The organism is Marinicella litoralis (assembly GCF_002591915.1).
Taxonomy (GTDB): Bacteria; Pseudomonadota; Gammaproteobacteria; order Xanthomonadales; family Marinicellaceae; genus Marinicella; species Marinicella litoralis.
Genome location: NZ_NIHB01000001.1, coordinates 954452 through 1012122 on the forward strand (window position 1 = coordinate 954452; position 57671 = coordinate 1012122).

Below are 57671 nucleotides of genomic sequence, written 5' to 3' on the forward strand. Positions count from 1 at the left end.
TACGTGGCAAGGTTATTGATGAAAACACTCAATTACCATTAGAAAATGTCCATATGGCTTTCTATTCTGATGCAGGTACATACGTTTCAAGTACAACTACTGATTTATCAGGAAGGTACATCATGCAAAACTTGGCTCCTGGCCGGTATTTAGTTAAGGCAAGTGAAACAAACTATGCTGAGGAGTTTTATAACGGTATTTTGTGCCCACGTGGGCTGGGGTTTGGTTGTCAGGTCAATGACATTGATGCATTGGATTTACAACCATCTCAAATTATCAGCGATGTTGATTTTAGCTTGGTTAATGGACCTGTCATTACAGGTAGAATAGTAGACCAAGATACTGGGCTTCCGTTAAGAGCAAGGGTTAATTTATTAACTGATAATGAAATGTTTGATGCATATGTCAACTCTTCATCTTCAGATGGTAGTTTTGAGCTCGTAGCCAGTGGCTCAGGTGAATACTATATTCAATTTGAAAACAATTTATACATTGATGAGATGTATGATAATGTCTGGTGTGGTCAGCAATGTGATTACGATTTGGTTCCAACAGTCACATTATCGAGTAATACAACCACAGATTTAGGTGACATTGGATTAAAAAAACCAGCCTCAATATCAGGGACTTTATTCGACCAAGATGATAACATGCCAATCTTAAATGGCTATCCGTCTATTCGGCTGTATAACTCAACTGACGAATTTATTGACAATCTCAGTTCTTGGCAAATCAATGAAGGTTTGTGGGAATTTGAGGGCATTCAGCCTGGTGAATATTACACCATAGCTTCATCTAATGGCTATTTTGCTGAAATGTATTTTAATCAGGACTGCCCTTCACGCGATATTTCTTCATGTTTTACTTTTACACCGGACCTGATTGTTCATGATGGCGTAGCTGCCGTTAACAATGTCGACATGACATTGATAAAAATTCCACCGGCACCAACCTTTATTAACGGTGTTGTTAGGTTGCCCAATGGGGATCCCATAGATAGCGATTCATATGTAAGGCTGCATCGCATTCTTGATAATGGGACGCCATCTAGTTCATACCATCAATCAAATGTAGATCAAAATGGCAATTATGCTTTCAGTGATGTGGCTGCGGGAAGTTATCTTTTTGTGGCAAGCACAAGTGACTATCATAACGACGCTTATCCAGGCGTACCCGGTTGTGACATCAGCATATACAATTGTTCGCCTGAATTATTCGGCACACCATTGGTTATCAGCGAATCAACTCAAACGATTAATTTTGATTTTAACTTGCACCAATACCCTTCGCTTTCAGGTCTGGTAAAGGATAACAACAATGCGACCATTGGATCTGCTACGGTTACACTTGAGGATATTGATACTGGATACAGATACACTGAACGTACTGACAGTAATGGGGAATACCTGTTCGAACAAGTCCAGCAGGGTAATTACAAACTTTATGCAAGTTTTGATGGGCATGCATCAGTAGCGTACCAACAAGTGGTTTGTTCAAATTACAATTGTAGCAATCAATCTGGGGCACAAACCATTGATATTGAAGTTGGTAATGATTTAATTGGTTATGAATTTTCACTGTCACAATTGCCAACACTTAATGTTGAATTTATATCAGCAGTGAACTCGATTCGAGGAGAATTGAAAATTTATGATTCCAACGGAAACAATGTTTACAATCAATATGTTAATGGTTTAAATAAAGAATTCAACATCTATCCTGGATCTTATTATTTAGTCTATAAAGAAAATCAATATTCAGACAATAAAAATGTAAATAAAATTTATGGTGGCCCCAATTGTTATGAAACCTGCGACCCACTGTTAGGTCAATTGGTCACTGTCGGATTGAATCAATCCTATGATTTTATATTTAATTTGGATCAGCACTTTAAGGTGCAGTTTCAGGACAAAAACTTTAGAAATTATTTCGATATCAAGTTTTATGATTCAAATAATCAACTGGTTTTAAATCGGAGTTCTAGCAGTTCATCAAGTGGCGAGATTTACTTCGATAGCCTTGAAAGCATTAAAATTGGAGTTACTAAGCTTGGCTATTATTCATATTATCACGAAAACATACAGTGCCATGGTGAGGCCTGTGGGCTAGATACAGCGACAGTTATCAACCCTCAGGTCAATCAATCAATATCTATAGATTTTAGCTTGCAAAGTCTGGCTGACATTTCAGGTATAATGATGGATGAAAGTCAACAGCCGTTAGATGGTATTGTAGAATTGTTTAATGCTTCTGGAAACAAGGTTAAATCTTATGCCACCAGCAATGATGGTGTGTTTTCTTTAATTGGAATTTCACCTGGGAATTATTATCTCAAAGGTATTAGCTCAGGTCATCAAAGCATGCTTTTTGATGGGGTGACCTGTCTTGAAAATTGTGATGCGACCATTGGAAGCCCAATTGAAGTTTTCATAGGCGTTGATATTTCAGATATCGAAATCCGTCTTCCTCGATATGGATCAATAGAAATTAATGCGGCCAGATATGTCAATGGAGATGTTGTGAACAGTGTTCGGGTCGAAATGGTTGATGTGAATAATTTGAACCAAAACCACCCAGGAAAAACCATCTATGATGGCAATACACAACCCCTGCTGTTACCACCTGGTATGTACCAAATCATTACAGATGATAACGATGTGATCAGAACGGCTTATCCTGATATAGACTGTTCGCAAATCAGTCAACAAGAATGTATCAATCAATCAACAATAATTTCCATTGATAATTATGATGAAGTCACATTGACTGATTTTATCATTCATAAAAAAGGAGAAATCAGAGGTGAGGCTTTAGATGAAATAACAAATGAGCCGGTTATTTATCACAGAATCAATCTTTATGATGATGACTTTCAATTGGTTGATTATGCCAATACAAATTCTAATGGTGAATTTGTTTTTTCTGATTTAAGTTCTGGAAGTTATTACTTGGAACTGATAAAGGGAAACAGTCACATGGGTGAACTTTTCAATGATGTGAACTGTTATGAAGGCATCGGCGTGAGCTGTATGTTTACCGAAGGATTTGCTGTTGATGTAGCCGCTGACACTATCGTGTCGGTTAACTTTTCGCCGACTCAAAAGCCAGAACTCAATATTCATGCAATAAATTCTTACAACTTAAGTGGAATCAATACTGATGTTCGTGTTTATTCACACTTGCTTGGAAGCGCGGTTATTTCATCAAACAATAAGACCATTCACAACTTACTACTTAGCCCAGGTGAGTATTGGATTATTGCTGAAGCAAGAGATTACAACATCAAAGGTTATCCTGACGTGATATGTGAGTCATTTAACATCAATCAATGTGAGAGTGGATTGCTGTCTATTAACCTTGAAATGGGTGATTCAAAGTCCATACAACTTGAACTTGAATTATTGCAAGGAATTAACGGATTTGTCACTGATGCTGTGTCTGGAGAGCCAGTTGCCGATGTAATTATTGATGCTTGGAGAAACAATTATCATGATGATCTGACTGTAACGTCACCCAATGGTGGATACTCCATTCGATTAAATCGTGATCAAGATTATTATTTATCAACTGATTTGCCAACAAGTCTGCCTTATTACAATGAGGTTTATAAAAATAAACATTGTTTTGATGGCCCTGCAATTTTGGATTTTTGCTCACCATACTCAGGGTCTCCACTGAGGTTTGATTATTATAATGACCAACCTATAGAGGCTAATTTTGAACTTGATATAGATGAAATCTTTTTATCGGATTTTGAGTAAAGATTAAAATTTGAACTGGCTGGGTTCAGCCAAATAAGACTGAAGTGGCATTTATAGATACTGTTGTGTAAGTTATTAGCACCAGGTGATTCAAATAAAAAAAATCGACTGGAAGTGCTAAACTGATATCAACTCAAACATAAAATGCAGCCCATGACTGAAAAATCACAGTTCCAGTTACTCAAAGAACGTCGGTTCTTGCCATTCTTTTTGACCCAGTTTTTTGGGGCGTTCAATGACAATGTGTTCAAAAACGCATTGGTGATCATGATTGCGTTCAGGGTCGCCGATGATCAAGTTGATATCCTGACCAACCTGGCCTTTGGATTGTTTATTTTACCCTTTTTTCTGTTTTCAGCCTTTGGTGGTCAAGTGGCTGATAAGTTTGAAAAGTCGGTGTTAATGAGGCGGGTTAAAATTGGGGAAATCACCATCATGTTGTTGGCTTCCCTGGGGTTTTATTTGAACAGCATTCCATTGTTGATTTTTGTTTTGTTCTTGATGGGCGCTCAATCAACTTTATTTGGCCCGGTTAAATATGGCTATTTGCCAGAAAAACTGAGCAATTATGAATTGATGGGTGGCAATGGCTTGGTCGAGTCCAGTACCTTCATTTCAATTTTGTTGGGTACCATTTTAGGCGGCATCTTGATTGCCATGGATTCCTTTATCCCCATTTCAGTTGCGGTCATCTCATTTGCGGTAATGGGGTATTTGTCGGCACGAGCCATTCCTCTGTGTGAAGCGGCCGATCCAACCATCAAACTGGACTTTAATTTATGGCGAGCCACGGTAAAAAACCTCAAAATACTGCCTGAGAAAAAGGTGGTTTTCTTGTCAGTTTTGGGTATTTCATGGTTTTGGTTTTTTGGTTCAATATTCCTGGCTCAAATGCCTAATTTCAGCCGCACAGTGCTCGGTGGTAATGAACATGTGGTGACTTTGTTGCTGACCATGTTTTCAGTTGGCATTGGTTTGGGTTCTTTGGTTTGTGAAAAATTATCAGGTCGGCGGGTTGAAATCGGCTTGGTTCCTATTGGTGCGATCGGGCTGGCTTGGTTTGGTTTCGATTTGTATTGGGTCAGCAGTCAATGGCCAGACGCTGGTTTGCAAAATCTAGGTATTGCTGCAGTGATGCAAGTATCTGGTGCCTACCGAGTGTGTATAGATTTGGCGATGATTGGGGTCTTCGGTGGCCTGTACATTGTGCCCCTGTACGCCTTGGTTCAAGAGCGGTCCGACCCTAATATTGTGTCGCGAATTATTGCAGGTAACAACATCATCAATGCGATATTTATGGTAGTGGCAGCGGTGTTGGGCATGGTGGTTTTGGGTGTTTTGGATTGGAGCATTCCGCAACTGTTTTTAATCACTGTGGGTTTGCACATTGTGGTCAGTCTGTATATATTCACTATTGTGCCTGAGTTTATTTTGCGTTTGGTGGCTTGGTTTTTGGTGTCATTGGTGTATCGAGTTAAGTACAAAGGCTTGGAAAAAATTCCTGCAGAAGGCCCTGTGGTATTGGTGTGTAATCACGTGGCTTTTGTTGATCCGGCGATTGTGATGGGTCGGGTACGACGACCAACCAAGTTCGTAATGCATCACAAGATTTATAACAAGTTTGGCATGAAGCTGTTGTTCAATGCAGCCAAAACCATTCCGATAGCCAGTGCCAAAGAGGACCCTGAAATGATGGAAGCTGCTTTTGCATCGGTTAAACAGGCCTTGGAAGAGGGCGATGTGGTGTGTATCTTTCCAGAGGGACGTTTAACCCCAGATGGACAAATTGGACAGTTCAAAAAAGGCATTGAACGCATCATGGCAGAAACGCCGGTACCAGTGGTTCCTATGGCTTTGAATAACTTGTGGGGCAGTATGTTCTCACGCCATTCGAAAAATGTGTTGAAGCGCATACCCAGAAAGTTTCTGGCCAAGGTGGAGTTGATTGTCGGTGATGCCATACCTCCTGAAAAAGTCTCTGCTGATTATTTAAGGCAGTTGGTCATTGAGTTAAAGAATCAGGCTGAAATCGCCAACCCATTGTCCGAAAAACAGTTGCCTGATGCAGCATCAAAAACCGACTCAAATGCCTGATGAATGTCTGCAATGATGTCGTCTATGTGCTCCAGCCCAACTGACAAGCGAATCAAGGTTGGGCTGATCAGGTGAGCCAATAGTTCTTCTTCGGTATAGGTCGAATGAGTCATGGAAGCCGGGTGTTGAATCAAAGTTTCGGCATCGCCCAAGCTGACTGCACATAATATCATTTTCAAACTGTTTACAAATTGTGCCGATTGTTCTCTGCTGGCATTCAATTCAAAGGCGATCATGCCACCTGTATCACGCATTTGTTTGGCGGCTAAGTTTTTTTGTGGAAAATTTTCCAAGCCTGGATAAAAGGTGTGTTTGACATGTGTTGATTGGTTTAAATACTCCGCCACTTTTTGTGCATTTTCACAATGCCTGTCCATGCGCACATGCAAAGTTTTTAAACCACGCAGTAACAGTGAAACATCAAAACCAGAAATCACTGCGCCAGTCATGTCTTTCAAACCAAACATGCGGATGTGATCAATGTCAGCATGAGAACCGGCCACAATGCCAGCGATTAAATCACCATGTCCGCCCAAGTATTTGGTGGCAGAATGAACCACCAAATCAGCGCCCAAAGTAAGCGGGTTTTGTAAATAGGGGGTGCAGTAGGTGTTGTCGATCATCAGTTTGCAATCATGTTGGTGGCAGATAAGGCTCAATGCCTCGATGTCAATCAATCGCATGTTTGGGTTGCTTGGGGTTTCTGAGTAAACCAATTTGGTTTGGTCTGAAATATGGTCAACCAGGTTTTGTGGGTCTGATAAATTCAAGTAAGTGATCTTGATACCAAATGACTTCAGCCCATGTTCTAAAAAGCTGAAGGTACAACCATACAAGCTCAAATCGGCAATGATTTCATCGCCTGGTTTGACCATTGACCACATGGTGGCTGTGATGGCGCCCATACCAGAAGCCGTGGCCAATGCAGCCTCAGCCTGTTCCAACTGTGCCAAGCGTTGTTCAAGTATTTGTTGTGATGGCGAGCCCAGTCTGGCATAGATGAATCGATCGTTTTCACCCTGGAAGGCTGCGCCACCTTGTTCTACCGTATCAAAAGCATAGGTTGAACTGACATGAATGGGTGGCGTTAATGCGCCTTGGTTCTGTTTGGCATCATATGCCGCGTGAATGGCCAGTGTTGCAAAATGTGTTTCATGTGGACTTTTCATAACGATAGATTCAAATGTTATTGAGATGGCTTTATTTTAGGTTGTGGCCAGCTGGCAACCAAGTTAGAATACGTAACAGTTTCATTACAACGACGAGTAAAAAATTTATAAGTTGTTGAATATAAAACAATATATGAATGTACGGAATTTCTTACACACATGAAGTTAGCCATCACCACCGAAAATAAGCTGGGCATCACAGACGATGTGTTGTCATTGCTCAGAAGCCATCAAGCGGATTTAATTAAGGTTGAAGTCGAAGATGGCAAAATATACCTGCACACCCAAGAACTGGAAAAATCAGTGCAGGGCACCATTGCCAGTCAGTTGATGAAAATTGTTGGCATAAAATGGGTCAATCAAATTGACGTCTTGCCCGGGGTGGAAACGCAGTACATGCTTGAATCACTGATGCAAGCCATGCCAGACCCTGTGTTAGGCATCAACACCAAAGGGCAGATTTCCTATGCCAATGACAAAGCCATGTCATTGTTTCAACCCTTTACTGAGAACAACAAAATGCCGTTACAAATGAAACAAGTTTTTGTTTCGACCGGCTGGCAAGAAAAAGTCAATGCGGCTGCCAATTCACATTTGCCAGTGAACATCAAAACCATTGCGGGAACCATGTTACTGGAAGTTCAGGGCATCAAAGACAGTCAAGGCAAAATGAATGGTGCCATGTTGTTGTTCAGAGATTACGACAAAATCAGAGCCAGTAGCTACGTGATGCAAGGTGAGGAAATTGATGGTTTGGAGCGTTTGGTTTATCATTCGGATGCCTTCGGAGCGGTGTTACAGAAAGCCAAAACAGTGGCAGATGTTGACGCGCCGTTGAACATTGTGGGTGAAACCGGTACAGGAAAAACCTTGTTGGCACATGCCTGCCACAGTTTAAGCCAAAGAAACAATGAGCTGTTCACTGTGGTTGATTGCCAAGCCATGAAAAGTGATGAGATGGAAGTGTTGTTATTTGGCACCGAAAAAAGGCCGGGTGTGATTGAATTGAATCAATCTGGCACCTTGTTTTTTTCGCACATTGAGTTCATGTCCCAGCACATTCAAAGTAAATTTCTACAACATTTTAAACAACAAACCAAAGGGCATTGTGTCCGGGTCATGGCCTCTTCGGCACAAAAACTGTTGAATCATCAACAAGCCGGAAAGTTAATACCTGAGCTGGTTTTGCTGTTGGACGTGTTGCGCTTGGATGTCCCACCTTTGCGTGACAGGCCAGAAGACATCGAACCTTTGATGCAGCATTTCTTGCGCCAATTCAATCAACAGTTGGGCCAGAACATGGCTTTGTCCTTGGATGCGGTGGCTAAAATGAAAAGGTACTATTGGCCAGGCAATGCCAGCCAATTGCGTCACGCCATTTACAAATCCATGATGTTGGCTAAAGAGGGCGTCATTCAATCCAGTGATTTAGACCTTGAAGGTGCCATGAGTCTGGAGGCTGATTTGGAAGGCATGACCTTGAATGAAGCGGTGAATGAATTTGAAAAACACTTTTTGCAACACTGGTATCAAAAATTCCCATCGACCAGAAAACTGGCTCGTCAATTGGGTGTGTCGCACACCACAATTGCGCAAAAAATCAACAAATATAATTTAAATCAAAACAACGAATAACAGAGATTAATATGAATATCATAAACCCACATGGTGGTGAACTCATCAACTTAATTCCACAAGCGGAAGTCAAAGCAGAGCGCCAAAAACTGGCCAATGAGTTGCCAGATTGGAGCCTGACCGACCGGCAGATATGTGACATTGAATTGATCTTGAATGGTGCATTTTCACCACTCAAGGGATTCATGACACAAGCGGATTACAATGCTGTGTTACAAGACATGCGATTGGCTGATGGAACGCTTTGGCCGATGCCAATTACCTTGGATGTGGATGAAAAAACCATGCAAGCGGCCAAAGAAGCCGGCCAATTGACCTTACGTGATATGGAAGGTGTGGTCTTGGCTGTGTTGCAAGTCAGCGATGTATGGCAAGTGGACAAAGCAGCAGAAGCCCAAGCGGTTTATGGAACCACTGACTTAAAACATCCTGCGGTTAATTACCTGATGAATCGTGCCGGTGAGTATTATTTGGGTGGCGAATTGTTGGGTCTACAATTACCAACCTATTATGATTACAAACAACATCGACACACCCCAGAAGAAATCAGGGCCAAATTCAAAAAATTGGGTTGGTCTAGGATTGTGGCATTCCAAACCCGCAACCCCATGCACAGGGCACATCAAGAGTTGACTTTTCGAGCCGCACAACGGGTGGAAGCCAACTTATTGATTCATCCTGTGGTCGGTTTAACCAAACCAGGTGACATCGATCATTTCACTCGAGTGCGTTGTTACGAAAAAGTCATGGATCGATACCCTGAACGCACCACCATGCTGTCATTGTTGCCTTTGGCGATGCGAATGGGTGGACCCAGAGAAGCTTTGTGGCATGCGATTATCCGCAAAAATTTCGGTTGTACCCACATCATTGTAGGCCGTGACCATGCGGGTCCTGGCGATGACTCCAATGGTCAGCCATTCTATGATCCTTATGCAGCTCAAGATTTATTGCAACAACATCAAGAAGAATTGGGCATTGCCATGGTTGAATTTGAAATGATGGTTTATTCTCAGGACAAGGCACAATACATACCGGTTTCTGAAATTGCAGAAAAAGAAAATATTTTGAACATCTCAGGGACTGAATTGCGTCGGCGCTTGCAGTTGGGTTTGGACATTCCTGCCTGGTTTTCATACCCTGAAGTGGTGGAAGAGCTCCGAAAAAGCTACCCACCCAGAAACAAACAAGGCTTCACGGTGTTTTTCACCGGTTTGTCAGGATCCGGTAAATCAACCATTGCCAATGCTTTGCGGGTGAAGTTGATGGAAATGATCAATCGTCCTGTGACTTTATTGGACGGTGATGTGGTCAGACAACATTTGTCCAGTGAGTTGGGATTTTCCAAAGAACACAGAAACATCAATGTACAGCGAATCGGATATGTCGCCAGTGAAATCACCAAAAACGGTGGGGTCGCGATTTGTGCACCCATTGCACCTTATGAAAAAATGCGTGAACAGGTTCGTGAAATGATTGAGCCATTGGGTGGCTTTATTGAGATTCATGTATCTACACCGCTGGAAGAGTGTGAAAAACGGGACCGCAAAGGCTTATATGCATTGGCCAGAAAAGGTGTGATTAAGGAGTTTACTGGCATCAGTGATCCTTATGAAGCGCCCATTAATCCTGAAATGAACATCAACACCATGGACTTTACACCTGATCAAGCCACCCAGCGCATCGTGTTGAAATTAGAAGCCATGGGCTTGATTGGATAACAAAAGCCTCGTATGACTGAAACAACAAAAAAACCGACGGCCTTTTTAATCGATTCGTCGGTTTTTGTGTTCCGCAGTTATTATTCCATGTCTACAGATTTGGTGGACGTCCATGGCAACACCAATCATGCCGTTTATGGCTTTGCACGTTTTTTGATTCGGTTCATCAAACAAACCCAGCCGCAATTCATTGCAGCGGCTTTTGATGAAGCGTTGACCACGTCATTCAGGAATGAAATTTACCCGTTGTATAAGGCCAATCGAGACCCGGCTCCGGCGGACCTGAAATTGCAGTTTAAACAGTGTCAGAAACTGGCTAAATTGTTGGGCATTTCCACCTTTTCTGATGACAGTTATGAAGCCGATGACTTGATCGGCACATTGCACCAAACCTATGCCAATCGTGGACACAATGTTTGTGTGGTCAGTGCAGACAAAGATTTGGCGCAGTTGGTCAGGCCGTCAGATTGGTGGTGGGATTATGGTAAGTCCAAACCTTTGGGTTTTAAGGCATTGACTGAAAAGTTTGGGGTCAGGCCAGACCAGGTTTGTGATTTTTTGGCCTTGGCCGGCGACCAAGTGGATAACATTCCTGGGGTCAAAGGTGTGGGGGTGAAAACGGCACAAATCCTGTTGAATCATTTCGATGACTTGGATTCGGTATTAAGTCGCTACAAAGAGATTGAGTTCTTGAGTTTTCGTGGTGCCAAATCATGCCAAAAGAAAATCAGAGACCACCAAGCCGATGCCAGGCTGTCCAAGTTGTTGTCAAAAATTGTACTTGATGCGCCCATAGACAATGATGATATAATCAAGTCGAGAGTGAGTCCGGAAGCCTTGATTGATTTTATCGAAGAAATGAATTTTGGGCCGATGATAAGAAGAGAATTATTAGAAGCTGCAGCCATATGACAACTGAACAAAAAAAGATTCTGGTGGTTGATGATGAACCAGATATTTTACAACTGTTAGATATTTCATTGAGCCGCATGGGCTTTAAAGTTTACAAAGCTGAGAACATTGGATCAGCTAAATTTCAATTATCAAAAACCTCCTTTCATTTGTGTTTGTCTGATTATAAATTACCAGATGGCAATGGCAGCGAACTGGTTGAACATGTCAGTAAAAATTACCCCACGACGCCGATAGCTGTGATCACTGCATTTGGTACCATCAACCATGCAGTTGAAACATTAAAGAAAGGGGCTTATGATTTCATCACCAAACCAATCAGCTTAGACACTTTGCGACAGTTGGTCATCACCGGTTTACAAAAACATGAAAATGGCGAGGCGAAATCGACTGCAGTTACCATTCCAATCAGCAGTGCTTATTTTGAACAATTAAACGACCAAATTTTGAAACATGCCAACAGCCAAGTTCCGGTCATCATATATGGCAGCAACGGAACATGGAAAGAGCACATTGCCACTTTAATTCATAAGAACAGTGTTTTGAAAAACGAAGCCTTTACAGTGATTGATTGTGCCGATGAAGAAAGGGATTTAACCCCTGAAATTCAAGGAACTTTGGTTTACCAAAACATTGAAGCGCTGACGCCTGTCAGACAATCTGAATTGGTTAACTTCATCAAGACCATGGGTGACAACAGCAGAATCATCGTTTCTTCTAACTGGACTCAGGAAGAGTTCATGCATTCTTTGGGCATCAAAAAAGCATTGATCAGGCTGTTGTGTGTGGCCACCATTGAAACCAAGACCATCATGGAGTTGAAAGATGACATGGCTGAAATTTGTAAAACCAAACTGGAACAATTGGCAGAAAACTGGAATAAGTTGCCATGCAAAATTCACCCAAGTGCGTTAACAAAGCTTAAACAGTATGACTTCCCTGGTAACTTGAAAGAGTTGGATTTGATCTTGTCTAAAGCGGCTGTCAATTGCCAAAATCAATTGATTCGTGAAGAGGACATCCAGTTAGAAAACACCGGATTTCAACCGCAGTTGAATAAAGAGATGAATTTAGAAAAATACATCGAAGAAATAGAAATTCGAGAAATCACCAATGCATTGGCGAAAACCAACAACAACAAAACCAAAGCCGCTGAATTACTCGGTATCAGTTTTCGAGCCTTACGCTATAAAATCAAAAAGTTGGGAATTGATTGATATTGAATCGCAGGGTTTTTGCGGTGGCAAATTCAACAGTGCGCTAGGCTTTATTCAGCCTGTGCCATTTTCTGACCCCAAATTGCTTTGAAAAACTAAGACCTTAACTGTCTGAAAGGTGACTTTTTAGGAAAGTGACTCATTAAAAAATTCATCTGATCAGCAATGATGTTTTTGTTTTGCAAGAATATATACTCGGCATAATTAGGGGCAAATGGGATTGCCAATAAACGCATGTTCGCTTGTAATGGGGTGCGATCGGCTTTGTGGTTGTTACACCGCTTACAAGAGGTGACTACATTGGTCCACAAGTCTTTACCGCCTTGTGAAACTGGTGTCACATGGTCTCTTGATAATTCATGGCGGTTGAAAACTTGACCACAATACAGGCATAAGTTTTGATCGCGTTTGAACAAGGTTTGGTTGTTTAAAGGCGGAACATATTGTGCCAGTTGTTTATGGATGTGGTTGTTATAGCCTTTGGTGCCGATGATGGCAGGGATGTCGTAAAAACTCTGTTTGCCGGACTTGGCATTGATTCCGCCATGGAGACGGGTGATGGTGGTGCCAAACTGGTATTGCACCATATCTAATGCCAATAACTTGGCGACTTGTTCACAATTAAGCCATTCTAATGGCATTCCCGATGCATCAGTTCTGAGGGTTTGATGCGGCCCAAGGTTGTGATAGGTAATCAACTTTCTCCTCAAGTGGTTTATATGATTACAAACCACCTGAGAAAAAAATGCAAGTTAAATTATTCAGTTGTCACCCAAATTTGGCAACCGTTTCACATCATGGATTGATCAACCGACCAACATGCCGGCCATGGTGGCAGAAAACAGTGAAGCCAAAGTACCACCCAACAAGGCTTTCATGCCAAACTCCGACAAAGTTTTTCGTTGGCCTGGTGCCAATGAACCGATACCACCCACTTGGATGCCAATCGAAGCAAAGTTGGCAAAACCACACAGCATATAAGTCGCCATCAAAATAGACTTGTCATACATCAAATGCACTTCTTGTGCGGTGTCTTTCAAAGTGGCCAGGTTTTCATAACCGACAAATTCACTGGCGATGATTTTTACGCCCAACAATTGTCCTAACTTAGTGATGTCTTCGGTAGCAACACCAATCAGCCACATCAAGGGTGCGAATAAATGACCAAAAATAAACTCCAAAGACAGCTTGTTATAAGTTGTGTTGCTGGCTATCAATTGGTTGAAATTATCGCTGAAAGCGCTTAATTCATAATAGTTGATGCCGATACTCATGACAATCATGTACAGAGTAAAGGTCAGGGTTGTACTCAGGATAATGGCTTTCCAGCGGGCCAAATCAGGTGATTTTTTCATCCACACCACAGTGAGTATCACAGAGCCAACAATCAAGCACACTAAGCTGGTAAGGTTCAGTATTGAACCCAAGAAATTCAGTAAAAAGTTAACCAAAGCAATGAATGAGAAAAACACCAATAACATGGCGCCGACATTCATCGCCAATTTCAAGCCTTCGGTGGTGCCATTGGTCAATGCATCAATGAAATTGGAACCCACTGATTCATTGGAGATTTCAATGTTGGATTCAATCTTTTCCGTTTGCGGGTACAAAATTTTCGCCACCACAATAGCACCTGGCGCGGCCATCACAGAAGCGGCCAATAAATGCTTGGCATAAAACAATTGTAAAGCTTTGTCTTCGCCACCAAGGAAACCGACATAAGCGGCCAAAACACCACCGGCCACCGTGGCCATACCACCGATCATCACCAACAAAATTTCTGATTTGTTCATTGATTCCAAATACTTTTTAATCATCAATGGGGCTTCGGTTTGTCCGAGGAAGATGTTACCTGCGACTGATAAACTTTCTGCACCAGATATTTTTAAAGCTTTGGTCAATAACCAGGCCAAGCCTTTGACAATTTTTTGGATGATGCCCAAATAAAACAAAACAGAGGTCAGGGCTGAGAAGAAAATAATGGTGGGCAAAATCATTACCGCGAAGTTAATCAGCGGCGATTCAATTTCTCCGGTACCGAATGAGCTGAATAAGAATCCAGTGCCGGCTTTGGTAAAGTCCATGATGTTGATGAATATGGCACCGACCCATTTGAAAATATTTTGTACTGAATCGACATAGATCACACCGACAGCCAATAACAGTTGTATTGACAAGCCAATCACCACAACCTTCCAGTTGACTCCTTTGCGATTGCTGCTGAATGCGTAAGCTATGGCAACCAGTGTCACCATACCGATTACACCACGCATCAATGACTCTAATGAAAATCCCGCTGTAGGAATAATATCCATGTTCTACCCTTTATTATTATCAATCCGATTGATTATAAAAGGTTCTTATTAAAATAACAGCTGGTATATGTAACAAAGCCCTTATTTAAAATAATTAACCTGCGGATTTTTACGGCTGATCAAGCATTTCAACCGGTTCCAAAATCACCTGGCCCAGTGGAATATCAAAGCTGTATTCATAAACAAACTGGTCGAGCTGGGCCTTGATTTCATGACCCGTGACAGATATCGAAGCCGTTCGGTCAATGCTACCATCAGCTTCTAAAACGATGGTCAGGTTATCAGGCACCCTGCCGCGTATTTTGCTGCCGGTAAACTGTAATCTATTTTTCCAGCTTTCACGGTAGGCCAAAGCAGCTTCATGGCCATAAGTGGCGACCAGTTCCTGATGTATTTGATTGGCGTTTGCTGATTGTTGGGGAGACAGTTTCTTTGCAAGCAAGTTCATGGTGTCACTGATCAAGTCTTTTTGTTCCGAGCGACTCAGGTCGATCAGCTTGAGCCATGCCAGGGCATTGACAAAATCTTTTTGATTGATGTAATTAACGCTGATTAAAGTGATGGCATAATAGTTACCATACCTGGCTGCGGCCTTGAACCGTTTGAGTGCACTTTCATCTTTGCCTTTTTTGCTGTCTTCCAGGCCCAGTCTGATGTGTTCGAAATCAGGTTTGACAATATCACCCATGTGATTAAAGTGCAATCGCGAGTCGGCAGCAACAGATGTGAGTGAACAGATGAGAATAATGCAATAAATAAATTTCATGATAATCCCGTAATTAAATTCAAACCCTACTGTCCCGTTGCTATTTTGACATAAAAATGAAGCAGACGTTCAATAAGCAAAGACACCTGAGTTCAAGTCTTCAGCACAGCCAGCTACTTGAAGGTTTGTTTGACCAAAGTTTGTCCTTGCCAATAAACCAAGTCTGCGATTTGGTCCGTATCCCAAAGCACCATCTGAGACGCTTTGCCGACTTCAATGCTGCCTTTTTCATCATCGATTCCTAAAGCTTTGGCGGCATTGATGGTGACCCCGAGGATGGCTTCTTCAACCGTCAGCCCAAATTGAGTGCAGGCCATATGCAAACATTGTAATAAATTGGTTGTTGGTGCGGTGCCAGGGTTTGAGTCTGTGGCGATGGCCATATCGATACCCCATTCGCGAAACGCTTTGATGGGTGGTTTTTTGGTTTCTTGTAGGGCGTAAAAGGCATAGGGTAACAGCGTGGCAATGGTGTGGTGTTCAGCCATTTTTTGCACGCTGTTTAGTGATGTGTATTCAATGTGGTCTGCAGAAAGCCCCCCATATTCAGCCACCAGTCCCGCGCCACCCAAGTCACTTAATTGATCGGCATGTAGTTTAACGGGTAATCCCCAGCGGGCAGCGGCATCAAAAATTTGTCGGGTTTCTGCGACAGAAAAGCCAATGCCTTCGCAAAACGCATCCACAGCATCGGCCAATTTGTGCTTGGCCACATGTGGAATGATTTCTTGGCAGATCAATGAAACATAGCCAGGGCGATCATCAGCGAATTCAGGCGGTATCGCATGGGCAGCCAACAAGGTGGTTTTTACATCCATGCCCATGCGTTCACCAGCAGCTCGTGCCGCCGCCAACATTTTAAGTTCACTGTCAAAATCCAAACCATACCCCGATTTGATTTCGACCGTCATGACACCTTGAGATTTGAGGTGCGCCAATCTTTGACAGGTTGATTCAACTAATTGTTCCAAACAGGCCGCTCGTGTGGCTTTGACTGTGGATAAAATACCACCACCTGCTTGCGCAATGGCTTCATAACTGGCCCCAGCCAAACGCATGGCAAATTCATTGGCTCTGGAACCGGCAAAAACCAAATGGGTGTGACAATCAATCAAGCCTGGCGTGACTATGTTGTTGTTGGCATCAATACTGGTGTTGGCTGCAAAAGCACTGATCTGGTCGGAGGCGCCCATCCAAACGATTTTGCCTTGGTCACAGGCCACAGCACCTTGTTCAACCAAGCCAAATTCACTGCCGTTATCGGCACAAGTGATTAATTGGGCATTGTGAATCAGTAAATCACACTTTTTTTTCATTGTGTTCCAAAGCACTTTGGCCTACAGTTCTGGGATAAGTCATTATCTATAAATCAATCCATAATTAAAACCTAAATGAACAGTTATTTTTTTCACGCAGCTTTGTTACCCGATGGCTGGCAGCACAATGTCAGGGTCACCGTGGCTGACGGTCATTACCAATCAATTGCAGTCAATCAAACGCTTCAGGCAAAAGACCAACCGCTGACTTGTGTGATACCCCAAATGCCTAATGTACATTCCCATGTATTTCAACGAGCCATGGCGGGATTGAGTGAGTATAGATCGGCTTCAGAAGATGATTTTTGGTCTTGGCGTGAGTTGATGTATCGATTGGCCAATGAAATGGATGCAGATCGATTGTACCAAGTGGCCAAGTCTTGTTATTCAGAAATGAAGCGAGCCGGCTATGGATCGGTGTGTGAATTTCATTATTTGCATCGCGCAAAACAAGATCCTACCGATTATTTGACCCATTCAAAAGTGATTTTAAAAGCCGCAGATGAAGTTGGCTTAAACCTCACTTTATTACCGGTGTTGTATGCCTATGCAGGCCCTGATAAACAGGCGCTGTCGCCGCAACAAAAAAGGTTTGAATTGAGTGTTGAAGAGTATTTGGATTTATTCAAGCAATTACAAGGCGAGTTATCAGTAGGTCAAAAATTAGGTGTTTGTTTTCATTCATTGCGAGCGGTTTCTCAGGATCAAATGCATCAAGTGATTGCAGCCTTGCCTGATGATTTACCCATTCACATTCACATCGCCGAACAGCAAGCTGAAATCGATGCCATTAAAGCGCAATATGGCCAAAGACCGGTAGCATGGTTGTATCAACAGTTTGCGGTGAATTCGCGTTGGTGTTTGGTTCATGCGACTCATTTGAATGACCAAGAGATTGATCTGATTGCACAATCGGGTGCAGTGGCTGGCATCTGTCCGCTCACCGAAGCCAATTTAGGTGACGGTATTTTCCCCATGCCTGCTTATATGGCAGCCGGTGGCGCCTTGGCGATCGGGTCGGACAGTCACATTGAAATCAATCCAGCCAATGAACTGAAGATGTTGGAATACTCTCAGCGACTGGCACTGCAAAAAAGGAATGTCTGTTGTGATACTGAACAAACCCACGTGGGGACCTGGTTGTGGTTAAAAGCGGTGGCCGGTGGGGCTCAGGTATCGGCACAGCCTGTGAGTGGGATTGCGGTGGGTCAGAAAGCCGTTGTGATTGATTTACATGGCAGACAACAGGCTGCTTCAGCGCAGGTATTGGACGGCTGGATTTTTTCTGATTTGTGCACTGGTAAGGCCATCGATTTATAGCGTCTTGTTGTTTTATTGAAGGCTGGCGAAAAGAGCATGTTAGAATGCAAAGCATGACAATTAACTCACGGAATATCATTTTAGTTGGGCCCATGGGCGCCGGAAAAACCACCGTGGGTAAACAAATTGCCATTCAATTACAAAAAAAGTTTATCGATATCGATCAAGAGCTAGAAAAGCGGACAGGGGTCTCCATCAATTTAATTTTTGAAATTGAAAAAGAAGCCGGTTTCAGAACCCGTGAGACGGCCATGCTGGCGGAGTTGTTACAACTTGAAAATGCAGTGATTGCCACCGGTGGCGGGATTGTTGGCATGGAAGAAAATCGACAACTATTACAACAAACCGATGGACTGGTTGTGTATTTAAAAACAGAAGTAAAACACCAATTAAAACGGCTGAAAAGAGATAAGCAAAGGCCCTTGTTACAAGGTGAAGGTCGGCGTGAAAGGTTGCTAAAACTGGCACGCATGCGCAACCCTTTGTATGACCAGGTGGCGGATGTTGCATTTGCCAGTGGCCGCACCAGTTCTTACGGAATGGCGAAAAAAGTGGTGGATCATTTGAAAAATCCTGAAAAATTGAAACGAATAAAATAAGCATGCAAACACAGCTTAATATCACCTTACCAAACGCCCAATACCCCATCATTATTGATTCTGATCAGTTTGATATTTCAGATTTGCGTCCGTGGTTAAAGGACAAAAAGGTCATGGTGGTGACCAATGAAATCGTGGCCCCTTTGTATTTAGCAGATGTGCTGAATTTGTTTGAAGGACATGTGGTTCACAGCTGTGTACTTAAAGATGGAGAGCAACACAAAAACAGCAGCAGTTGGCTGCAAATTTTAGATGCTTTGGCTGTCCATCGATTCAACCGTTCAGATGTGTTGGTTTCACTCGGAGGTGGCATCGTGTGTGACATGACCGGTTTTGCCGCTGCCAGTTGGATGCGTGGCATGTCTTTCATCCAAATGCCGACCACTTTACTGTCGCAAATTGATGCATCGGTGGGTGGAAAAACCGGCTTCAATCATCCCCAAGGAAAAAACATGATTGGGGCTTTTCACCAGCCCAAAGCCGTTATTATCAACGCCAAAACATTGGCCACTTTGCCTGTCAGAGAATTCAACGCTGGCATTGGTGAGGCCATCAAATACGCAGGCATCAATCAACCCACATTTTATGCTTGGTTATCTGAGAACATGCATGCCATCAAAGCGCAGAACCAAAAAGTTTTGATGGAACTCATCGCCAGCTGTTGCCAATTTAAAACTCAATTGGTGGAACAAGATGAAAAAGAACAGGGAGTCAGGGCCTTATTAAACTTGGGCCATACCTTTGGCCATGCGATAGAAACCGTCAGTGATTATCATTATTTGCATGGCGAGGCGGTGGCATTGGGCATGGTCATGGCCGCAGAACTGTCAGCCAACTTAAGGCTGTGCTCTGCTGATATACGAAAAATGCTGGAAAACTTGTTGCAAGCCTTTGATTTGCCAATTATGCTTGATGCTGACTATCCAGCGGAAGTGGTTTTGCAACGAATGAAATCCGACAAAAAAGTCATCAATGATCACCACCGTCTTATTTTGTTGAAAGGAATGGGCCAGGCCTTTATAGCCGAAGGTGTGAATGACCATGACATTTTACAAGCAATAAAAGCTTGCACTTATTCACCACCAGAAAGCGCATGACAAACGACCAATTAATCAAATTTAAGCTGCTCACAACCACCTTGTTGTTGATGTTTGTTGCGGGGTCTGACGCCCAATCTGATCCAAGTGATACACCTGAAAATGCCAACGAAACCAACATCATTTGTTATGCCGCGAAAAGCAAATGGGTTTGTGCACCTGCTGATGAAAAGGAAAGGGCGCAAGAAAAAGCAATGAAGTTGGCATTGGGTGAAAGTGAGCAAAACAGGTTCACCAATGAAAACAGCCAAGCTGTTGAAATACAAACCATTGAGTCTAACAACATAGGCCAGCAAGTGGAAACCTATGAGGATCCATTGCAGTCTTCGATCAAAGACTTTATCCCCAGAGAAGATGCCATTGCGCCAAGTAAAAGTGCTGAGCTGAATGAACCTGCAGCGCAAAGCGCTGTGCCAGATTCCAGCGAGCAACCAACGAATGCTCAAGACACCTCGACCGTCACCACAACCATTGTCCCCAGCGTAACCCCAAGTGCTGATTTCAGTCAATGGCAATCTCAATTTGCAGATTATTGGACATTTCAAGTAATCGGCACATCAAATCGCCATCATTTGGCTGAATTTATTGCGCAGCATGGTTTGGCTCAAACGGATCACAGCATCGTTAAAACCCAAGTCAATGGCGCTGATTGGTGGGTGGTGCTTAGTGGTATATACCTCAGTCGTGATCAAGCGCTGAGCCAACGAGACACTTTACCAACCGCACTGTCTACCAACGCATGGGTCAGACAAATTAAATCGATTGTGGGCCAAGCCGATTAATTCCCTTCTTCTGTAACAGATTGTCGAGAAGTTGTTTCGCTGTGTTCAGCACCAAGCAATGACCTCAAATGGCAAAACCTGTTAAAATATAAGTTCTTCATGACTGATGAAAATTGATATGTTTGAAATGGATAAAACGGCTTTGATGGTGATTGATGTTCAAGGTCGATTGGCCCAAATGATGCATCGTAAGAAGTTTCTTATTGAACAGATTCAAATCATGATACACGCTGCAAAATTATTGGATTTGCCCATTTTTTGGCTGGAGCAATACCCGCAAGGTTTGGGGGAAACTGTGGATGAAATCAAACAACTGATGCAAGACATCAAACCATATGAAAAGATCAGTTTTTCATCCTGTGGGCAACAACAACTTTTGACCGATTTGCGTTCATCTGGTCGCAGTCAATTGATTGTTACCGGCATAGAAAGTCATGTGTGTGTTTACCAAACTGTTTTGGATTTATTGGACGGTCAATTTCAGGTAGCTGTTAATCAAGATGCCGTGTCATCAAGAACCAAAGCCAATAAAAACTTGGGTATGGCCCGCATGCAACAAGCCGGCGCTACCATCACATCAACAGAAATGGTGTTGTTTGAATTGATGCGCACAGCTGAGCACCCAAGTTTTAAACAAATTTCAAAGTTACTGAAGTAATTTTGAAACGTAGTGACTGAGTTACAAAACCCGCTATAATGTGTAGACATTAAAACTACCCAAAATAATCAGATGCAACTTAATCAAGATTTCATGATTTTGAACCGCAAAGGTCAATCAATGGTTTCCCAAATCTCTGGTGTGAGAGCGCCGTTGGTTATTCATGAACCTGATGTGTTGTTGTTGTCTTATTTTTTGAATCAGGGTGATGTCAATTCAGCCACCACTGATTTTATTAATCACCCATGGATCAAAGCTTGGTTGCCACACCTACAAGCCCAAGGGGTACAACAAAGGGTAGAACAATTCAAACAAGCGGGTTTATTTGATTCCAGCCAAGCACCGAATTCCGCTTTGACACTACAACCCTTGGAACTGGTGTCCGCAGAGGATGAAGTTCATTTACCGGGTGCGCTGAGTTTAAGCAGCCATGCAGCCATTTCTCTGCATGAAGATGGTTTTTTTGCTTGTTCAAACACGAGTCAGCAAGCGCATAGGCTGCCTACTTCTTGGGTTATTTTGATGTTGGCATTCGGCGATGGCACTGATCACCAAACAGTGCTTGATGAAAAGGCATTGATGTTTGAAGGCGATGGTTTGTTGATCCTAAAAACCCTGTACAAGCATGGCTTATTGATTGCTCAAAAGAAACAAACCAAAGGCCCTGAGCTGGTACAGACGCAATATGCTGAAATCACAGCTGGGTCTGAAACGCAGACATGGCAACAAATTGAACCAGATGGCCGCATCCCGGTTTACTTTGTGCCACACATGGAAAACCACTTTCCTTTGGCCTTGGGCATCATCTACAGTGCTTTGATGAATCACAATAACGGTGAGTTATTGACCAAGTTTCAATTGATTCCAATCACTTATTTGAATCCCAATGATTTACTTAATGGCCCCTATCGTAAGTTCAAAACAGGGGTTTGGCTGTTTTCAAATTACATGTGGTCGATGGATGTCAATTTACAAGTCAGCCAAGCCATTAAAAGCCATGACAAGAGGAACTTAACCATCCATGGCGGCCCCAGCACGCCAGAGTACAAAAAAGCCAGTGAAGATTTTATGGCTGCCCACCCTTCAGTCGACGTTTCTGTCCACGGAGAAGGTGAAGTGGCCATCACAGAAATTTTTGCACAATTATATAAAACCGCTGAAGCTGGGGTTGCTTTCCACCAAGAAGCTTTGTCACAAGTGACCGGCATCACCTTTCGAGATGCATTGTTTAAAGGATTGATACGAACCCCTGGTCGCAAGCGCATGGCTGCACCGGATGATGTGCCATCTCCCTATTTGTCAGGGTTGTTTGATGTTTACCAAGGTCGGGTTGAAGCCGCTATTATTGAGTCAAATCGGGGTTGTCCATTTGGTTGTACTTTTTGTGATTGGGGTTCTGCCACCAATCAAAAGGTCAGGAAGTTTGATTTGGATCGAGTCAAAGATGAAATTGAATGGATTGGTAAGCACAAAGTCAGGGTCATTTGGATTGCCGATGCCAACTTCGGGCTGTATGACCGTGACATTGAGTTGTCACAGTTCATCGTAGACACCAAAGAAAAATACGGCTATCCACAAGAAGTGGTGGTTAACTACACCAAAAATTCCACCTGGCGTTTGGTTGAAATCATTAAGATATTCACCGCCGGTGGCATCATCAGTCAGGGCATTATTTCAATCCAAACCACTGATGAAAAAACCTTAGAAGTGATTAATCGCAAAAACATCAAAACAGAAAAATATGATGAGTTGACCAAGGTTTTTTATGATTTAAAATTACCGCTGTCGACCGATTTGATGATTGGTTTACCAGGCATCACCGTTGAGGCATTCAACAATGACTTACAACGTTACATCGATATGGATGTGTCAGTCAAAGCCTACCCGACACAATTATTGCCCAACAGTCCCATGGCTGATCCCGAATACATTGAAAAATACCAAATAAAAACCGATGCCAATGATTTTGTGATTTCATCATTCAGCTTCAGCCAAAAAGATTTGCAGTGGATGAAGGGCATGTATGAAATTTACACCATGGCCGATGGTTATTCATTGTTGCGTTATGTGATCAGGTATTTACAGTGGGAACATAACATCAGAGCGGTTGCGTTTTTACAAGACCTGTTAAAACACGTTCATGAAAAACCCAATCAATTTCAAAAGATTTCATGGGCCGTGCATTTTTTCAACAAAGACAAATGCATGCCTGGTGGATGGACCCTGTTCTATCAAGAAGTGGCTGATTACATCAAACAGCAGTATGGTATAGTTGATGATACCGGTTTGCAGACCATTTTACAGGTGAATCAGTTGTGCATGCCTGATGACACCTTGCATTATCCGATGCAGGTGGATCTGGCCCATGATTTCACCGCTTATTTTTCAGCCAAATCGAGTCAAGCAGCCCACAAAGACAAACCCCTGACGGATTACCCACCTGCGAAGTTTCACGTTTCGGACCCCAATTCGATGGTAAGCATTGATTTGGACTATTTACAATATGACTCTCATCAGTACTTTTGGGAGCTTCATTCTGACGTGGCCAGACCCAAATCTGTTTCTGAATTCGCCGAATCCTGACTTCTGGCACTGCGCAAATTGCATTAATTTTGCTATTTTAATTACTGAGTCCTTGGTTCATATTCAATGACACAAAGGCCTCGGTAAGGTTCAAATGTGTTGGGCCTGTTATTAAAGGGTGAATGAAATGTTTGAAGCATTTATAGGTATTTTAATTTTACTGGTATTGTTAAAAGTCCTGTTCTGGGGTTTTGTGATCTTATTCAGCCCAATCATTTTAATTGGCGGACTCTTGCTGTCATTGGGTCTGCTGTTCTTGGCGGTGGTTGGTGGTTTTTTCATGCTGTTGTTTAAGCTGTTGCTGTTACCTTTGTTGTTGCTTTTGTTGTTACCCTTTTGCTGGGTTTCATAAGGTCATTGACGTCCTTGTCAAAGCCAATTATCCTTATTGTTCTAGCTTAAAAGCAATGGTTTGAGTCACTTGAAATGCCACGGCTTTGCCGTCGACCACTTTGGGGTGAAAGCGCCATTTTTTTACGGCTTTTAAGGCCGCGGCATTGAATGTCCTGGCGGGTTTGGCTTGCACCACACTGGCTGCTTGGACGGCACCAAATTCATTGACTGTGATCAATACTTTCACCCACCCTTCGGTTTTTGCCATCAGTTCCTTTTGTGGGTACATCGGTGCGATGGCCGTTTTGATCATGCCTGACATGTCGCCTGCCAAACCAATACTTGATCCACCTGGGCTTGGCATTTTGACACCTTTCAAAATATTCAAACTTGGTCCTGCGTTGCCTTTGGTAGGCATGTCAACTTCTGGTGACGGTGGGTTATCCATGGTGATTTCAGGCATCGTTGGTGCTTGACTGATTTCTTGTTGTTGTGGTTTTTCGCGAGGAGGCGTGGGTTTAACAACTGCCTCTTTGTAGTCTTTGACAAATGAAAATTGGACGATGTTGTCTTGGGCTTTGATTGGGTTGGGTTTGCCTTTTAATAAGCTCAACATGCCGACAAACAGGGCGGCGGTGATAAAAAGACCCAATAGGCCAGAAACGGAATACCTAAAAATTTGATTCATGGTTGCTCTCCTCAGTAATCATGGTTATTTATATGGGTGTTATAAAGTATGACTTTTGGCCTATAGGATTGGTTCCAATTAATTTACTAATTTGTTCGTAGGTTGTGTTGGCTGGCAGTTGAAGTTGCCTATATTTTTGGAATGATGAATCCCCAACAAATGGGGTGGGATTAACCAGAAACCTTTTATTTCAGCCAGTTATATGCAGCATGTGTTTTGGTTTAAAGCGCCCGTAAAATAATCGAGGCATCATTTCAAAAGCCATCGTGTTGTTGGATTTTTTGTTACAATACAATGCCAAAAGACAACGCCACCACATGCCACAAGTTATTATTTTCAATAAACCCTTTCAAGTGTTGTCACAATTCACAGACACTGAAAACAGAAAAAATTTAGCTGACTATATTACCGAAGCCGGTTACTACGCAGCGGGGCGTTTGGATTTTGATTCTGAAGGTTTGATGGTTTTAACTGACCATGGACCCACGCAGCATATGATCACTGGGCAACAATGGCACAAAACTTACCTGGTACAAGTCGAGGGCAGGGCAAATGCCCAACAATTGCAACAACTCAGACAAGGGGTTCAAGTCAAAGACTACATGGCCAAAGCGCTCAACACCGAAATTTTGGCCAAGAAACCAGGCTGGGTCTGGAGGCGAGATCCGCCCATCAGGGAAAGAAAAAACATCCCTACCAGCTGGCTGTATATCACCATCAACCAAGGCAAGAACAGACAGGTCAGGCGCATGTGTGCGGCGGTTGGATTACCGGTATTGCGTTTAATCAGGAGTCAAATAGGGGCTTTGACCTTAGAAAAACTTTTACCGGGTGAATATAAATTTGTGAAATTTATCAAGTAAACAGTAACAAATGCCTTGTCAATGCGTTCTAAAGACATCATTACAACAACAGAGGTAATACATGAAGTACTTTATATTTATATTGATTACTGCGGCGGTCGGTGTGCAAGCAGGCGTTTTTAGCAGTGAAAAAGTGGCCGCTGGCACCATTTCACCGGAAAAAGATTATGATTCTGTCAATGGCAGCATCACTGTTGGAGACAAAGCCCACGTTGATGATTTAGATACTGTGAATGGCTCGATTAAAGTGGGCAAAGGCGCCACTGTTGGGCAAGTTGAAACGGTCAACGGCAGCATTAAATTTGCCGACGGTGTCACCGCTGAACATGCCGAAACGGTCAATGGTTCAGTGTCACTGGGTTCAAACTGCATGATCAAAGGCCATGCAGAAACGGTCAACGGCTCGGTTACTGCTGGCAAAGGTTGTGTGATTGAAGGTGGTATGGAAACGGTCAATGGCAAAATTTCAGCCAGTGGCACTGAAGTGGATGGTGACATCAAAACAGTCAACGGCAACATCACACTGGATCACGGTACGGTGGTACAAGGCGATGTGGTCATTGAAAAATCGACTGGCTGGTTCAACAGCAACAACAAAGTGCCAGAAGTGCATATTGGTGAAAATGTGGTGGTGAAAGGTGATTTGATCTTTAAAAAGAAAGTGAAGTTATACATTGCAGATTCCGCCAAGACGGGTGAAATCATAGGTGATGACGTTATTGATATGTGATTTGAGTTAACTCAGACCGGTCTGTCATTGATAAGGCTTGCCATAAATCGGCAAGCCTTTTTTGTGCCAGTGGATGGATCAAGTCAGGTGCCAAATCTTGTAATGGTTTCAACACATATTTTCGTTTTAAAATTTCTGCTCGAGGAATTTGGATGAAACCGTCATCGATGATCATGTCATTGCACAACAACAAGTCTATATCCAGTGTGCGGTTGGAATAACGGGGCTTGCTGCGATCTCGGCCATGCAGGTCTTCAATCGATTGTATCCATTGTTTGAGTTGATGTGGTGAAAACACCGAATCAACCCGAGCCACTAAATTATAAAAGTCATGGCCATTGAAACCAAAAGAAGGTGATCGATAGGTGGGAGAGACAACGGTTGTGCTGAATGAGCAATTCAAGTATTCAATACATGAATTGATGTTTTGAACCCGTGCTGTGTTGCTGCCTATGCCTAAATAATAGGTCTTTTTCAGAATGGCCATATTGCTTTGTTCATTGCGACAGAAATCATATAAATGACGGTGAGGCTCGCCAGCAGATAGCTGAAGAATTGCAGTCCACCTGATTTTTTCATGGCCAAGGCGCCAAAACCAATGTAAACAAGTAATGCCAATAATTTCACCATCAGCCAAGGTGAATTCATCGGGGTAAAGCCAGAGATGATCGCCACCCACAATCCCGTCAATAACAACAAGGTGTCAATGCCGTGTGGCAGGATTTTTAACCAGGTTTGGCTTGGCTTGCCCATTACCTGAAAACGCCAATACCTGATCTGGAAAAAAGCGATGCTGATGATGACCAAAATAACATGAAATTGTTTTACAATGGGGTACATAATAATGGCTGTACAGGCTGACTTAAGTTGGATTAATTGTAACAGCAAAAATAACTATAAAATTGAAAAGAGAGAGAATACTGTAATGAAAAATGCCTTGTTATCCAGTTTGCTGCTGTGGTCAGTTGTTGCCTTTGGACAAACAGCCAAAGTTTTGATAGTCGGAGACAGTTGGGCCCAACAACAATATTCGGATGGTATCCATGATGCCGTGTTTGATGTGAATGGGTACCCGGATATATCAATTTTAGACAATGCCGATGCAGCCGCAGTGGCCATTGATGGCACCACTGCAGAAGACTGGGTGGATCCTGTTGAATTACAAAAAATCACCGATGCTTTGGTTAACAACCCTTCTGTTGATACCGTACAACTGACTTTGGGTGGCAATGATTTTTTAAATAATTGGCACACCGACATGACCCTGATGGAAACAGATGCATTGAAAGCAGGCATTGTGGCTGATTTACAAGTCATAGTCGATGCCATTTTGGCTGTTGACAGTCAAATTGAAATCATCATGAGTTTTTATGATTATCCTAATTTTGAAGAAACCACATCTGGGTTTTTTGGTGAAACCTGCGCCACCTTGCACAACGGCATGTTGAACCCGACACCCAGTGAAATTAATAACATGGCTTTGGAGTTTACCGATGCTTTTGTTGAAATTTCCAATCAGAACATCAAAGTGTTTCATGTACCGCATTGGGGTCGCATGCAAAACGCCTACGGTTCTTCAGATGGGTCTTTTGGACCTGGTGATATTCCGTTGCCAGGATATACCGAATTAACCAGTCCATTGGTTGCCATGCGAACTCATTTTGGTTTCGTCAAAGATTGTTTTCATTTAGAGCCTGCCGGCTATGATATTTTGGTACAGGCTTTGTTTGAAGATTATTTCTTGTATCGATTTGACACCGTATACAAATCACATTTTGAGTAATAAACAGACGGCTTGAGCTGCCATGCCTTCTTTGCGTCCGGTAAACCCGAGTTGTTCAGTGGTGGTGGCTTTGATGCCCACTTGATTGGGGTTTAATTCAAGGATGTCTGCCAACCGTGTTTGAATGGTTTGGATGTGAGGCTTGATTTTGGGTTGTTCTGCTATGAGGGTGCAGTCGATGTTGCCGATTTGGTAGCCTTGCTGTTGAATCAATTGGTGACAGTGTTTAAGAAAAACCACGCTGTCACAATCTTTCCATCGATCATCGGAAGGTGGAAAATGCTGGCCTATATCGCCCAAGGCACAAGCACCCAATAAGGCATCACAGATGGCATGAATCAACACGTCGCCATCTGAATGAGCCACAAAACCAAAGTCGTGTGGAATTTGCACGTTGCCCAAGGTGATGTATCTGCCTGGGCCAAAAGCATGTACGTCAAAACCAGTACCTATTCTCATCAAATTCTCCCTTGTTGTTGTAAAAGGGTGTGCGCCACGGCCAGATCTTCAAAGGCAGTAATTTTAATGTTAGAAGACTTGCCTTTGATCATCAGGGGTTTTTGTCCTTGGGATTCGATGGCAGATGACTCATCGGTGATGCTGTCGGCCTCAAAGACAGTCAATGCTTTAAGCAAGTCGCCGCAACGAAACATTTGCGGTGTCAGTGCGGCGTATAATTTTTCTCGATCAATGGTTTTGTTGACACATTCACCCTTTTCTGAATATTTAATGGTGTCGGTTAATGGCTTAACCAATAAACCACCACATTGATTATTCAGACAACTGTTGATCAAATCGTTGATTTCATCGGCAGTGACACAAGGTCGTGCTGCATCGTGAACCAATACCCAATCTTGAGGCGCTGCGTTTAATGACTTGATACCGTTTCTGACTGAATCGTGTCTTTGTGATCCGCCAATGACGGTATGAATTTTGTGCTTGGATACCTGTGGTGATAATGTTTCCCAGTGGGTGTCATTGGGATGAATCACCACAGTGATGTCACTGATTGAGATTGAATCAAAAGCTTGAATGCTGTGAGCTAAGACGGGTAATTTACCAATCAACTCATATTGTTTAGGCCGTTTACTTTGGTTGTTAAAGCGCCGACCAATCCCTGCTGCAACAATGATGACATGAATTCTTTTCGACCCTTCAAATGCCATTTTCAATGACCGTCCTGGTTGGATTGATTGATGACTTGAATGAAAGTTTCGTCTTCCTTAATCATGCCCAGTTCAGCCCTGGCGCGTTCTTCAATGGCATCCAAGCCATTTTTTAAGCTGGTCACTTCTGCGCTGAGCTTTTCATTGCGTTGTTTCAAGGCTTCAATTTCAGCCTGTTGACTGGTCAATAAGGCTTGTTTTTCTTGCAGTTCTTTGTTTCCCCCGTCACCAAATTGTTGTTGGAACAAAGCCCACAAGATCAGTACAGCCAAAATGATGTTAAGCCATTTCAAAGGTTAAAACTCACAATAAAGACGAATCGTATTGTAACATTTTGATGGTATGATAGTTAATACAATGTAACAACAAAACCATGGCAAAAAAACAATGATTAAAATTCAAGCGCTGAGCAAAAGTTACGGCCAGATGATGGCTGCAGATGACATTAATTTCAATGTCGAGGCAGGAGAGATTTTCGGACTTCTTGGACCCAATGGAGCGGGTAAATCCACCACAATAAACTGTATATCAGGATTGCTTAAACCTTCCCTCGGCGAGGTGTCAATCAATCAACACTCGGTGTTGAGTGAACCCATTCATGCCAAGGCCTCTTTGGGACTGGTGCCGCAGGATTTGGCTTTGTATGAAGACTTGAGTGGTATGGAAAACTTGAATTTTTGGGGTCAGGCATACGGGTTATCCGGTGATCACTTAAAGCAAAGAATTGAAACCGTGTTGGATCAGGTCGGCTTGACCACCAGGGCAAAAGATCTGGTCAACACCTATTCGGGTGGTATGAAGCGGCGATTGAATTTTGCGTGTGCGATATTACATGAGCCCAAAGCTTTGTTGCTCGATGAGCCCACTGTTGGTGTAGACCCCCAGTCGCGCGAACATTTGTTGTCAGCAGTTGAACAATTGAAATCTCAGGGCACGGCAGTGCTTTATACCACACACTATATGGAAGAAGCAGAACGCTTGTGTGATCGCATTGCCATCATCGATCATGGAAAAATCATAGCCACAGGAACTGTCAATGATTTGCGCAGTGAAATGGGTGAAAAAGACTTAATCACTTTGACCGGTGATTTCAGTCAAGCCGATCAATCAGTGATTGAAGGGTTTGAGTTGATAGAGTGGAAAGACCATACAGTCAGATTCATGGCTGAAGATGCCGCCGGCAAATTATCTGACATATTGTCCCGTTTCGAACCGGGCCAAATCAAACAAACAGCGGTACAACAAGCCAATTTAGAAAGTTTGTTTATCAAGTTAACTGGCCGAGAGTTAAGGGACTGAATATGAAATTTAATCATATGCCAATGACGGTCGCTGGCCTCAGGGTTAAGCGGGTGATCAGAGAAAAATGGGGCTTCATTCAATGGTTGGCCATACCGATAATCATTGTCTTTTTGATGAGTTTGATTGCTGGCACCGGCAGTGGAAAATTAACCGGTCGCTTACTCATCACCGATCATGACGATTCGACCATTTCACAATTTTTGACCGGCAGTTTCAGTCAAGGTCCTCTGGCAGAAATGTTTACCGTGAAACAAGTCACTGAGGCAGAGGGTACTGAAATCATGGATGCGGGTGATGCCAGTGCATGGATCACCATTAACCAAGGCTTTGGCGATGCCTTTTTAAACAATGAAACCACCCAGTTAACATTGGTTAAAAATCCAGCTCAGACGATATTGCCGCAAATGGTTGAAACCAGCATGAAACTGTTGGTCGATGCCGCCAGTTATATGCAAATTATTTTCGAAAAAGAATTGGCTGTTTTGCAACCCATGTTGGCTAACCAGAAGTTCAATGACACCGAACTGGTCATACTTACCCTGGGTATCAAACAACAAATCGAGCGCTTGGAAGAAACCATGTTTCCGCCCCAACTGACTTTAATTAAACAGTTGGTTGAAAGCCCTGATGAAGAAAAACAAAACATCACTTTTGGTTTACTGATGTTTCCTGGGGCCATATTTATGGCTTTGATTTTCAGCGCCAATTCCTTGGCGGTGTCCATTTGGGACGATGCCAGCAACGGTGTCATTCCTCGGTTGTCATCGACACCGGCGGCATTGGGTGCTTATATCAATGGCCAGGTTTTGGCAGCCGGACTGATCTTCGCTTTGATTTCGATTGTTTTGGGATGTATTGGAGGTTGGTATTTTGCTTTGCCGATGGGCCAACTCCCGGTCTTGTTGTTGTGGTTGGTGTTTTCTGGTTTGGTTATCTACATGCTGTTTGTCACGATATCATTGTTGATGCCAAGTTCCAAAGTGGCCAACATCACAGTCAATGCAACCACCTTTCCATTGTTGATGGTGGGTGGCAGTTTTTTCCCGATGGAAAGTATGCCGCCTTGGTTGGCTGCGGTGGGACAATTTTTACCCAATGGTTTTTTACTCAAAGGCCTAAAGGATTGGCTGGTGCGGCAAGAACCGATGGCAGATGCCATGTTGATTCCATTGATACTGGGCGCAGTCATGTTGTTGCTGTTGTGGATACTGAATCGGTATTTAATCAAGCAATTGATTCAAAAGGTATAAGGAGATGGGTATGAAAAAAATTTGGTTCATTGCGCAGAAAGATTTTCTTTACACATTGAAAGACAAAACCGTACTGGTGTGGTTGTTTATTATGCCTTTGGTGTTCTTTGCTTTTATTGGTAGCACCACCCAAAATTTTGGCGGTTCAGGCAGTAAAGCGACATTGGCGGTGTGGTATGAAGGTGACCCGCAAGACACTTTGTTTACCCAACTACAACATCGACTTGAAGTTGAGGATTATTCACTGCGCGTGTTCAGCACTGAACAGCCGCTGTACAATGAAAAATATACGTTCAATGATTACAAAAGACAATTGTGGATTCCTGCCGGCATAAGCAGCCAAGTCACCACCGATGAGCAAGTTGAAATTAAATACTTGATTGATGCAGATGGTATGGGTGGAGATTTTCACCAATTTAAAATCAGCAAAGCCATTTACCAGACACTGGGTGACTTGTTGATTTTGAAAAAACTTCAACCCAAAGATTGGCAAGCATTGGACTTCAGCGAAGTCAACGACATCCCGCGGATGATAGATTTGGTCATTTCTGAAGCTGGCAATCAACAACAAATTCCCTCAGGTTATAAACAAGCGGTTCCTGGCATCTTGGTGATGTTCATCATGATGATATCTTTAACCAGTGGAGCCATGGCCTTGTTCCAAGAAAGAAAAACAGGTGTGCTAAAAAGGTTGAGTGCCGCACCGATCAGTCGCCGTGAATTGATATTAGGCAAATGGTTGGGTAAATGGCTGCTGGCCACGTGTCAGTTGGTTTATGGCATGGTGATGGGCGTCTTGTTGTTCAGCATTCATTGGGGCGAACATTGGATCATGATATTTGTTTTGATGATGAGTTGGGCGGCGGCCTGTGCTGGTTTTTCAATCTTAATGGGTTCGGTGGCTAAAAACGAAGGACAAATAAGCGGGATCCCAGTCATCGTCTCTATGTTGTTGGCTGCCTTGGGTGGTTGTTGGTGGCCGATTGAGGTGGCCCCAGCCTGGATGCAAAAACTGGCCATGTTCCTGCCAACCGGATGGGTGATGGATGCCTTGCATCAACTGATGTACTTCGGTGGCACCATTGGTGATGTGCTGTCTCACCAAGTGGCTTTGTATGCTTTGGCATTGATTGCCTTGTGGTTCGCGTTTACAAAATTTAACCATGAAGTGAAATAAACCCATGTAAACATGAGTTATACTTATTGTTTTTAACATTCAGGTTTGCAAGTATGCGTTGGAAAGGTCAGAGAAAAAGTACTCGAATTGATGATCGCCGAGGTAAAGGCGGCGTGGTTCGTGGCGGTGCGAAATTATCAGGTGGCATGATCATCATTGCTTTAATTTATGCTGTGGTTACTGGACAAAATCCGATGTCATTGTTAGGTAGTATCATGCAACAAGGCGGTGGTTCCAGCCAACAACAAGTACAAATTCCAAAAAAACAATCAGCACAAGAACAAGAAAACGCCGATTTTTCCTCGGTTATTTTCGCCTCAACAGAGGACATTTGGCAGCAAGTGTTTGCCAAATCAGGTCAGCAATATCAAGTACCAACCATGGTGTTGTTCGATGGGCAGGTTCAATCTCGTTGTGGCGTGAACTCAGAAGCAGTTGGGCCGTTTTACTGCCCGGGTGATAACACCGTGTATTTGTCTTTGGGGTTCTTTAAACAATTAGAGCGCATGGGTGCACCTGGTGATTTTGCGCGGGCTTATGTGATTGGTCATGAAGTGGGGCATCACATACAAAACATCACCGGCACCGCAAGTCAAGTCAGAAAATGGCAACAAGAATCAGGGTCAAAAACCAAGGTCAACCAATTGTCTGTGTTGATGGAATTACAAGCCGATTGTCTGGCTGGTGTATGGGCTCACCACGCCAATCAACAACAAAATATGTTGGAGCCAGGTGATGTTGAAGAAGGTTTAAGGGCCGCTGCATCCATTGGCGATGACACCATTCAACAAAGGGCAGGCCGTCGAGTTAATGTGGAAGGATTTACCCATGGTTCGTCTGAACAACGGGTCAAGTGGTTGAAGCGAGGATTACAAACCGGTAATTACGATTCATGTAACACCTTTTCAGAAGGGGCGTGAACTGAAAGTCAGGGATGAGCGCAGACATTTTACAATGATTGAGGCTTGTAGGCTTTGGTCTACCCACAATAGCCATAGAAGATTAAAAAGGTTGGCTGAAGCCAACAACCCAAAGAATTGAAGTGCTCTTTTGCCACCATTCTATTAGTCGCTTTGTTGGTGTAAAAGTCAAACCCCCTATATTTAATATAAAAAAACCCTGGTTGATTGTTTCAACCAGGGTTTTTAGTTTAGGGATGTGGTTGCAGTTTTACTTCTTCACTTTCTTGAATTTCAGGGTCCAACGATCGGTGTTACCAGTCACTGATTTTCGACCGACCTCATATTCAAGTTCGTCATCTGCGCGGTAATGTAAATCTGAATAATCAACCAATTCGAAACCAGCCGCTTGGATTTCTAAAATCGCCAAGACAGGATCAATTCTTCTGCGGTTTTCATCGTTGTCGCCTTCCATGTGACGTCTGGTGTGATCAACAACACCATAAATACCGCCCATTTTCAAGGCATCCCAAGCGGCATCATTCATCGCTTTGCGACCGTCTTCAGCAAAATTGTGGTAATTTCTGAAGGTCAAAACCATGTCGGCGTTTTTAACGCCAATGTCGGCATTTTCAACTGAATAAAAACGTGCGCCGTCTTTGCGGTAAATATTGGAGTCCTCGGCACCCACTTTTATCGCTGACAAAGCTTCATGTTCTTCAATCATTGTGCTGATGCGACCAGTGCCCAAAGCGACAATCAATTCGCCATGCTCTTTCAATACGGGCGCCAGGATTTTAGAATACCAACCACCACCAGGAAGCAGCTCAACCACTTTCATGTCATGTTCAAAACCGAAAAATTCAAGGGTTTCTACCGGTCTTCTGTTGCGGTCTCTGTCTGTTTCAGCCGTTGTGCGTATTTCTGACTTCATCGCCATTTTTATCATGTCTGCCGTAGACTCACTGTGGTTGTCAGCTGTTGCATTGAATGCCAGTCCAGCCATCAACGCCAATACCAATAATTTCTTCATAAAATTCTCAGGTTATTAAAAGACAAAGATTTTATCAGAAATCAGTAAAGAATTTGTGAATTAGCGTAAGGAACCATGCTCAGTCTTCTGCAGAAAACGTATCGGGACCCTTGCCAGCGGTTTTTTCATACTGACCTTTGCCCACTTTGCGGTATTGGGTGAAGTCATTTTTGGCGATATTTTTTTCGCTGAGGGTTGAGTTGGGGGAGCCGGTGGTACCGGTATGTACATGAGAGGCCGTAATGACCTTGCTGATTTCGCAGCCACAATAAGTACAGTGGGTAAATACTGGATCTGCTAATTTTTGCATCACCACAAAGCCACCCAAGCAATAAGTGCAGTGGCTGTCTTGGTGTTTGTTTTCATAGGTGTACAGTGGCATAAGTATTTAATTATATAATATTTTTATCGGGCATAAAAAAAGCACCAAATCACAGCAAACAATTTGGTGCTTCTCTAATGATATTACAAGGCTTTAATGAACGCCATGCATGCCTTTTTTCAAAAGTGGCGTGATGATCAACATGAAAATACCCATGCCAATGCCTAACCACATCAAGAAATTAAACAATTCCGAATATTTGGCCACTTGCTCGGCCATGGTCATTGTTGCAGTTGCGTCACCATCAAAGGCCGCAAATTTAGACAACCTGGTGGCCAAGGTTTCTGATAGGGCAGTGGCCAAGAACCATGTTCCCATAGAAAAGCCTACAATCTTGCTGGGCGCCAATTTGGTCACCGCAGACAAGCCAACAGGTGACAATGCCAACTCGCCGGTGGTGTGTAACAAATAAGCCAATACCAACCAAATCCAAGCGACTTTACCTGACGCTTCAGGCATGGTTGCGCCCAAGACCAAAGCCCCAAAGCCCAGGCCAGCCTGGATCAAACCCAAGCCAAATTTAGCTGGTGTTGAAGGCTCTAAGTTGCGTTTTGATAACCAGACCCACATCCAAGCAAAGACAGGTGCCAATAGAATGATGAATCCTGCATTCAACGAACCAAATTGAGAGGCCTTGGCTTCCCAACCGAAGATGTTGCGATCCATGACTCGATCAGCAAAGAAGGTCATACTGGCGCCGGCTTGTTCAAACAATGCCCAGAAAACGATGGTTGATAAAATCAACACAATCAATACAAATATGCGGTGACGTTCAATTCTGGTTGATTTAGCAAAAGCGTAAAACATCATGAAACCGGCCGCGGCTGCCAAGAACACCCATTGACCTGAATGAACCCATGCTTCTCTTTGAACCACGAACCAAACCAGTGGTAAAGACAAGATGGTTAACAAGTAAATTGTCCACTCTACATTGATAGGGCCCAAAACTTTTTTGGTCAGTTTTTCAGGCTCACTTGGATCGGCATGTCCATATAAGTATTTTTGGCCATATAAGAAGAAAATCAATCCCAGTAACATTCCGATACCAGCAGCGCCAAAACCATAGCCCCAACCATAAGTTTCACCCAACCAGCCACACAATAAAGTGGCGGCAAATGAACCAATGTTGATGCCCATGTAAAAAATGGTGAAGCCAGAATCTCTGCGCGGGTCATTCTCAGGGTAGAGTTTACCAACGATGGTTGAAATGTTTGGTTTCAAAAAACCAACACCTAAGATAATCAGTGACAGTGCCAAATAGAACACATTCAATGCATCTATGTCCTGGGTAATGACCCCAGCGATGTTGGTGGCCTGTTCACCTTCAACAGCCATCAGTAGGTGCCCAAATACCAATAATATACCGCCAAACAACACGGCTTTTCTGGGTCCTAAGTACCTGTCAGCCAGCATGCCGCCTATCAAGGGAATGGTATAAACCAAGCCAGCATAAGCCCCCAAAACATCCAAGCCTGCAGAATCTGTAAACAGGTGGTATTTTGTGAGGTATAAAACCAACAGGAACTTCATTCCATAGAATGAAAATCGCTCCCACAGTTCAGTAAAAAAGCAAACATACAAACCCTTGGGGTGACCCCAGAGTTCGTTTTTTGCATCTTCAGTAAATTCAGCAGTACTCATATATAGTCCTCTTTAATTATTATTTATTAGTGAATGCCATGCATGCGTTTTTTCAGGAACGGCGAAATGATCATCATGATTACACCGGCACCAATTGGAATCGCTGTGAAGACCAAGAAGAATCCAGATAAGCCGACGGCTTCATTGATGGCATCTATATAACTTGCGGTCCAACCACCAATCAGATTGGCAAAGAAGTTGGCCAAGAACCACACACCGAACATCAAACCTAACAGGCGTTTTGGGGTTAATTTGCTGACATATGACAAGCCAACCGGTGACAAACAGATTTCACCCACGGTGTGGAAGAAGTAAGCGGCGATCAACCAGAACATAGAGACTGATGCGGTACTGGCTCCAGATTCAATGCCTTGCGCACCCAACGCCAAGAATGCAAAACCAACACCGGCCAGAATCAAACCCAAAGCGAATTTAGCTGGGCCAGAAGGGTTGTATTTGGTTTCCCATAACTTAGAGAATAACGGTGCTAAGGTGATGATGAAGAATGAGTTGAGGATGCCAAACCAAGAAGCTGGCACTTCAATTTCATTGCTTGATGAGAACTCTGAATAGACTTTCCAGATCACAATGCCCCAAATCAAAGCAAAACTGAGTCCCAGGAACATATTTGACAATGGGATGAGTTTGAATGTTTGTTTAAACAGCAATGACAATACCCAAGTCACTACAATAATCGGTACCACAGTTAAAAAGAAGTTGGCCCAGATATAAATGGTCGCAGAGCTACCCGTTAAAACCCTTTGGGTATAGTCTTTTGCAAAAATAGTCATCGAAGAACCCGCTTGTTCAAAAGCCCACCAAAAAATGATCACGAACAATGACAATACGCCAATCACCAACAAACGGTCTTTTTCTACGCCGGTCAGTTTTTTATCGGCCACGTAATTAGGTTCAAGTTTGTTGACTTTGACAGGTTTCGCACCATTGTCACCAAACACTGCTTGCGCAAAATAAAATTGTAACAAGCCAAAAAACATGAACACCCCTGCCAAGCCAAAGCCATAAGGCCAGCCAACAGTTTCACCGACATAACCACACAACATGATGCCCAAAAATGCACCGGCATTGATGCCCATATAGAAGATAGTATAAGCACCGTCCTTTTTGGAGTCATCTTTATACAAGCCACCGACCATGGATGAAATATTGGGTTTGAACAACCCGTTACCTATGATTAAAAGTACCAAGCCTAGGTAAAAGGTGTTGACCGTTTCAAAGGCCAAAGAGGCATGTCCCAAAGTCATCAGTAAGGCACCGACAACCACTGCAGATTTGAATCCCAAGAATTTATCAGCGATCCACCCACCTATCAAAGGGGTTAAATAAACCAGTCCAGTATAGACACCATATAGCATGGCCGCATTTTCACGTGACCAGCCCCAGCCACCACCGTCAATGGCCGTAACCAAGAACAGCACCAACAAGGCGCGCATACCGTAATAAGAGAAGCGTTCCCACATTTCAGTGAAGAACAAAATAAAAAGTCCCGCCGGGTGACTGAGGACTTCTGGATTGATGTTTGAGGTGGAGTTTTCTAAATGATTAGTTGAGCTCATATTTCAATGTATGTTTTGAGTGAAAAGAAAGCAGGTGACGCCCCCATTGAGCCCACACTACGACCAAAGCAGTAGATGATACCACAAAAATTCTGAATTCAGACTGTCATGTTAACGCAAATGTAACGATTATTCGATTTGGTTTTTATTCGGTGTTATTTCAACTCACATGCCAGTTGATTGGGAAAATCTGTGTTTATTTGCAGTTGAAGCTGATAGAATTCTGCCATCAAAATTGTGTGCAACAGTTATAAATCATGGAAAACAATCAAAAACTAGCGAATAAAACAGTTTTTTTAACTGGTGCTTGTGGTGGTCTGGGGTCAGCGATTGCTTTGCGATTATCGCAGCAAAACGCCAATTTAATCATCAGTGATAAAAATCCCAAGGCCTTGGATAAATTATGTGACGAATTGGTGAAACGGGATTTGCCTGAACCAGTGATGTATCCAATGAATTTAGTGGGTGCCACACCCAACGATTATTTACAGTTGTCGAAGCAAATCAAAGAGCACTTTGGACAACTTGATGGTTTGATTCACACCGCAGCTGAGTTTGGTAGTTTAACGCCGTTTTTGTTGTACGAAGCTTCCAGGTGGTTAAAAGAAATGCAGGTTAATGTCAATTCACCGATATTTTTAACCCAATCCTTGTTGCCTTTGATTTTAAAAAGCAAAGGATCAATCTTGTTCACATCTGACAATCAACAAACCACAGCCAAAGCCTATTGGGGCCAATATGGTGTGGGCAAAGCAGCGATCGAACAATTTGCCAAAATCCTTGCTCAAGAATGTGAAAACCAAGGGGTTCATGTTGCGACCATCACACCGCCACCGATGCATACCCAGTTGCGCGCCAAAGCTTGGCCGGCCGAAAATCCAGAGACATTGGCCAAACCCTTGGATGTGGCAGATTTGTATATAACGGCCTTGTCCGACCAAATCAGCTGAATAAAAACAGGCTTTCAAGTCGCTACTGACAGAGTCATGAGTGTTTGTATAGACTTTAAATCAGTCCTTTTTAATGAGAGCTGGTCAACAAAAAGTCAATCAAAACAGTTGGTAAGTGGGTTGAAAAACCGTTTTTTTTCTTTTTATCACAGCCATACCGTGTTGCTTGTGTCATCTTGCATCGGCAGTTACAAAAAAACGTCACCTTCTATGTCTTGCAGTCTGCCCATGGTTTTTGTATGATTCACTTGTCATTCAAAGGAACAAGCTGGTAAACGTGTCTGCATTAGAATTAAGAATATTATTGGTGGTTGTTGGTCTGATTGTATTGGCACTGATGTATTATTTTGGCACCAAACCCAAACACACCCGTGAAGCAATCGATGAGGATGAATTGTTTCAAATCGAACCAGAACTTCAGACGGAACCAGAAATAGATCCAAGCAATGATGGCAGGGTGACCACTGAGAAAAAAATCATTACCCTTTTCCTCCATGCCAAAGACGGCTTACAATTCGATTGGCATCAAATCAAAGATTCGGCTGCCAAAGCAGGTTTGGAGTACGGTGATGACCATTTGTTTTACCGTTATCGCCGTTTAGGTTCAGATAAAAAAGCCTTGTTCTTGGTTGCCAATATGTTGAAACCAGGTGTGTTTGACCCGGATTTGAGAACCACTGGATTGGTTTTTATCATGACCTTACCTGGCGAGATGAATGCTTTGGATTTATGGGACACCATGTTTCCTGTTGCCAAACGCATGGAAGAGTTACTTGACGGCTCATTAACCGATGAAAACCACAGTGCTTTTTCGCGCCAAAGAATTGCATCCATGCGCGAAGAGATGAGGACCTTTGAAAACAGCCTATCATGAAAAAAACATATACTCGTCCTGAGTATGATCAACTGAAAATCCAATTAAACGAGCTCGCCTATCATTACTATGTGCTTGACGAACCTCAGGTTGCCGATCAGGAATATGATCAAATGTATCAAGCGCTGCTTGGTATAGAAGCGCAACACCCAAATTGGATTACTGCGGATTCACCGACCCAACGTGTGGCGGATCAACCATTAAAAAAATTCAAGCAGATTAAACATGCCTTACCGATGTTGTCCTTAGGCAATGTATTCAGTGAAGAAGAGTTGTTGGATTTTGACCAAAGAATCAGGAAAGTGTTGGAAAAGCATGTGGCAGTATCCAATGACATTTCATACTCAGCCGAGCCCAAGTTGGATGGGCTTGCCGTCAGCATCAGGTATGAAAAGGGTCAAATGGTTCAAGCCGCCACCAGGGGTGATGGCCGTATCGGTGAAGACATCACTGCCAATGTAAAAACCATTCAATCCATACCATTGGTGCTCAGAGGTGATGATTTTCCGGCGGTGTTGGAAGTCAGGGGCGAAGTGGTTATGCCCAGGGATGGATTCGAACAATACAACCAATGGGCTTTGGCTTATGATGAAAAAGTTTTTGCCAACCCCAGGAATGCAGCAGCGGGTTCATTGCGTCAGTTGGATCCGCGGAAAACAGCCAAAAGACCTTTGGCCTTTTATGCCTATTCCATTGGGGAAGTGGTGCCGCAACATCGACATGAGAAACACAGTGATGTGTTGTTGTGGTTGAAAGATTTAGGCTTGCCAGTTAATTACCTGTCAACGGTGGTTGACGGCGTCAAAGGATGCATGGATTATTACCAGCAGATTGGTTCACAGCGCAGTGGCTTGAATTTTGATATCGATGGGGTGGTCTATAAAGTCGATGACTTGGGCTGGCAGCATACCCTGGGATTTGTCACCAAAGCGCCCCGCTGGGCCACCGCACATAAATTTCCGGCTGAAGAGGCCACCACCTTGGTGGAAAATATTGAAGTTCAAGTGGGTCGAACTGGCAGCATCACACCGGTTGCTAGGTTGAAACCAGTCAATGTTGGTGGAGTCACTGTGACCAATGCCACTTTGCACAATGAAGATGAAATCCGACGCAAAGATGTCAGGGCAGGTGACACGGTGTTTGTCAGAAGGGCTGGTGATGTGATACCTGAGGTGGTCAAAGTGGTCAAAGCCAAACGGCCAGAAGGCACCCAGCCATTTGAAATGCCTACACAGTGCCCAGTTTGTCAAAGTGAGCTGCACCGAATACCAGGAGAAGCGGTGTTGCGCTGTCCAGCCGGTTTAAGTTGTGACGCACAATTAAAAGAGGGCATCAAGCACTTTGCCTCCAGAAAAGGCATGGACATTGATGGTTTGGGCGATAAATTGGTAGAACAATTGGTCGATGCTGGGCTGATCAGCAACCCAGCTGATTTATATCATTTGACTGAAGCCCAAGTCGCTGGTCTTGCAAGGATGGCCCAAAAGTCAGCAGAAAATTTGTTGGCGGGTATCAACAAAAGCAAGCAAACCACCTTGGCACGATTTATTTATTCCTTGGGTATCAGGGAGGTGGGAGAAGCCACCGCATTGACCCTGGCCAATCATTTGCGAACATTGGATGCCATCATGGCATCGGATCATGAGGCTTTGATTTTATTGCCTGATGTGGGAGAAGTGGTGGCCAATAGAATCACTCAGTACTTCGATAACTCCAGAAATTTATCAGTGATTAAAGCTTTGTGTGACGCCGGCATTGAATGGCCTGCGATTGAACAAAAATCTGCAGACCAGTTGCCTTTGGCCGGTAAAACAGTGGTATTAACCGGCACCTTAAGCGCAATGACACGCAGTGAAGCGAAGCAAAAATTATTGGATTTGGGGGCCAAAGTCACCGGTTCAGTCTCGGCCAAAACCGACTTATTGGTGGCCGGTGCAAACGCAGGTTCAAAACGCGTCAAGGCAGAACAACACAAAGTTAAAATCGTCGATGAAGCTTGGTTGTTGTCTCAATAACCTTTATTTTTCTCGCCTAGTCAAACCCTTCTTCGAACAGGGTATCGACATAAATACCATTGCTACATATGATGTCTGACGTTTCGCTGAAGAAATAGATCACGCCTTGTTTGACGTTATAGGTCATGCTGTTTAATCCGATGATTTCTTGGTTGCTGGTTAATGCAATCACTGAGGTGTCGATCGGTGGTTGGCCGTTGGCTTGTTGGCAATTATTCATGTTGCTGTCGAAATTGATGATTTGATTGTCAAAGTCGATGACCACTGTGCTGTTGATGATATAGGCATAACCATCCAATACAGGGGTAACAGCTTGTGCTGGATTTATAGCGGTCGCGCAAACAACCAAACCCAGTAGATGGGTTTTGGGTGGTTTAAAATTGTTCATGTTTCTCATTTCGGGTTGACTGAGACCCATGATAACAACTGACTTGTTTGAATATCAGAAAGGAAAAGTTAATTAAATGTGATAAAAATGCGGCAAAATGACTTAAAAACCCGTACCCAGGCGCAGATAAAATCTGGCCTCACCATCATGACTGTAGCCAGTACCTAAGAACATGACGGTGTCTTGGATGTCAAAAGAGATGCCGGCGGAAAAGCCATAGATCATGTTTTCAATGTTGATGTTTCTTTGCCAAACATTGCCCCAGTGGGTTTTGACCGTCAAATCTGGTATACCAATAATAGGCAAATCAATCGGGGTCAATGGTGTGAACCAGCCCAATTCGAGTAAAAATGCATTCAACCCAAGCAAGGAATGGGTTGGGTAGCCAGCAAAATCATCAACACCTCCATAGGCTTTGAAGTATTCGTTGTTACTGACTAAATCAGTGAAATCAAATTTCAACCTCAGGTGCGCAGCCGATTGATCAAAAAATGGGAAGCGCCTGTAGCCATCAAAACTCACGTATTGAACCCGGTCAAAAATACCCACTTCTGCATTGATGTCATAACCAAAACGAGGCGCGATGGTTTTCTCTAAGGTGTCAAAACCATAGTTAAGCAATAAGCCTGCGGTGCGGTTGATGGCAGTTTCAAAGTCTAAATTGTTAATCACTGGGACCACACTTTCGTCGCGATACCATAAGCCAGCTCGAAATTCACTGTAGATGTTTGGGTTGTAACCTAAGTTAAGGCCAAAGCCAAATTTTTTGTGGTCGTATTCTCCAATGGCGTCAATACCCTGATAAAAACGTCGGGTGTCTTTGACCGTATCGATGTTGGCCGTGGCGAAGAACTTATTCTCAAAGTCCAAAGGTTGGTAGAGTTCTGACTGCCACGACAGCACAGAGCCCACACTGAGGTCGTTGACCCAATGGCCTCCTTTGGTGTTGATGTTGTATCGATGGTGTCTGACCAGCAATGAAATGCGGGTGTTTGAATCAAAGTCATCGGCCACCTTAAGCCCAAATTTTAAATAATCTGGTCCCCATTGTTTTTCTTTGACTTTAAATGCAATGCCTTTGCCTTCTGCATTGGATTCAACGCTGTAGGTAATGACCTGAATGTCTTCTTCAGTCGACACAATTTGATCGACCAAATCTTGTACCAATGCAATGTTAAACTCTTCGCCAATGATTTGATTGGCTCGGGAGGTTAATCTTTCAGTGGCGGTTCTTTGGTTGCCGGAAAAGCTGACGAATCTGATGCGGCTGGGAATGTCTCTGGGTAAAAAGTTGCGGCTTTCGAGGTGTGTGATGTAATCATTTTCTGGCAGGCTCAATGACATCAACTCTTCCGACAATTGATAAGTCGATAAATACCCATCATTGATCATGGCGGCGGCTTCATTGAACATCGAAGCATCGATGCCTTTCAGCGCTGGCTGAATCACAATATCAGCCATCTTCAATGATTGTTTGGTGTTTTGTACCAATGCCACATCGACACTTTGATAAGTCACAGCCACCACCGATGAATTTTCGTCCACTGACGCCAATGGTGATGAAATGTTAACCGCGATGACAATGTCAGCACCCATACTTTTTACCACATCAACGGGTAAATTATTGAGAATACCCCCATCAACCAACATGCGGTCTTGGTGTTTGACCGGGCCAAAAACCAAAGGTACGGCCATTGAGGCACGCATGGCCATGGCCAAGTCACCATGGTCAATGACATAAGGTTCGCCGGCATTTAAGTCAGTGGTCACTGCGCGAAATGGGATTGGAAATTGCGAAAAATCTTGTTCGTTGAATGAACCCACCAAACGTTGTAACTCCAGCATGACTTTGTGGTCACCAACTAAGCCGGTACCGGATTTGGCACCCTCTCTTGATATGCCAATCTCAATATCAGCAAAATAATCTTTTTCTTCTTGTTTTTGCCGGTAATTTTTTAATTTTCGTTTGTTGGCTGGATTCAATGCATTGTTCCAATCAACAGACTTGATGGCCCATTCCAAATCTTCAGGGCTCATGCCTGTGGCATAAAGACCGCCAACAATGCTGCCCATAGAGGTGCCGGCAATGTAGTCAATTGGAATGCGCTTTTCTTCCAAGGCTTTCAAAACCCCGACATGTGTCATACCGCGAGCCCCACCACCTGATAAGGCCAAGCCAATTTTGGGTCTGGGTTTGCAGGCTGCTGCGACTGAAATCACTAAAAGTGAGCAGCCTATTAAACTTTTGATTAAATTGATTTTCATCGTCCCTTTTTTGACTTCAGTGAATTAATTTGGACACACCTTTAAAATTTTAATCAATGTTGCGACATAAAACCATCAATCAAAGCATGAAATGTGAACTATTTCCTTAAAAATAGATGCGAAATTGTAGATTTCGGGCTTGGAAGCAACCAAGCCCCGTTATCATTGAACCATTGTCAGGTGATCAAAATTTATTGAGGCACCTTAGGTGGTAATTCGGTGGTCATGGTTTTTTCAAATGGTCCAGATTGGTCGTATCCGGTTAATTTGATTTCATCACCTATGGTGTGTGAGAGCAGCAATTGTTTGTATTCTTCAAATGAGTCGACTGGTTTGTCATTGAGGTGGGTGATGACATCCATAGACTTCAAATTGGCACGGTGGGCAGGTCCATGCTCTTGCACCCTTGATACCACAATGCCATTTTTCGGTTTGGGAATGTTGTAAATCACATGCGCCGTTTCAGGTACGACATAAATACCCAACCAGCCACGAATCACCCGCCCGTGCTCTATGATGGCATTGATGATTTGAACGGTGGTGTTTGATGGGATGGCAAAATTAATGCCGTCGGCGCCCATTTGGGTGTAACTGGCGGTACTGATTCCAACCACTTGTCCCAGCGGGTTAATCAAAGCACCGCCCGAGTTCCCCAAGTTAATGGCCGCATCGGTTTGAATGAAATTTTCTAAACGACTTTCAGTCAGTCCGCGCCGACCAGTGGCACTGACTATGCCCAATGAGGCACTTTGATTCAACCCAAAAGGATTGCCAACGGCCAACACCACATCACCGGTGTTGACCAGGTCACTGTCAGCAAAATCTGCTGGTACCAGATTTTCACCATCGATTTTAATCACCGCCAAATCAGTCAGAGAATCTTCACCAACAAAACTGGCTTCATAAGCTTCATTGTTCCACAAGTAAACCATCACTCTCGATGCATTTTTAATCACGTGGTTGTTGGTGGCAATGTGTCCATTGGAAGATACGATCACCCCAGCGCCCAAAAAGTTTCGCGTGGTGTAAGGCGCTCTGGGCGATATACTGCTATTTGGTGAGTTGTTGCGTTCTATGCTTTGGGTGTAAATGCTGACTACCGAAGGATTGATCTTGTCGATCGCTGGTGCATATGAAAATGTGGCTGCAGTGGGACTGTTTCTGGCTGGTTTGGTTGATGTGAAAAACATCAGGTATAAGAATCCAATGGCCAAACCAATGACGACATAACGAGCAATAAACATCAAATAATCTTTCATGAACAGGTTCTTACAGCAAAGCCTCTATTGTAGTTAAGTTGGCATTAAATTTCTGTTGTCTTTATTATTTATCAGTCGACTTTGTTTGATTAGATTGGCATGAGAATGGAAAAATCTGTGCAGATGAACCCCTCCTTGGCATCTAGTGGATTTGTATTTAAAGAATAAATTTCAGCTTGGCTATGAAAAAACATTAAAATCTTGTAAAATTGCGCCGGTTTATTAATAGATTTACTTTGTGGGCGATATCTGCTCATGAGATTTTATTCATTAGGGGTTAATTCAATGACTGATAATGTCAATAAGGGTCGTCGCACTTTGTTGCTAAGCACCGGCGCAGTCGGCGTGGTTGGAGCAGGATTTGCAGCCGTACCATTTTTAAAATCTTGGCTGCCATCTGAGCGAGCCAAAGCTGCTGGTGGACCAGTAAAAGCCGATATTTCTAAAGTCGAGCCAGGCCAAATGCTGAATGTATTGTGGCGCGGCCAACCGGTGTTTTTGGTTAACAGAACTGAAAAACAAACGGCTGTGTTGGAATCATTAAATGATAAATTAAAGGATCCAAATTCAGAGTCCAGTGTTCAACCTGAATACATCGACAACATTTACCGTGCCAGAAAAAATAACTTTTTGGTGGTAGTGGGAATTTGTACACATTTGGGTTGTTCGCCTAAATACTACCCAGATTTGGTGCCTCAACAGTTTGACACAGAATGGAAAGGTGGATTTTTCTGTCCTTGTCACAGCTCACGTTTTGATATTTCTGGCCGTGTATTTGATGGATCGCCAGCCAGTCGCAACTTGGACGTACCTCCTTACACATATTTAGATGAAAATACCATTGAAATTGGTAATGACGGGGGGCAAGTATAATGGGTAAAATCGCAAGTTCAAGCCAAAAAAATGGTGCTGGTTTTATGGGTTGGTTGAATGCCAGACTGCCAGTCACTCAATTTTATAAAGACCACCTGTCTGAGTATTACGCACCAAAAAACTTCAACTTCTGGTATTTCTTCGGATCGTTGGCATTATTGGTATTGGTCAATCAAATTTTGACTGGTATTTGGTTAACCATGCACTACAAGCCAGATGCTGCACAGGCTTTCGGCATGGTTGAATACATCATGCGTGATGTGCCTTGGGGATGGTTGATTCGATACCTTCACACCACAGGTGCTTCGGCATTCTTTATCGTTATCTACTTCCACATGTTCCGAGGTTTATTGTATGGCTCATACAAAAAACCGAGAGAATTGGTGTGGATTTTCGGTATGATCATTTACCTTGTCCTGATGGCTGAAGCCTTCTTGGGTTATGTATTACCTTGGGGTAATATGTCATATTGGGGTGCCAAAGTAATCACACAATTGTTTGGTGCAGTGCCATGGATTGGTGACAGCTTGGTTGAATGGGTGCGAGGAGACTACTTGATTTCTGATGCCACATTGAACCGCTTCTTTGCATTACATGTGGTGGCTTTACCTTTGGCCATTGTTGCCTTGGTGGTGCTGCACATTGCTGCTTTGCATACGGTGGGTTCTAACAACCCTGAAGGCGTAGACATCAAAAAACACAAAGATGAAAACGGCAAACCATTAGACGGCATTCCATTCCATCCTTACTACACGGTTAAAGATATTTTCGGTGTAGGTATGTTCTTATTGATATTCTTGTTCATTGTCTTTGTTAAACCAGACATGGGTGGTTTATTCCTGGAGCATGATAATTACGTTCCTGCCAACCCTGCGGTTACGCCAGAACACATCAAACCAGTTTGGTATTTCACACCATTTTATGCCATGTTGCGCGCCGTTCCTGACATGCAGTTGGGTGCGCTGATTATGTTGTTGGCAATTGTTGTGTTGTTCTTCTTACCTTGGTTAGATCGTTCGCCAGTTAAATCAATCCGTTACAGAAGATGGCCTTTCAAAGTGATGTTGAGCTTATTTGCTGTGACATTTGTTATCCTGGGCTGGTTAGGCATGCAAGGAGCCACTGAGCTGTATAAGTTGATGGCCCAAGTGTTGACGGCGTTTTATTTCTTCTACTTTGCTTGGCTGTTCTTTTACAGCAGAAATGAAAAGTATCATGAAGTTCCAGAGAGAATAGAGGACCACTGATGAAAAAGATTGTATTTATATTGATTAGTTTGATGACCACATCTTGGGTTTCGGCCGCAGGTGGTGGTGGCGCAGTGGGTGAAAAAGCCCACACCAACATTCGATCAGTTGATTCTTTGCGAAACGGTGCCAAAACATACATGAATTATTGTATGGGTTGTCACTCAATGGCATACCAACGGTACAACCGAGTCGCAGAAGATTTGGGTTTGACTGAAGATGAGATGATGAATGGTTTGGTTCTGACTGATGCCAAATTCAGTGATAAGATGGTCATCGCCATGACCCCTGAACAAAGTTCAGCTTGGTTCAATAAGGCAGTTGCGCCAGATTTAACGGTGATCGCCAAAGCACGTGGTGTTGATTGGTTGTTTAATTTCTTAATCAACTTTTATGTTGATCCAACCAGGCCCAGCGGCTGGAATAATTTAACTTTTGAAAATGCGGGCATGCCTCACATTTTGTGGGAATTGCAAGGCATCAGAACTGCCAATTTTGAAATGCACACGGATGAAGAAGGCAATGAGCATAAGGAATTCAAAGGTTTTGAAACAGTACAAGCTGGCTTATTGAGCGAAAAAGAATACAAAGATTTGGCACGTGATTTGGTGAACTTTTTAGATTATTCATCTGAACCTGCTCAATTGATTCGAATGGCATATGCCCCATGGGTGTTGTTGTTTGTCTCACTGTTCACATTTTTGGCTTATATGCTGAAGGTTAATTACTTCAGGGACATACATTAAATGGCGAAATTTTGTTCATGTTAACAAAAAGGTCAAAATTTGATAAAATGAAGGGTTTTTGCAGATTCGTATTGCAAAAGCCCTTTTTAACTTTGTAACAAAGGAGAAAAATTAGGTGTCTATTATTGAACGAGGAAGGTCAGTTATAACCATTTACTCAGAAACAGAAGCTTTTGATTCACATCGAATCAGATTTCTTTTGGCAACTAAGAGTATCAATTGCAAAATTATTTCTGTAGACCGGAATGATCCTCCTGAAGACTTATTGGCCAACAACCCAGAGTTAGAAATTCCGACTTTGGTTGATCGAGACATGCATTTGTATGGGGTCAATGTGATCACCGAATATTTGGACGAGCGGTATCCTCATCCACCTTTGATGCCACCTGATCCAATGACCCGTGCCAGACTAAGGTTTACCGTGTACCGTTTGGAAAACGGTTGGTTCCAGTACGTCAATAAGATTGAGAATGCGGTTGGTGAAGCCAAGGTAGCGGCAGTCAAAGCATTGGCGGCCGAGCTGACTGCGGCAGAATCATTGTTCAGTGAGAATCCGTATTTCATGAATTCTGACATGACTTTGGTCGATACCAACTTGGTTCCTTTTTTGTGGCGCTTAGAGCACTATGGTATGGATTGGGAATCACTGCCCAAGTCATTACGTAACTATGCACATCGCATGTTCCAAAGCAAAGGTTTTAAGAAAAGCATCACAGAAGCTGAAAGAGAATATAGATTTGATTTTTGATCCAGACATGACATCAGTAAAACCGTACTTTGTGCAAGCTTTGCATGAATGGATTACGGACAATGGTTTGACACCTTTGGTTGTGGTTGATGCTGCATACCAAGGTGTCCGTGTTCCCGAACATGTGATTGAAGACGGTAAAGTGGTGCTGAATGTTTCTTATGATGCCACACAAAACTTACAAATGGATGATGAGTTGTTGACAGTCAATGCCAGATTTTCTGGCATTTCACATGCCATCATCATTCCTATGGAATCTATTTCAGCGATATATGCCAGGGAAAATGGCAAAGGCATGATGTTTGATGTGGAGCATGAAGACTTGGATGAGGATGAAACCGCTGAGGCCAGTAAAGAACATGATGAAACCGCAGACAGTAAAATCAAAAAGCCACATTTGAAATTGGTGGATTAAAATACCATGCAAACAAAAGAAACTGCCACCGATACTGCCGCTGAACCTGTCAGTGATGTCACTTTAGCCATCAATAATTTTTCCTCCTACTTACCTGAAACTTGGCAACCGTACTGGGAAAAAGTACAAAGCATTCCTTTTTTGGGTTTTATTTTGCTGGTCGTACTTGGTTATTTGGTGGCAAAAATAGGTGTGGTTATTATCAGCAAAAGCCTGAGCCAAATCACCAAAAGAACCCAGAGTCATGTCGATGACCAATTGATCCTAATTCTTAAAAGGCCGTTGTTCTTAACCCTGTTCTTTTTCTTTTTGGGTATGGCCATCAAAACCGTTGGCTTGGCGTCAGGCATAGAAAGTTCTTTGATCAGGATACTGGCTTCCATTCTCGCATTTACCTGGATGATGCGCGGTTTTAAAGTGCTGAACTTATTGTTAGGTACGCTTTCAAAATTCAAGGGCAAGTATGAAATGATACAGCCCAAAACCATCCCGTTGTTTGACTTGATTGGTAAAATCCTGTTGATTGCGATGGGTTCATACGCCTTGTTGATTATTTGGGGCATCAACCCCACGGCCTGGTTGGCCTCAGCAGGTGTGATTGGTATAGCGGTTGGTTTCGCCGCCAAGGACACCTTGGCCAATTTATTTTCTGGTTTTTTCATCATTGCAGACACGCCATACAAAGTAGGTGATTTTGTTAATTTAGATTCAGGCGAACGCGGAATGGTCACTCATGTGGGCATGCGCTCAACCCGCTTATTAACCCGAGACGATGTAGAAATCACCATCCCAAATAATGTCATCGGCAATGCCAAAATCATCAATGAAAGTACCGGCCGTTGGGAAAAAACCCGATTGCGTATCAAAGTGGGTGCAGCTTATGGCACCGATGCCAATCAGGTGTGTCAGGTATTGATGGAAGTTGCCAACAACCATTCAGACGTGGTTAAAGAACCTGAAGCACGTGTCAGATTCAGGGCATTTGGCGCCTCTTCATTGGATTTTGAATTGTTGGTGTGGATTGCACAACCCGTCCTGCGTGGTCGAATCAGTCATGAGCTTCACATGAAGGTGTATGAGGCATTCAATGCAGCAGGTATTGAAATTCCTTATGCCAAACAAGATGTATACATCAAAGAATTCCCAAGTCAACCCAACCCTGAAAAAGCGCATTCTGATTCAGCGGCAGAATGATTGCTGAATGGTGCAGGCCGACATTGATAAATTGATTGAGCAAATGCCTGGCCATGTACTGGCCAAGGACTTCCATCGCTTAAAAAATCTACTCAGCAAAGCCAAAAACAACCCCCAACGACTCAGTCAAGCATTGGATGCCTTAGGCAAATCGCAAAGTGCTTGTCAACTCAGGGCGTCCGCGCTGCCTGAAATTGAACTGGAGGCTGATTTACCAATCAGTCAACAAGCTGAAAAAATTTCAACCACCATTCAGAACAACCAAGTCACCATTATCGCGGGTGAAACTGGTTCGGGTAAAACCACGCAAATTCCTAAAATTTGCCTACAAGCCGGATTGGGACGAACGGGTCAAATTGCCTGTACCCAGCCACGCAGGATTGCAGCCAAATCAGTGGCCCAAAGGGTGGCCGATGAAATCAACAACCCCTTGGGACAAGCCATTGGTTACCAAGTCAGGTTTGATGAAAAATACAGTCAAAATGGCTATGTTAGGTTCATGACGGATGGGATATTGCTGCAGCAAACCTTACGCGATAAATGGCTGACTGACTATGACACCATCATCATAGATGAGGCCCATGAGCGCAGTTTAAACATTGATTTCTTGCTGGGTTTTATCAAACAGCTGATTGCCAAAAGGAAAGACCTTAAGGTGGTGATTACATCAGCCACCATTGATACCGAAAAGTTTTCCAAGCACTTTGATGGTGCTCCCATCATCAATGTAAGTGGCCGTTCATTTCCAGTCACCGCACATTATCGACCTTTGGATGAACACAACCTAGAATTGAATCAGGGGATCATCCGTGCCATCGATGAAATTTATGCGCACAGTGGCGTTGGTGATGTCTTGGTTTTTTTACCTGGCGAACGGGAAATCAATGAAGCGGCCGATCAATTGAAACGCAAACATTTACCGAACACGGAAATCCTCAAATTATATGCTCGATTGACAGCCGCAGATCAAATGAAAATCTTTAAACCTGGCGATAAACGCCGGGTGATATTGACCACCAATGTGGCAGAAACGTCATTGACGGTGCCACGCATTCATTATGTGATTGATTCTGGTTTGGCCAGAATCAGTCGCTATTCATCACGCAGTAAAATTCAAGGCTTACAGATAGAAGACATTGCTCAAGACAGTGCCAATCAACGCATGGGTCGTTGTGGACGGATTGCCGATGGTCATTGTTACCGCTTATACAGTGAACAGGATTTTGACAGCCGACCCGAGCATACCGACGCCGAAATCATGCGAACATCATTGGCTTCGGTGATTTTACAAACCCATGTACTGAGCTTGGGTCATTTAACCGATTTCCCATTCATTGACCAGCCAGATTATAAAATGGTCAACGATGGTTATCAGTTATTGATTGAGTTACAAGCTTTGGATGAGGGGCAACAATTGACTCAAATCGGCCGGATGATGGCTCACTTGCCAATCGATGTGCAGTTGGGACGGATATTGATCATGGCCAATGATTTAGGCTGTCTCAAAGACATCTTGGTGATCGTCTCGGGTTTGTCGCTACAAGACCCCAGAGAGAGGCCTTTGGAGTGGTCACAGGCCGCCGACAAAGCCCATCAAAAATACATTCATGAGAAATCAGATTTCATGTCATTGTTGAACCTGTGGCAACAACTGAATAAAAAAAGAAACCAACTGAAAAACAAAGGATTCAAGCAATGGTGTCGCGAAAATTTTATTTCCATCAAAAGATACATGGAATGGAAGGATGTTAACCGCCAGTTGACCTCATTGGTCAGCCAACAAAAAATGCGCATCACCGATTCAATCTCAGATCCTGAAGCCAATTACCAACAGCTTCACAAAGCTTTGTTATCGGGTTTTATTTCACACATAGGCATGCACCAATCTGATCGTGAATACCTGGGTACACGGAATAAAAAGTTCATGATCTTTCCAGGCTCTGGACTGTATGGTCGCGCGCCCAAATGGATATTGGCCGGTCAAATTGTGCACACCAGTCAAGTGTTTGCTCGCATGGTGGCAGAACTGCAAGCCGAATGGATCAATGAGATGGGACAGCACCTCATCAAAAAAACCCATTATGATCCTTTTTGGTCAAAGAAAAAAGGCACGGTGATGGGCTACCAACGCAGTGTGTTGTTGGGCATGATTTTAAATGAAAAACAAGCCTTCCATTATGGTCCTAAAGACCCAGCTGGATCACGCAAACTGTTCATCAGTCAGGGATTGGTTGAACAACAGATGCATACCCGATTAGGGTTTTATCACCACAATGCCAAATTGATTGCATCCATACAAGCCGAAGAAGACCGACACAGAAAAAAAGATTTATTGATAGACCCGAATAAGCTGTATGACTTGTACGATGCGGTGATTCCAGCCAATATCTATTCTGAACCCCAATTAAAAAAATGGGTAGAAAAGCATGGTGATGAAAAATTACGGTTCAGTGACGAGGATTTATACCTGCGCAAAACTCCAGTCGATCGCGCTAAGCTGTTTCCTGAAACCATCACCATCAGAAAGCTGACATTAAATTTAAGCTATGAATTCCAGCCGGGTACCGATGCCGATGGGGTGACAGCGCACATTGCATTGCCATGGTTGAATGCATTGAATGCCAACGACTTTGAATATTTGGTTCCAGGTTTGTTACCTGAAAAAATTGAAATGTTGATCAAAGGCTTGGCGAAAAACATCCGTCGTGGTTTGTTTCCAATTAAGGAGTATGCTGAAATCATCAGTGATGAGCTGGATCATGCACAAGCGTTTTATCCACAACTGGTCAAGCGGGTGTTTAAGAAAAACGGACTACAGACCCAAGTTGAAGATTGGCAATCGACAGAATTGGCCGATCATTTGAAGTTTCGTTTTGTGGTTTATGACAACAACAAACAAGTGTTGAAAAGTGGTCGCGACTTCAATGCCTTGTTGGATGATTTCAGTCAACAAGCCAATCGCAGTTTTCAAAAAACGGCATCAAAATCCAATAAAATCAATGGTGCCACCGATTGGGTTTTTGGGGAGTTGAACCAACAAGTCCAATTAGACAATGGATTACTGGCTTTTCAAGCGGTGGTTGATCAAGAAAATGCAGTCGGCTTGCGGCTGTTTGAAAACCAACATCAAGCAGAATTGAAACACATACAAGGCATCAAAAGATTGCTCAAAATCAAATACCCGAAAATCATTAAACAAGCACAAAAAGTCAACATCAGCCTCAAAGCTGAAATGGCTTGGAATGCCTTGGAAAGTGGCCTGAAACTTAATGATGAATTGATTGACGCCTTGTTAGAAAAACAAATCGCAGCTCACCCATGGGTGGGCATGCAAAAAGAATTTGATCAACTGGCAGATCAATTGAGCCGAAAACTGTACAAAGAAACTTATGACTGGGCCCAAAAGTTGGCACCAGTGATCGAACAGTGGTATACCTTATGGCAACAAGTTGAAGCCAAATATGATTTGTTGACTGAAGCCAGTTATGAAGACATGCAATACCAGCTGGACTATTTAATCTATGCCGATTGTCTACATCACATTCGCTTGACTGACCTGGAACACTACCATCGATTTTTAAAAGGTTTATCAATGCGCTTGGAAAGTGCACTGCATTCTCCACCCAAAGAAGCTGAAAAACTCAAAGAATTGAATGCAGTGAGTCAGCCGTTTTATCAACATTGTGACCTCGTGGATGAATTCACCGAAGCGCACCAAGATTTTCTGATGTTGCTGGAAGAATTGCGTGTTTCCCTGTTTGCTCAGAGCTTGGGTACCAAACAAAAGGTCTCTGTGAAAAGGCTTAAACAAGCATTCAAAGAACTGTAAATCAGGGCCATCGGTAAGGCAATCCTGGTTGGCAATAATAAAATGCCAGCCAAAGGTTTTTAGACATTTGAACCGCAAAAAATTTCATGCAGTGCCTTGATCAGCGCATCCACTTCTTCAGCCGTGTTGTAATGTGCCAGGCTGATTCTGACCACGCCTTGTTTATCGCGCAAGCCTAAATGATCAATCAATTTCACGGCATAAAAGTCACCGAAGCGAATACCAATGTGGTGTTGATCTACATGTTCAACGATGGCATCTGAAGCCAGTGATTCATGGACCATTGATAAAGTGGCAACGCGTTGATTGACCGCACTGTTGTTGATGCCGACAATGCGAATTTCTGGCACGGTGGCTAAGTAGTCTAATAACTTTTGTAACAAAGTGGCTTCATGCAAAGCAATCCAGTCATAGGCTTTGCTTAAATCAGCGCGATTCACCGCCACCGAATGCCCAGCACCTAATTCACACAAATACTTTACCACCCCACCCATGGCATAACACAGCTCATAATTGACATTGCCGGGTTGGAATTTATAGGGTGTGGTTTGAATAAAAGCGTGATTGAAACCAGGTAACGCATCCAATATTTTTAACTTGCCGTACATCACCCCTTGGTGTGGACCGAAGGTTTTGTAGGTGCTGAAAAAATAGAAATCCACATCCCAAGCTTGCACATCAATCAGGCGATGCGGCGCATAGGCCACCCCATCAACGCATGCCATGGCACCGTGGTCGTGTATCAATTGGGTCCATTCGGTAATTGGATTGATTGTTCCGAGGATATTCGACACATGGGTAAAACAAACCAGTTGGGTTCTTTCTGTCATCAATGCCAACAGATCATCGCTGTGAAGTTCAAATGTATCTGGCCTGATTTTCCAGGTCTTGATAACGATGCCTTGTTGTTGCAAATCTACCCAGGCCGCTCGATTGGCTTCATGATCCACATCGGTGATGATCACCTCATCACCGGCTTGCCAGCCTTTGGCCAAACACAGACTCAAAATACGAATCAAAGACGTACTGCTGGCACCCACAATCACTTCTTCCGTCCGCTTGGCATTGACATAGGTTTGGATCGCCAAGGTGGCCTGTTCCAGTTGTTTCGTGGCGGCAGCTGACGTTGCATAACTGGCACCCAGTTGCACATCGTATTCAGTCAAGTATTTAACAATCGCCTCGATTGCATGCCGCACTGTTTGTGAACCACCGGCATTGTCCATAAAAACCATAGCTTGGTCTTTTTGAAAAACCGGAAATTGTGATCTGACCCAATCAATGTCCATGTTGTAATCCACAAAAAGCATACATTCTAATTGGCTTGTTCGGTTGGGGCAAATGTAACTGAGTTAAAATAGCAGACTGGCATGTGGCTCTGGCCATAGATTATAATGTTTTGCTATGTTAATAATCTCCAATACTGTGCAAATAGCGGATTCGGAAATCGAGCTGACAGCCATCAGAGCCCAAGGTCCGGGTGGTCAGAATGTCAATAAAGTATCCAGTGCGATTCACTTGCGTTTTGATATTGAGCATTCAAGCTTGCCGGAATTTTATAAAGAACAGCTGTTAAAGTTATCCGATCAGCGCATCAGCAAAGAGGGTGTTATTATTATCAAAGCCCAGCAATTCAGAACCCAAGAAAAAAATAAAGCAGATGCCTTGGATCGGTTGAAACAGCTCATTCTCTCAGCGGTTGTTCAACCAAAGAAACGCAAAGCCACACGCCCAAGCAAAGCATCGAAAAAAAAGCGTTTGGACGCAAAAACACGCAGGGGTCATACTAAAAACCTGCGAAAGCCTGTTGCCAGTGATGATTGAAACACATACTTTGCTTGTAATCATCGCAGCTGAATACGACTTCTGAACTGCAGAAACAAACACTTGAAATTCAAATGAGTGTTCATTTGTGTCCCAATAGATTGCTATTTTTGTGACGAAGCCCCGCAAAAACATCGATCAGTGTTGCTAATATATTCAGCATAACAACAAAAAATAAATGAGGGCACACACATGAAAAAGTCAAATGAATTTCCATCTAGCAGCGGTCATTCTGATCGATGCATCCATGATGATGAGCCGTTGGCAGGGGTTGA

General features: G+C 43.3%; 51 protein-coding genes (2 of these 51 running past the window's edge). 32 read left to right on the plus strand and 19 right to left on the minus strand.

Annotated features, from left to right (window positions below):
* Positions 1-3761 carry the 3' portion of a carboxypeptidase-like regulatory domain-containing protein gene (locus tag CCS90_RS04240; RefSeq protein WP_099018244.1) on the plus strand. Its footprint begins 376 nt before the window's first position, so the window shows 3761 of its 4137 coding nt (coding positions 377-4137); its start codon lies off the left edge, out of view; it ends in the stop codon at positions 3759-3761.
* Positions 3762-3914: 153 nt separating this feature from the next.
* The gene (locus CCS90_RS04245) at positions 3915-5855 is read left to right on the plus strand and encodes an MFS transporter (RefSeq protein WP_099018742.1); all 1941 of its coding nucleotides are present in this window, start codon (positions 3915-3917) and stop codon (positions 5853-5855) included.
* Here the strand turns inward: CCS90_RS04245 and megL are convergent.
* Positions 5780-7024 carry a methionine gamma-lyase gene (megL, locus tag CCS90_RS04250; protein ID WP_099018245.1) on the minus strand — a complete coding sequence of 415 codons (1245 nt, stop codon included), beginning with the start codon at positions 7022-7024 and terminating at the stop codon, positions 5780-5782. The genes CCS90_RS04245 and megL overlap by 76 nt on opposite strands.
* Before the next feature lie 159 nt (positions 7025-7183).
* On the opposite strand from megL, the gene CCS90_RS04255 reads away from it, so the two are divergent.
* From CCS90_RS04255 to CCS90_RS04270, 4 genes are read left to right on the plus strand one after another with little or no spacing between them, the layout of a single operon-like run.
* Positions 7184-8659, plus strand: a complete 1476-nt coding sequence (locus tag CCS90_RS04255) for a TyrR/PhhR family helix-turn-helix DNA-binding protein (RefSeq protein ID WP_099018246.1) — start codon at positions 7184-7186, stop codon at positions 8657-8659.
* Positions 8660-8670: 11 nt separating this feature from the next.
* Positions 8671-10380 carry a bifunctional sulfate adenylyltransferase/adenylylsulfate kinase gene (locus CCS90_RS04260; protein ID WP_099018247.1) on the plus strand — a complete coding sequence of 570 codons (1710 nt, stop codon included), beginning with the start codon at positions 8671-8673 and terminating at the stop codon, positions 10378-10380.
* A gap of 12 nt (positions 10381-10392) precedes the next feature.
* Positions 10393-11292, plus strand: a complete 900-nt coding sequence (locus tag CCS90_RS04265) for a 5'-3' exonuclease (RefSeq protein ID WP_099018248.1) — start codon at positions 10393-10395, stop codon at positions 11290-11292.
* On the plus strand, positions 11289-12509 hold the full coding sequence (locus CCS90_RS04270; RefSeq protein WP_099018249.1) for a sigma-54-dependent transcriptional regulator: 1221 nt from the start codon (positions 11289-11291) through the stop codon (positions 12507-12509). The genes CCS90_RS04265 and CCS90_RS04270 overlap by 4 nt, the downstream gene beginning before the upstream one ends.
* 95 nt (positions 12510-12604) lie before the next feature.
* Here the strand turns inward: CCS90_RS04270 and CCS90_RS04275 are convergent, their stop codons facing one another.
* From CCS90_RS04275 to hutI, 4 genes are all read right to left on the minus strand, one after another.
* The gene (locus CCS90_RS04275) at positions 12605-13150 is read right to left on the minus strand and encodes an HNH endonuclease (protein WP_099018250.1); all 546 of its coding nucleotides are present in this window, start codon (positions 13148-13150) and stop codon (positions 12605-12607) included.
* Positions 13151-13315: 165 nt separating this feature from the next.
* Positions 13316-14824, minus strand: coding sequence for a NupC/NupG family nucleoside CNT transporter (locus CCS90_RS04280; RefSeq protein ID WP_099018251.1), 1509 nt, complete (start codon positions 14822-14824; stop codon positions 13316-13318).
* Positions 14825-14933: 109 nt separating this feature from the next.
* Positions 14934-15590, minus strand: a complete 657-nt coding sequence (locus CCS90_RS04285) for a hypothetical protein (protein WP_143751543.1) — start codon at positions 15588-15590, stop codon at positions 14934-14936.
* Between the two features lie 113 nt (positions 15591-15703).
* Complete coding sequence (gene hutI, locus CCS90_RS04290) at positions 15704-16906, minus strand: imidazolonepropionase (RefSeq protein ID WP_099018253.1); 1203 nt, start codon at positions 16904-16906, stop codon at positions 15704-15706.
* Positions 16907-16981: 75 nt separating this feature from the next.
* Between hutI and hutF the strand changes: the two genes are divergently transcribed.
* The 7 genes from hutF to CCS90_RS04325 all read left to right on the plus strand — a co-directional run bounded on the left by hutF (position 16982) and on the right by CCS90_RS04325 (position 24297).
* Positions 16982-18226, plus strand: a complete 1245-nt coding sequence (gene hutF, locus CCS90_RS04295; protein ID WP_099018254.1) for a formimidoylglutamate deiminase — start codon at positions 16982-16984, stop codon at positions 18224-18226.
* A 53-nt stretch (positions 18227-18279) separates the two neighbouring features.
* Positions 18280-18825 (plus strand): shikimate kinase, encoded by a 546-nt coding sequence (locus tag CCS90_RS04300; RefSeq protein ID WP_099018743.1) that lies wholly within the window; start codon positions 18280-18282, stop codon positions 18823-18825.
* 2 nt (positions 18826-18827) lie between these two features.
* Positions 18828-19922: a 3-dehydroquinate synthase gene (gene aroB, locus CCS90_RS04305; RefSeq protein WP_099018255.1), complete on the plus strand. Its 1095-nt coding sequence runs from the start codon at positions 18828-18830 to the stop codon at positions 19920-19922.
* Positions 19919-20704, plus strand: coding sequence for an SPOR domain-containing protein (locus tag CCS90_RS04310; protein ID WP_099018256.1), 786 nt, complete (start codon positions 19919-19921; stop codon positions 20702-20704). The genes aroB and CCS90_RS04310 overlap by 4 nt, the downstream gene beginning before the upstream one ends.
* A gap of 106 nt (positions 20705-20810) precedes the next feature.
* Positions 20811-21362: a hydrolase gene (locus CCS90_RS04315; RefSeq protein WP_211337028.1), complete on the plus strand. Its 552-nt coding sequence runs from the start codon at positions 20811-20813 to the stop codon at positions 21360-21362.
* A gap of 72 nt (positions 21363-21434) precedes the next feature.
* Positions 21435-23945 (plus strand): B12-binding domain-containing radical SAM protein, encoded by a 2511-nt coding sequence (locus CCS90_RS04320; RefSeq protein WP_099018257.1) that lies wholly within the window; start codon positions 21435-21437, stop codon positions 23943-23945.
* Between the two features lie 127 nt (positions 23946-24072).
* The gene (locus CCS90_RS04325; protein WP_099018258.1) at positions 24073-24297 is read left to right on the plus strand and encodes a hypothetical protein; all 225 of its coding nucleotides are present in this window, start codon (positions 24073-24075) and stop codon (positions 24295-24297) included.
* Positions 24298-24330: 33 nt separating this feature from the next.
* On the opposite strand, the gene CCS90_RS04330 is transcribed toward CCS90_RS04325, so the two are convergent.
* Positions 24331-24966, minus strand: a complete 636-nt coding sequence (locus CCS90_RS04330) for an energy transducer TonB (protein ID WP_099018259.1) — start codon at positions 24964-24966, stop codon at positions 24331-24333.
* Positions 24967-25238: 272 nt separating this feature from the next.
* On the opposite strand from CCS90_RS04330, the gene CCS90_RS04335 reads away from it, so the two are divergent.
* Together CCS90_RS04335 and CCS90_RS04340 are read left to right on the plus strand one after the other, a co-directional pair.
* A complete protein-coding gene (locus CCS90_RS04335) occupies positions 25239-25829 on the plus strand; it encodes a pseudouridine synthase (protein WP_257205606.1) in 591 nt (196 codons plus the stop codon).
* 61 nt (positions 25830-25890) lie between these two features.
* A complete protein-coding gene (locus tag CCS90_RS04340; protein ID WP_099018260.1) occupies positions 25891-26559 on the plus strand; it encodes a DUF4097 family beta strand repeat-containing protein in 669 nt (222 codons plus the stop codon).
* On the opposite strand, the gene folK is transcribed toward CCS90_RS04340, so the two are convergent.
* Together folK and CCS90_RS04350 are read right to left on the minus strand one after the other, a co-directional pair.
* Complete coding sequence (gene folK, locus CCS90_RS04345; RefSeq protein WP_099018261.1) at positions 26546-27046, minus strand: 2-amino-4-hydroxy-6-hydroxymethyldihydropteridine diphosphokinase; 501 nt, start codon at positions 27044-27046, stop codon at positions 26546-26548. The two genes, CCS90_RS04340 and folK, sit on opposite strands and share 14 nt — an antisense overlap.
* On the minus strand, positions 27034-27399 hold the full coding sequence (locus tag CCS90_RS04350; protein ID WP_099018262.1) for a SirB2 family protein: 366 nt from the start codon (positions 27397-27399) through the stop codon (positions 27034-27036). The genes folK and CCS90_RS04350 overlap by 13 nt, the downstream gene beginning before the upstream one ends.
* Before the next feature lie 85 nt (positions 27400-27484).
* On the opposite strand from CCS90_RS04350, the gene CCS90_RS04355 reads away from it, so the two are divergent.
* The gene (locus CCS90_RS04355) at positions 27485-28342 is read left to right on the plus strand and encodes an SGNH/GDSL hydrolase family protein (protein ID WP_133566474.1); all 858 of its coding nucleotides are present in this window, start codon (positions 27485-27487) and stop codon (positions 28340-28342) included.
* On the opposite strand, the gene ispF is transcribed toward CCS90_RS04355, so the two are convergent.
* Genes ispF through CCS90_RS04370 form a run of 3 tightly spaced genes read right to left on the minus strand, consistent with a single transcriptional unit; the run spans position 28328 to position 29801 of the window.
* Entirely contained in the window at positions 28328-28801 is a 474-nt protein-coding gene (gene ispF, locus CCS90_RS04360) for a 2-C-methyl-D-erythritol 2,4-cyclodiphosphate synthase (protein WP_099018264.1), read from the minus strand. The genes CCS90_RS04355 and ispF overlap by 15 nt on opposite strands.
* Positions 28801-29508 (minus strand): 2-C-methyl-D-erythritol 4-phosphate cytidylyltransferase, encoded by a 708-nt coding sequence (gene ispD, locus CCS90_RS04365; RefSeq protein ID WP_099018265.1) that lies wholly within the window; start codon positions 29506-29508, stop codon positions 28801-28803. Before ispD ends, ispF begins: the two co-directional genes overlap by 1 nt.
* A 2-nt stretch (positions 29509-29510) precedes the next feature.
* The gene (locus CCS90_RS04370) at positions 29511-29801 is read right to left on the minus strand and encodes a septum formation initiator family protein (RefSeq protein ID WP_099018266.1); all 291 of its coding nucleotides are present in this window, start codon (positions 29799-29801) and stop codon (positions 29511-29513) included.
* Between the two features lie 94 nt (positions 29802-29895).
* Between CCS90_RS04370 and CCS90_RS04375 the strand changes: the two genes are divergently transcribed.
* Genes CCS90_RS04375 through ypfJ form a run of 4 tightly spaced genes read left to right on the plus strand, consistent with a single transcriptional unit; the run spans position 29896 to position 34157 of the window.
* The gene (locus CCS90_RS04375) at positions 29896-30807 is read left to right on the plus strand and encodes an ABC transporter ATP-binding protein (protein WP_099018267.1); all 912 of its coding nucleotides are present in this window, start codon (positions 29896-29898) and stop codon (positions 30805-30807) included.
* 2 nt (positions 30808-30809) lie between these two features.
* The gene (locus CCS90_RS04380) at positions 30810-32060 is read left to right on the plus strand and encodes an ABC transporter permease (RefSeq protein WP_099018268.1); all 1251 of its coding nucleotides are present in this window, start codon (positions 30810-30812) and stop codon (positions 32058-32060) included.
* Between the two features lie 10 nt (positions 32061-32070).
* The gene (locus tag CCS90_RS04385) at positions 32071-33237 is read left to right on the plus strand and encodes an ABC transporter permease (protein ID WP_162846806.1); all 1167 of its coding nucleotides are present in this window, start codon (positions 32071-32073) and stop codon (positions 33235-33237) included.
* A 53-nt stretch (positions 33238-33290) separates the two neighbouring features.
* Positions 33291-34157 (plus strand): KPN_02809 family neutral zinc metallopeptidase, encoded by an 867-nt coding sequence (ypfJ, locus tag CCS90_RS04390; RefSeq protein ID WP_099018270.1) that lies wholly within the window; start codon positions 33291-33293, stop codon positions 34155-34157.
* 250 nt (positions 34158-34407) lie between these two features.
* Here the strand turns inward: ypfJ and CCS90_RS04395 are convergent, their stop codons facing one another.
* From CCS90_RS04395 to CCS90_RS04410, 4 genes are all read right to left on the minus strand, one after another.
* Complete coding sequence (locus CCS90_RS04395) at positions 34408-35169, minus strand: class I SAM-dependent methyltransferase (RefSeq protein WP_099018271.1); 762 nt, start codon at positions 35167-35169, stop codon at positions 34408-34410.
* Positions 35170-35248: 79 nt separating this feature from the next.
* Positions 35249-35551: a zinc ribbon domain-containing protein gene (locus CCS90_RS04400; RefSeq protein ID WP_099018272.1), complete on the minus strand. Its 303-nt coding sequence runs from the start codon at positions 35549-35551 to the stop codon at positions 35249-35251.
* Between the two features lie 93 nt (positions 35552-35644).
* Positions 35645-37192 carry a peptide MFS transporter gene (locus CCS90_RS04405; protein WP_099018273.1) on the minus strand — a complete coding sequence of 516 codons (1548 nt, stop codon included), beginning with the start codon at positions 37190-37192 and terminating at the stop codon, positions 35645-35647.
* 26 nt (positions 37193-37218) lie between these two features.
* On the minus strand, positions 37219-38769 hold the full coding sequence (locus tag CCS90_RS04410) for a peptide MFS transporter (protein ID WP_099018274.1): 1551 nt from the start codon (positions 38767-38769) through the stop codon (positions 37219-37221).
* 257 nt (positions 38770-39026) lie between these two features.
* On the opposite strand from CCS90_RS04410, the gene CCS90_RS04415 reads away from it, so the two are divergent.
* From CCS90_RS04415 to ligA, 3 genes are all read left to right on the plus strand, one after another.
* Positions 39027-39719, plus strand: a complete 693-nt coding sequence (locus CCS90_RS04415) for an SDR family NAD(P)-dependent oxidoreductase (protein ID WP_099018275.1) — start codon at positions 39027-39029, stop codon at positions 39717-39719.
* Positions 39720-39996: 277 nt separating this feature from the next.
* A complete protein-coding gene (locus CCS90_RS04420; RefSeq protein WP_211337029.1) occupies positions 39997-40593 on the plus strand; it encodes a cell division protein ZipA in 597 nt (198 codons plus the stop codon).
* Positions 40590-42608, plus strand: coding sequence for an NAD-dependent DNA ligase LigA (ligA, locus tag CCS90_RS04425; RefSeq protein WP_099018276.1), 2019 nt, complete (start codon positions 40590-40592; stop codon positions 42606-42608). Before CCS90_RS04420 ends, ligA begins: the two co-directional genes overlap by 4 nt.
* A gap of 16 nt (positions 42609-42624) precedes the next feature.
* On the opposite strand, the gene CCS90_RS04430 is transcribed toward ligA, so the two are convergent.
* The 3 genes from CCS90_RS04430 to CCS90_RS04440 all read right to left on the minus strand — a co-directional run bounded on the left by CCS90_RS04430 (position 42625) and on the right by CCS90_RS04440 (position 46520).
* Complete coding sequence (locus CCS90_RS04430; RefSeq protein WP_133566475.1) at positions 42625-42996, minus strand: hypothetical protein; 372 nt, start codon at positions 42994-42996, stop codon at positions 42625-42627.
* A gap of 102 nt (positions 42997-43098) precedes the next feature.
* Complete coding sequence (locus CCS90_RS04435; RefSeq protein ID WP_099018278.1) at positions 43099-45261, minus strand: patatin-like phospholipase family protein; 2163 nt, start codon at positions 45259-45261, stop codon at positions 43099-43101.
* A gap of 191 nt (positions 45262-45452) precedes the next feature.
* Positions 45453-46520 carry a S1C family serine protease gene (locus CCS90_RS04440; protein WP_099018279.1) on the minus strand — a complete coding sequence of 356 codons (1068 nt, stop codon included), beginning with the start codon at positions 46518-46520 and terminating at the stop codon, positions 45453-45455.
* A gap of 285 nt (positions 46521-46805) precedes the next feature.
* On the opposite strand from CCS90_RS04440, the gene petA reads away from it, so the two are divergent.
* The 7 genes from petA to hrpA all read left to right on the plus strand — a co-directional run bounded on the left by petA (position 46806) and on the right by hrpA (position 55572).
* On the plus strand, positions 46806-47393 hold the full coding sequence (gene petA, locus CCS90_RS04445) for a ubiquinol-cytochrome c reductase iron-sulfur subunit (protein ID WP_099018280.1): 588 nt from the start codon (positions 46806-46808) through the stop codon (positions 47391-47393).
* Between the two features lie 8 nt (positions 47394-47401).
* Entirely contained in the window at positions 47402-48640 is a 1239-nt protein-coding gene (locus CCS90_RS04450) for a cytochrome b (protein WP_442757006.1), read from the plus strand.
* A complete protein-coding gene (locus CCS90_RS04455) occupies positions 48640-49386 on the plus strand; it encodes a cytochrome c1 (protein WP_099018282.1) in 747 nt (248 codons plus the stop codon). The genes CCS90_RS04450 and CCS90_RS04455 overlap by 1 nt, the downstream gene beginning before the upstream one ends.
* 115 nt (positions 49387-49501) lie before the next feature.
* The gene (locus CCS90_RS04460; RefSeq protein WP_099018283.1) at positions 49502-50134 is read left to right on the plus strand and encodes a glutathione S-transferase N-terminal domain-containing protein; all 633 of its coding nucleotides are present in this window, start codon (positions 49502-49504) and stop codon (positions 50132-50134) included.
* Between the two features lie 7 nt (positions 50135-50141).
* The gene (locus CCS90_RS04465; RefSeq protein ID WP_162846807.1) at positions 50142-50549 is read left to right on the plus strand and encodes a ClpXP protease specificity-enhancing factor; all 408 of its coding nucleotides are present in this window, start codon (positions 50142-50144) and stop codon (positions 50547-50549) included.
* 6 nt (positions 50550-50555) lie between these two features.
* A complete protein-coding gene (locus CCS90_RS04470) occupies positions 50556-51743 on the plus strand; it encodes a mechanosensitive ion channel family protein (protein WP_099018285.1) in 1188 nt (395 codons plus the stop codon).
* Between the two features lie 7 nt (positions 51744-51750).
* On the plus strand, positions 51751-55572 hold the full coding sequence (gene hrpA, locus CCS90_RS04475) for an ATP-dependent RNA helicase HrpA (RefSeq protein WP_099018286.1): 3822 nt from the start codon (positions 51751-51753) through the stop codon (positions 55570-55572).
* A 59-nt stretch (positions 55573-55631) separates the two neighbouring features.
* Here the strand turns inward: hrpA and CCS90_RS04480 are convergent, their stop codons facing one another.
* Positions 55632-56861: a cysteine desulfurase-like protein gene (locus CCS90_RS04480; RefSeq protein WP_099018287.1), complete on the minus strand. Its 1230-nt coding sequence runs from the start codon at positions 56859-56861 to the stop codon at positions 55632-55634.
* Between the two features lie 115 nt (positions 56862-56976).
* Here CCS90_RS04480 and arfB point away from each other — a divergent pair, with 115 nt between their 5' ends.
* Both arfB and CCS90_RS04490 read left to right on the plus strand, forming a co-directional pair.
* Positions 56977-57396 (plus strand): alternative ribosome rescue aminoacyl-tRNA hydrolase ArfB, encoded by a 420-nt coding sequence (arfB, locus tag CCS90_RS04485; RefSeq protein ID WP_099018288.1) that lies wholly within the window; start codon positions 56977-56979, stop codon positions 57394-57396.
* Between the two features lie 192 nt (positions 57397-57588).
* Positions 57589-57671: the 5' portion of a hypothetical protein gene (locus CCS90_RS04490; protein ID WP_099018289.1), read on the plus strand. It continues 178 nt past the right edge of the window; 83 of the gene's 261 nt are visible here — the first part of the coding sequence; the start codon lies at positions 57589-57591; its stop codon lies off the right edge, out of view.

Excerpts from the sequence above, each read along its gene's own strand:
- CCS90_RS04245 (WP_099018742.1), top strand. The coding sequence starts at position 3,915 with ATGACTGAAAAATCACAGTTCCAGTTACTCAAAGAACGTCGGTTCTTG.
- hutI (WP_099018253.1), bottom strand. The coding sequence starts at position 16,906 with ATGAAAAAAAAGTGTGATTTACTGATTCACAATGCCCAATTAATCACT.
- CCS90_RS04300 (WP_099018743.1), top strand. The coding sequence starts at position 18,280 with ATGACAATTAACTCACGGAATATCATTTTAGTTGGGCCCATGGGCGCC.
- aroB (WP_099018255.1), top strand. The coding sequence starts at position 18,828 with ATGCAAACACAGCTTAATATCACCTTACCAAACGCCCAATACCCCATC.
- CCS90_RS04340 (WP_099018260.1), top strand. The coding sequence starts at position 25,891 with ATGAAGTACTTTATATTTATATTGATTACTGCGGCGGTCGGTGTGCAA.
- CCS90_RS04405 (WP_099018273.1), bottom strand. The coding sequence starts at position 37,192 with ATGAGTACTGCTGAATTTACTGAAGATGCAAAAAACGAACTCTGGGGT.
- CCS90_RS04465 (WP_162846807.1), top strand. The coding sequence starts at position 50,142 with ATGACATCAGTAAAACCGTACTTTGTGCAAGCTTTGCATGAATGGATT.
- CCS90_RS04255 (WP_099018246.1), top strand. The coding sequence starts at position 7,184 with ATGAAGTTAGCCATCACCACCGAAAATAAGCTGGGCATCACAGACGAT.
- CCS90_RS04480 (WP_099018287.1), bottom strand. The coding sequence starts at position 56,861 with ATGGACATTGATTGGGTCAGATCACAATTTCCGGTTTTTCAAAAAGAC.
- CCS90_RS04270 (WP_099018249.1), top strand. The coding sequence starts at position 11,289 with ATGACAACTGAACAAAAAAAGATTCTGGTGGTTGATGATGAACCAGAT.
- CCS90_RS04315 (WP_211337028.1), top strand. The coding sequence starts at position 20,811 with ATGAAAATTGATATGTTTGAAATGGATAAAACGGCTTTGATGGTGATT.
- ligA (WP_099018276.1), top strand. The coding sequence starts at position 40,590 with ATGAAAAAAACATATACTCGTCCTGAGTATGATCAACTGAAAATCCAA.
- arfB (WP_099018288.1), top strand. The coding sequence starts at position 56,977 with ATGTTAATAATCTCCAATACTGTGCAAATAGCGGATTCGGAAATCGAG.
- CCS90_RS04430 (WP_133566475.1), bottom strand. The coding sequence starts at position 42,996 with ATGAACAATTTTAAACCACCCAAAACCCATCTACTGGGTTTGGTTGTT.
- folK (WP_099018261.1), bottom strand. The coding sequence starts at position 27,046 with ATGGCCATTCTGAAAAAGACCTATTATTTAGGCATAGGCAGCAACACA.
- CCS90_RS04320 (WP_099018257.1), top strand. The coding sequence starts at position 21,435 with ATGCAACTTAATCAAGATTTCATGATTTTGAACCGCAAAGGTCAATCA.
- CCS90_RS04385 (WP_162846806.1), top strand. The coding sequence starts at position 32,071 with ATGAAAAAAATTTGGTTCATTGCGCAGAAAGATTTTCTTTACACATTG.
- hutF (WP_099018254.1), top strand. The coding sequence starts at position 16,982 with ATGAACAGTTATTTTTTTCACGCAGCTTTGTTACCCGATGGCTGGCAG.
- CCS90_RS04265 (WP_099018248.1), top strand. The coding sequence starts at position 10,393 with ATGACTGAAACAACAAAAAAACCGACGGCCTTTTTAATCGATTCGTCG.
- CCS90_RS04410 (WP_099018274.1), bottom strand. The coding sequence starts at position 38,769 with ATGAGCTCAACTAATCATTTAGAAAACTCCACCTCAAACATCAATCCA.
- CCS90_RS04280 (WP_099018251.1), bottom strand. The coding sequence starts at position 14,824 with ATGGATATTATTCCTACAGCGGGATTTTCATTAGAGTCATTGATGCGT.
- CCS90_RS04380 (WP_099018268.1), top strand. The coding sequence starts at position 30,810 with ATGAAATTTAATCATATGCCAATGACGGTCGCTGGCCTCAGGGTTAAG.
- CCS90_RS04325 (WP_099018258.1), top strand. The coding sequence starts at position 24,073 with ATGTTTGAAGCATTTATAGGTATTTTAATTTTACTGGTATTGTTAAAA.
- CCS90_RS04355 (WP_133566474.1), top strand. The coding sequence starts at position 27,485 with ATGAAAAATGCCTTGTTATCCAGTTTGCTGCTGTGGTCAGTTGTTGCC.
- CCS90_RS04440 (WP_099018279.1), bottom strand. The coding sequence starts at position 46,520 with ATGAAAGATTATTTGATGTTTATTGCTCGTTATGTCGTCATTGGTTTG.
- CCS90_RS04455 (WP_099018282.1), top strand. The coding sequence starts at position 48,640 with ATGAAAAAGATTGTATTTATATTGATTAGTTTGATGACCACATCTTGG.
- hrpA (WP_099018286.1), top strand. The coding sequence starts at position 51,751 with ATGGTGCAGGCCGACATTGATAAATTGATTGAGCAAATGCCTGGCCAT.
- ispF (WP_099018264.1), bottom strand. The coding sequence starts at position 28,801 with ATGAGAATAGGTACTGGTTTTGACGTACATGCTTTTGGCCCAGGCAGA.
- megL (WP_099018245.1), bottom strand. The coding sequence starts at position 7,024 with ATGAAAAGTCCACATGAAACACATTTTGCAACACTGGCCATTCACGCG.
- CCS90_RS04470 (WP_099018285.1), top strand. The coding sequence starts at position 50,556 with ATGCAAACAAAAGAAACTGCCACCGATACTGCCGCTGAACCTGTCAGT.
- CCS90_RS04285 (WP_143751543.1), bottom strand. The coding sequence starts at position 15,590 with ATGAAATTTATTTATTGCATTATTCTCATCTGTTCACTCACATCTGTT.
- ypfJ (WP_099018270.1), top strand. The coding sequence starts at position 33,291 with ATGCGTTGGAAAGGTCAGAGAAAAAGTACTCGAATTGATGATCGCCGA.
- ispD (WP_099018265.1), bottom strand. The coding sequence starts at position 29,508 with ATGGCATTTGAAGGGTCGAAAAGAATTCATGTCATCATTGTTGCAGCA.
- CCS90_RS04260 (WP_099018247.1), top strand. The coding sequence starts at position 8,671 with ATGAATATCATAAACCCACATGGTGGTGAACTCATCAACTTAATTCCA.
- CCS90_RS04350 (WP_099018262.1), bottom strand. The coding sequence starts at position 27,399 with ATGTACCCCATTGTAAAACAATTTCATGTTATTTTGGTCATCATCAGC.
- petA (WP_099018280.1), top strand. The coding sequence starts at position 46,806 with ATGACTGATAATGTCAATAAGGGTCGTCGCACTTTGTTGCTAAGCACC.
- CCS90_RS04310 (WP_099018256.1), top strand. The coding sequence starts at position 19,919 with ATGACAAACGACCAATTAATCAAATTTAAGCTGCTCACAACCACCTTG.
- CCS90_RS04395 (WP_099018271.1), bottom strand. The coding sequence starts at position 35,169 with ATGAAGAAATTATTGGTATTGGCGTTGATGGCTGGACTGGCATTCAAT.
- CCS90_RS04375 (WP_099018267.1), top strand. The coding sequence starts at position 29,896 with ATGATTAAAATTCAAGCGCTGAGCAAAAGTTACGGCCAGATGATGGCT.
- CCS90_RS04330 (WP_099018259.1), bottom strand. The coding sequence starts at position 24,966 with ATGAATCAAATTTTTAGGTATTCCGTTTCTGGCCTATTGGGTCTTTTT.
- CCS90_RS04435 (WP_099018278.1), bottom strand. The coding sequence starts at position 45,261 with ATGAAAATCAATTTAATCAAAAGTTTAATAGGCTGCTCACTTTTAGTG.
- CCS90_RS04400 (WP_099018272.1), bottom strand. The coding sequence starts at position 35,551 with ATGCCACTGTACACCTATGAAAACAAACACCAAGACAGCCACTGCACT.
- CCS90_RS04275 (WP_099018250.1), bottom strand. The coding sequence starts at position 13,150 with ATGCCATTAGAATGGCTTAATTGTGAACAAGTCGCCAAGTTATTGGCA.
- CCS90_RS04415 (WP_099018275.1), top strand. The coding sequence starts at position 39,027 with ATGGAAAACAATCAAAAACTAGCGAATAAAACAGTTTTTTTAACTGGT.